We start from the raw sequence: 57671 nt of genomic DNA, 5'->3' as shown, positions 1-57671 counted from the left end.
TTCTCGAAACATCTCAAATCATACGCATAACCATCAACGGTGTTAAGTGAATAGTTTTTTTCAATTTGCAAGTACAAAACAAATTCATCAATGGCTTGTCGAAACAACATGAAAAAACACCTCCAGTTGATAATCAACGACCGATGATAATCGGTAAAAAAATAATGATAATTCGTTTAAAAAATGATAATTCGTAGACACAAAAAATTATGAGGAACTTAGGTTAACAAGTTCCGAATAATTGATTTTATGGGCACTTGAGGGAAGAAACCCTCCATTTGTGCAGAAATCAGCTAGTAGACATAATATAAATTATAGGAAGTTATACGAGAATTATCTCAAATATGAAGTAAACTCATTAAATTGAGACGAAAAAGAAAAATGAAACGTGCAGCGGCTTTCCATGATGATTTCTACACGGATCCACTGCACGTCAATGTCTTTTACGCTGTTGATGTATGGATGCGTTTGAAGCATTGCGATTCAATCCTTCCAAGAGAATTAAGCAATATCGATACTGTGGTAGCGCACACCTTTATATTGAACACGAACGGAAGCCTGTTTTTCTTTTTCGTATGCTGCTAAAAGTTTTTTTGCTTTTAAAAACGCTTCCATCATGCCAGCTGCATGAATTGTTTCTTCCCACATCGATCCCTTCGGATGATCTGTATAAAAAACAAATACATACTGTTTCAATAATCTCACCTCCTATCTACTATTATAGAGAAAATCTGTGTCCATTAAAACTAATAAACTGTTACAGTTGTGTTAACTTTTTATCAACCATTTTTACATTAAAGCATTTTTCCTAATGGAGACTGCTCGTTAATGAGCGGTTGAATTTCATACACAGAAATCGGAAAGTAAGGGATTCCATATGCATAGGCGGTCAATTCATACAATTGATAAAAAAGCACAAGAGCCTTATCTGAGATATAAAAGTCTTGATTTGAAGATATCTCCTTAAAAGGCGGATTTAAAAGAAAAATATCCCGCTCTTTAATTTGTTTTGCTACGATACTTGATAATGCCTTAACATAATCGGCTTGAGGTAAAAATAACTCATGAAGGGAATATTTCTTGCCTGTTTTCGTATCAAAGGTCAGACCTTTTACGACGGTCATTCCATGAGCTCCTCCTGAATAAGCATAGTTGCTCATAGTTAAGCTTAACACGCCTCTTTCGTTCGTTTTCAACTCATAGCTTCCTGTGATCTCCGTTAGCGGATTTTGATAAAATCCTTGCTGAACCATTAATTTTTTCATTAACGACGTAATTTCATAATTGATTTTGTGCTCTGCCTCTTTATTTGGCAATCCGTATACAATCGGATAATATAACTCCATTCGCTTTTGTTTTACATGTGCAGTCCGAATTTGGACAGGTATATCTACAACCATATGTGGTTTCCTCCCTTTCCATTATTTATTATTTAATATTAAGAAAAAAACGATCTCTTCCGCTCCAAGCTTTTCGTGTTGTGCTACTTCCCTGTTTTCCACCATATTCAATCGCAATAAAAAACGTGTAGCGAAAGCGCCACACGTTAAAAAAGTTGCTGAGATCTTTTCACTCTCAGTTGTGTTGGTTTTTATATTGTTCCACAGCTTCTGTATAGCGGGCCATTACTTCATCCTTTGACCACGATAATTGCTGGCATAAATAATCGATCACCAACGCATCATCCGCTATGCCTGCAGCAAAGCTTCGTTTCATCCATCGTTCCGCTTCTTCAAACGTAGAAAAAGAAACCGCAGGCACTAAAGCAGCTCCCCATACCTTCCATTTTTTCTGCTCATCGCAAAAAGCAGCCAAAAGCCACTGATCTTGATGATTTTTAAAGAAGATTCCCGCAACATGCTCCTTCTGATTGAAACGGTTTTGTTCAGCATCAAGATAAACCGGAGGAAGCTGAAAAGCAGGTGCGGCAAAGCGCAGAAACGCATCCGCATCGGCTGAACAGCCTGAAGCTTTTGGATGGCCGCCTCCGCCAAATCTTTGGGCAAATTCTGCGACGTTCACCTCATCATGGGTAGTGCGAAAGCCGATATGCTTTGTTCCCGGATTGACCATCGCAATCATATCTAGATGAGGAAGTCGTTTAGATAAAGCATTTCCTAATTCTGATATATACTGTTCTGCAAAAACAATCCCGACACAACGACCTTCAATCCATGTTTGAACGATTTGCTTTTGTTTAAGGCGAATATAGCGTTGGATTTTCTTTTCTTCGATTTGCAGCACAAACGCTTCTAAATCAGTAAACGCAAACGATGACTCCTTTTGTAGTCGTTCGAGCATTTGCCTAACAAACTCATCAATGCCAAGCATAGATAATAAATCATTTAAATGCTTCGCCTGTACATTGTTATTTTCATCCCATTCCCACGTGTCATATTGACGGACAAGTTCAACGAATTCATCCAATATTTCTTTTCTTTCTAATCTTTGTTCCCGGATGAGATATTCATAAAACAAAGAAGTAGCACATGTCTTCTTTCCGCATTCATCTACAGGTACCACCCATCCCCATGGATGTCGATTAAAATGAAGAGCCGTGATGTGATGATCAATCATTTGTACATGCTTGCCGGTTTTAAATCGGTGGTCCAGCATTTCTTCTATCTCATGATTGACAGCTAAATCGGTGATCCATACAAATGCGGAATCATGCTGACGATTCTCAAGAAAACTCCTTACCCGTTCGTTCAAATTTCGATACGAACAGTAGGAAACATCAACCTCGCTTCCAAAGGCAAGAGTAGCTAATAAACCGCAACCTACCCCATCTAAATCGCTGTCAGTAAATAATTTCATCATCAGCGAAACATCCCCCTTATCTTCTTTATTTATACCAAGCTTTTATGCAGTAATTTTTTCAATAGAGGGAACAGAATGTCTGGCAGCTGTTCAACATTCGAGACGATGATGCAATGTTTTCCGTAAATATTCTGGATCGTTCGCTGCTGTTCTTCCGTAATTTCTCCATTTGCTAAAAATACATTCAGCACTTCAATTCCTCTTTTTCGTGCCTCAAGCACTGCTTCATGAGTGTCGATAATGCCGTTTTGTTCATAGTGATATGCCGCCGGCTCTCCATCTGAAAACACTAATAAAAATTTTTGTTTCTCCGTACGCCGCAGCAGCTTCTCTGTCATAAGCCGGATGGCAAAACCGTCGCGATTATCCTCTTGAGGCTCAAGCTGAAGAATTTCTGGTCCTGTCTGTTTCTTTAACGATTCGGAAAAGGAGATCACTGTTTGGAAATAATTCGGTTGCTTCGTTTCCATCGCTTCGTTGGAATCTTCCCAAAAGCCGACAACTTCGTGGAACACCCGCACGGATTTTAGTGATTCATGAAATAAAATAATTCCCCGCTTCGTTTCCTCCATCTTATCGTACATGGAGGCGGAACAGTCGACTAAAAGGGTAAAGACCGCGTCCAGTTCCGGAGAAGGGGTTCGCTTTTTATAAAAAAGGCGCGGCTGCTCATCTGTCCAAAGCCGGAGAAGCTTTTTATGCAAGCGGCCAAAGTGCAGATCGGTTCGTGGCAATGCTTGCTTATGCTCTAATGTTTTTTCTATCATTTTTTTCAACTTTTTTTGATAAGCGATAATCTCAAGCTTCTTTTTCTCATATTCTGCCTGTTCTTGGACAGAAGGAGAATGCGGAGTGAGAAAGATCGCTTCCGCATGCCGGTTTTCTTTGCCATAAGCTTCACCGCCGCCGGATTGTCGGACATCCTGCTTCCTCTCAAGGCTGATTGGTCTTGTGTACTCATTCCGGCTGCTTTTTTGTGCAGAGCCTTGAACTATTCCTAACGCCTGGTCACCATCTTCTCCCGGCCGTCCGCCTTTTCCTAACAAATGGGTCCGAGATCCTTGTTCCAATTCAAACTGCAAAAAGCTTTTTGTCATATCGCTCGTTTCGCGGTGCCACGTCGGCAACTCTTGATCGTGAATGTCTTCATCCCCGCTTTTTTGCTTATCAAGCACATCGCAGTTGTTTAAACGGCTGCTTCGTTTAAGATCTGCCAATGTCATATGTGCTTCTTCTTGATTATACGCATGCTGCGGCAAATAAAAATACGTGTTTAACATATCATGTTCCAACACATCCTCTAGTGCTTCCGTAAGCAACAAAACGAGACAAGCGATGTCTTTCGTGGAAGAAGCATCAAACAGATGGCCGATCGTCTGCCGAATCCATGGGATCATTGGATCGATGCGTTCATGGATGAACGGTACATCCTCAAGCGGGGATGCAGATGTCAAAAGCAAGTACAGCACTGCAAAAAGAGCATCCGTATAGACGCTCTTTATCAGGTTGGCTTGCGCTTGACTTTGAAAGTAGCGGCGATACACATCTCGGCGAGTATCAAACCACTTTTTCGTGCCGGGACGCTCTTTTTTGCAAAGCTCCTCTAGCCGCAAGTCTTCAGCCAGCATCAATAGTTGCTTCGCAAAGCTGGGAATCGATAATCGATTGGCTTTTTGGATAAATGCTGTCACTGCGTCGATATCGGTATAATAAAGGGTTCCGATGGCGCGAAGGCATACATCCGTTTTTAAGCCATGCAGCTTTTCTGTTTCCGGCCGATTATCCCAAAAATAGCTCACATACAGCTTTTGAGCTGGGAAGTCAACATATGATTGAAAGCCGAACTCAACTTCCCACTCACTTTGTTTTGTCAGCGTCTTAGCTAAATCGGACAGCTGCATGAATAAAAAGGAATCGATTTTTTTATCGTTAAATTGAATGAACCGTTTCATTTTCACACCCTCACTCAAAGAGAGTTTCTGCGATGTTTCTTACAGCCGCCTTTTCACGCTCGTCTTCAAGTTTATCGATAATGGCCCGTTCAATGGCTCTGAGCGGCGGCAAATAGACCGCTAAATCACACGCATCGATTAAAGCGCGGATCGAAGCGGCTTCTTCGGAAATTTGCCCATTTCTTACTTGAGCGATTAAGTCAGACGATAGAGTAACAAAACGATGGATTAAAGCCTCGTCTTTCAAAAGGCTCTGTGTCTGTAACACATCTTTTAATGCATCGCCTTGAACATATGGAACATCGATGACAACAAAACGGTTTTTCAACGCTTCATTAAGCGGAACCGTTCCCACATATCCTTCATTGATCGCCGCAATGACGCCAAATGTTTTTTCTGCCTTCACTACCTCTCCAGTAAACGGGTTCGTAATCATTTTTCGGTAATCAAGCACGCCATTTAAAATAGGGAGCGTTTCTGGTTTAGCCATATTAATTTCATCAATATACAATAAATGCCCCTTTTTCATCGCTTGGATCACTGGACCAGGAATAAACTCGATCGCTGTTTTTCCATCATGTTCATTAATCGTCTTGAAACCAAGAAGCGCTTCTGCATCCAAGTCCACCGAACAATTCACACTATGCATCGGCTGGCCGAATAAGTGGGACAGCGTCTCCGCAAGTTTTGTTTTTCCAGCCCCTGTGGGACCTTTTAGCAGCACGTTTTTCCCGAGTGCCAAAGCAATGATCGCATCGTACACAATCGTTTCATTTTCGGCTGTATAGCCGCCTTTTCCAATGAGATACGCATCTTTCTCACGAGCAAACTGCTCGTTTCGCTCTCGAATCATTTGCTCAATCATTGGAGGCAATGATAGAACGTTCATGGTGTCCGTCGCCCTTTCTTTATAAATGCATACCATATCATTCTACTAAATGCCAAGCCTAGATGCAAAGAAACCGTAAGTATTATATAAATACATTATGTAAACAATTAGTGATATGGAGGAGAACAAGTCCTCCTCTCAACTAAAATTATCTTGAATGGCTTTGCGAATCAATGCCTCACAGCGGTCTAATTCGGCTTTTAATTGCCGCTTGTATAGCTTTGCTTTCTCATATCCTCCATCAGCAAAACGGTAATACACTACCTCTTGATACTTCATTCCTTCTTTTTTTTGTTTCATTTGCTTCAAAATTCCGTCCTCAATTAAATCATGAAGCGCTTTATATACTTCGGAGTGGTTCGGCTTATATCCATACGGTTTAAATTCTTGGCGCAGAACATCTAATATTTTGAGGCCATAAAGGCGTTCCTGCTCAGTTAATGTAATTAAGTACAGCTTTAAAAAGGCTCGCTGCTTCAGCAAAAACCCGCTTGACGTCCGCTTTTCCCGCATTCGCCCTCCTCCTTTTACTTTTCAGGTTGTATTTATATTCATTCCATTTTATTTATAGAAATCCTGCTTTTTTCTTATGTTTTTATTTAGAACATAGTTTATTTTAACATAAAATAAAACGGAACGCCTCGATCATGGAGACATTCCGTTTTGGGTCAATATCAAGAAAATACAATGGTTTTATTTTCATGGATGATGACTCTGTCTTCTAAATGCCATTTCAAGGCTCTGGCAAGGACCGTTTTTTCAATAATGCGTCCAACCCGTTTTAAATCTTCTGGATGATAGCGATGATCCACTCTCGCCACATCTTGTTCAATAATCGGTCCTTCATCTAGGTCATCCGTAACATAATGAGAAGTGGCTCCGATCAGTTTCACTCCTCGTCTGTAAGCTTGTTCATATGGTCTGGCGCCAATAAAGGCCGGTAAAAATGAATGATGGATGTTAATAATTTGAAACGGGAATTCCGCTACAAAGGCTGGTGATAAAATTTGCATATAACGGGCAAGGACAATCGTATCTACCTTATGTTCCTTCAATAACGCGATTTGCTTTCTTTCCGCTTCGTCTTTTCCTTCCTTCGTCACGGGTATGTAATAGTAAGGAATCCCGAGAGCTTCCACGCTCTCGCGCATATGTTCATGGTTGCTTATCACAAAAGCGATATCGGCCAGCAGTTCTCCTGCCTCCCATTCCCATAACAGCTCGAGCAAGCAATGCTCTTCTTTTGAAACAAAAATGGCCATTTTTTTTAAATCGTTATGTAAACTTAAACGCCACTTCATTTCAAATGTCTCAGCAATTTTCGCAAATTCCTTTTCCATTTCTGCTTTCTTTGCCGTCATATCCGGGCAGTCAAATTCAATCCGCAAGAAAAAGGTGCCTCCCTGTGGATCGGTCGAATACTGGCTTGATTCGACAATATTGGCTCCTTGCTCATATAAAAAGCTCGTCACCGCCGCTACGATGCCCAGCTGATCTGGGCAAGCAATCAATAAACGGGCACGATTTTGATAGTTTTGCAGAAATGTCTGCAAACGACGTTCTCGAAAAATATGCATAAAAAAATCCCCCTCTTTTTTCATTTCTTCTCATCATACAAAAAAACAGTTGGCATGCCAACTGTTTTTACTGAAATAACGATACATATTCGCCATAGCCCTCTTTTTCCAAATCCTCTTTTGGAATAAACCGCAGTGCTGCTGAGTTGATGCAATAGCGCAGTCCAGTTGGCGCCGGCCCGTCATTAAACACATGCCCCAAATGCGAATCGGCTCCGCGGCTGCGCACTTCGGTCCGAATCATGCCGTGGCTTACATCTAGCTCCGTTTGGATATTTTCCGGACGAAGCGGTTGCGTAAAACTTGGCCACCCGCAACCTGAATCAAATTGGTCAAGCGTGCTAAATAACGGCTCTCCCGATACGATATCGACGTAAATCCCTTCGCGTTGGTTATTCCAGTAAGGATTATCAAACGGAGGCTCTGTCGCGTTGCGCTGTGTCACCTCGAACTGAAGCGGCGTCAGTTTTTTTCTTAGCATTTCCTCTCTTTTTTCATCACGCCAATGCTTTTTCAAAAACGCATCTCGGCCGGAACCGATCCGATAAAGCTTATAACGAAGCGGATTTTTTTTATGATAGTTTTGATGGTAATCTTCCGCCGGATAAAATATAGAAGCAGGCAAAATTTGCGTCACAATCGGTTTCGAAAACCGGCCGCTCGCTTCCAGCTCCCGTTTGGATTGCTCGGCTAATTGACGCTGTTGCTCATTATGATAAAAAATGGCCGTACGGTAGGATTCCCCTCGATCGTGAAATTGCCCGCCAGCATCCGTTGGGTCGATTTGCTGCCAATAAATATCCAGCAGTTTTTGATAAGGGAAAATAGCAGGATCAAATGTAATTTGGACAGCTTCGTAATGCCCTGTCGTATGCGTACACACTTCTTCATATGTAGGATTTTCTTTATGACCGCCTGTGTATCCAGATACGACCTTCATAATCCCCGGCTGCTCCTCAAACGGAGACACCATGCACCAAAAGCAGCCGCCAGCAAATGTAGCAAGCTCATATTCCATGTGGACCATCCTCCTTTATTTTTATCATACCAAAATAGGCAGCTTCCTTAAACAAAGAAGCTGCCTTAAACGTCACGCTATTTTGTTAAATCGCCGGCTGGACCGAAAAATTCGTAGTGAATCCTATCATCTGCTATGCCCCATTGTTTCAGTGCATGATAGACGGTTTTCATAAATGGGACGGGTCCGCATACATAAAAGTCAGCATGAGAATCTGGAACCATGGATTGGATCAGTGTCAAATCAACGAATCCTTCCTTCACAAAGTAAGGATTTTCGCGATCATGATTTTCAGGCGTTTGATAGCAAACTCCATATGAAAACGATGGATGTTCCTTCGCTAGGCGTGCAAGGTGAGCATCAAACGCGTGAACACGGCCATTGACAGCAGCATGAATGAACGTTACACATCGCTGTGGCTGTTTCGCTACTAATGTATTCGCCATGCTCAATAGCGGGGTCATGCCGACACCTCCGCTGATCAATACAACCGGTGTTTCTTTTGTCAAATCAAGGGTAAAATCGCCAGCTGGCGCGCTCAGCTCAAGCACGTCGCCTTCCTTCACCGAATCATGCAAATAATGAGACACAACGCCAGCCGGCTGAGCATCCGTTCCTGCTTCCCTCTTGACACTAATGCGGTAATATCCTGTTCCTGGGGCGTCAGACAAACTGTATTGGCGAATATGTGTATACTCTTCTCCAGGAATATGGACTTTCACGCTCACATATTGTCCCGGCAAAAAATCGCTAATGCCCCCGCCGTCTTCCGGTGCAAGATAGAAAGAGGTAATCAATGAGCTTTCTTTGACTTTCTTTTGTACGACGAATCTTCGAAAATCCTTCCATCCCCCTGCTTTCATCGCCGCTTCATCATATAATTGCTCTTCCACTTGAACGAAAACATTGGCGATCACTCCATAAGCCTCTTTCCACGCCTCGATGATCTCATCCGTCGCAGCATCTCCTAACACATCTTTAATTGCCAGCAATAAATGTTTCCCAACAATCGGATAATGCTCTTTTTTTACTCCTAAGCTGCGATGTTTATGGCCAATTTGCTTGACAACTGGCAAGATGGCTTCTAAGCGATCGATATGCTTGGCTGCCGCATAAACAGAAGCAGCGAGCGCTTTTTGCTGACGCCCTTGCTGTTGATGAGCATGGTTAAAGATGTTTAATAGCTCTGGATGATTGGAGAACATCAACTGATAAAATCGTTTCGTAATTTGCTCTCCGTATTTCTCCAACACTGGAACGGTTGATTGAATGATACGGATTGTTTTTTCATCTAGTAAGGAAGCTGTTTGATTCATCGTTCTTTCCCCTCCGCAAAAACATGTATTTTATATACATCTTTATTGAACCATAGGATTTTAGATAAAAGCAATATTTCAAATACATCTTTAACAAAATGTTCATATTCTTCTTTCGTTCAAAAAAAGAAAGCAAGTATGGTAAAATGACAATACGAAAAGTATTTAAAGGTGTGTGAAATCTTATGCAATTAACCAACTATACGGAATATGCCCTGCGCGTTCTGCTGTTTTTGGGAACACTTGAACCCGGGGATAAAACGAATATTAAAGAAATTTCCAAAGCCTACGCGATCTCTGAACATCATTTAAGCAAAATTGTATACGAATTAGGAAAGCATGGATGGATTGAAACCATTCGCGGGCGCAATGGAGGCATTCGCCTTGCCAAAAAACCGGAGGAGATTCGGCTAGGTGCGGTTGTTCGCCAAACGGAGGATAATTTATCACTCGTCGAGTGTTTTGCGGCTCATGGCAATCATTGCGTCATTACTCCTGCTTGCCAACTAAAGCACGTTCTTCACGAAGCATTAGAAGCGTTTTTGCATGTACTGGATTCTTATACATTAGCCGATCTCCTTGCCAATAAGCAACAGCTCCATCAAATATTTCATCGGCTTCCGTAATGCAAATCATAAAGCTTAGCCTTTCATCTCTTCTCGCATGTTTCCGCACCAAAAACCAGTTTCGCTTCCATTGAATTCATTTTTCCTCTCGATTCATATAAGCCGTTCTGTCCTTATGCACAGACGGCTTTTGATATTTTTGTTGCATTTACGACATACTATGAAAAATACGTGCCTCATACATAAAATAGAGGATCGAAAAAAAGGAGGAGAACGATGAACAAAAAAGGGAATCTATGGATAATCACACTGCTTGCAGCAACGATGCTTACAAGCTGCAGCGGCGATCAAGAAAAGCAGCAGAAACAAAACCAATCAACAGATTCGACAGGAGGCGGCATGCACTCCTCTAATCATGGACAGTAGCTCTTTATTTCATGTTTTGATATTTGTCACATGAGGCAAAATGTATTACTATTAGAAAGGTGTGAAAAAAACGGAATATGCTTGAAGGAGGTTGCAATGAAGAAACATCTACACGATTCACTACCGCCTTATTTAAAAGTCGAAAATGAAGAGCTGTGGCTTACGGAGGATGATCGCGAAAATTTAAAAATCAGCTATCGCATAAAAGAAGTGATTTTTTCTCAGCAATCGGCTTTTCAGCACGTCATGATTTTGGACTCATACGATTTTGGGCGAATGCTTGTGCTTGATGGTGTTGTACAAACGACATCGATTGACGGACATATTTACAATGAAATGATTTCCCATATTCCGCTACAGCTTCATCCAGCTGCTAAAAAAGTGCTGATTATCGGCGGCGGCGACTGCGGCGCTGCAAAAGAAGCGGCCAAATATCAGCAGCTTGAGCAAATTGATATGGTAGAAATTGATGAAGTCGTCGTGCAGTCCTGCAAGGAGCATCTGCCGGCTGTTTCCGGAAACCTTTCTGATCCGCGCGTCCGCTTTATTTATACGGACGGAGTTGCGTTTGTCAAAGAGCGCACGAAAGAATACGATGTCATTATCGTTGATTCATCTGATCCAGTAGGACCGGCTGAGGCGCTATTTTCCCGCGATTTCTACGCTAGCATCCGTCAAGCTCTTAAAGACGATGGGCTGATGGTTTGTCAAAGCCAATCACCTATTTTCCACTTAGACATCTTAAAACAAACACACACCAATATTCGTCAGTTATTTCCGCACGCTGCTGTGTATACAGCGACAGTGCCAACCTATCCAGGCGGACTATGGAGCTTTACGATCGGCTCTAACATTCCGCTTTCACTTCCGGAAAGCGCCGCGGTGCCAACTGATACAAAATATGTAAACGAAGCGGTGCTAAAGCAATGCTTTCAGCTTCCTGAGTTTATGCGAAAAGCACTTTAATTTTAATAGAAGCCGCCTTCCTAAAATAGTAGGAAGGCGGCTTTTGTTTTGTTACCTCGGTCTTTATACTATTCTCTGACTAGTAGCAAGCTAGTTTTTCTGCTGTGTCCGTACCGCAGCAAGCATGTTTTTTCTATTTCTCTTCTTTTTCCTACGCACGTTATTTCAGCGCACGTGTTGCCAGCATGGAAAGGGTGATATCATCAGCCGGCGGGTTATGCAGGCCGGCACGGACATCGCGGTAATAACGCTGTAAGGAATTCGTTGCAAATAAGCTTTGAGCGCCGACAATGCGCATCGACCAATCGACTATACGAACGGCCGCATTCGTAGCCACATATTTCACAGCCGCCAGCTCCTCTTTCATCTCCGGTCGTTTGGCCGGATCGCGATCCCACCTATCAGCGACCGCATACATAAAATGACGCGCTGTCATTAGTTCAAGGTCGATTTCAGCGATTTTCCGCTGCACTTCCGGCACTTCAGCAATCGGATGAGGAAGGCTATTAGGCTTGTATGCTTTTGCAAAATCAACGGCGTCGTTGCGAGCTGCTATCGCAATTCCTAAATAGCATGCCGGGATATGAAGTAGCCAGCCTTGCGCTTTCGCTTTTGTTTTCGGTGTACGAAGAATCTCGACAAGCGCTTCTTCTTCAACCTCGACACGATCTAAAATTAAGTCGTCGCTTCTGGTCCCCCGCATTCCAAGGGTGTTCCATGTTTCTTCGATTTTAAGCCCACACGCCGTCTTAGGAATGAGAAAATGACCGACTTCCCCCGTCTCTTTGATGGTGGCTGAGACAATAAAAATAATCGAGCGCAGGAGCCAGCGATGTAAATGTCTTCCGTCCCGAAATCCGCCAGCCGTCTTTTCGTCTTTCAGCCGTTGTCTCCGGTTTTCCGCCACGTGCCGGACTTCCTGTTGCCGCTTCTGAGTGGGCACTGTTCAGCAACACCTTTTTTTCAACAATTTCCTGACAAAGTCGAGCAAAGATCGATGGCGGCCACCTATCTTCTTCAGCTAAACTCATGACAATGCCTAAGTGCCAGCCAAGCGACAATGCTGTAGCCCCATCGCCTTGGGCCAGCATTTCTTGTACTAGTAAAAACTCGTATAATGAACTACCTTCTCCGCCATATTTTTTCGGTACCGTCAGTGCAAGCAATCCAGCTTCTTTTAACTCAGCAAAATTATCAAAGGGAAACGCCGCCTGCTCATCATGCCAAGCTGCGCGCGTCCGAAACTGCTCGGATAGCTGCCGCGCCTGTTCGTACAGCATTTGTTCCCGTTCGGTGCGGAGAAATAAATGGTATAGATGATTCATCTCGGTTTCTCCTTCTTCAATAAATATAGGTTTCTATGTTTTATTGTACCTGTTCTCCAATCGGAATGGAAACCATATGCCATTAACATATGCCTAGAGTTCTATTCATTCCAGCTTCAAGTTGTAGAATCGATCCATCTAAAAAGTAAAAAGATGGCGGACATGACGATCGTCTTCACGATGATAAAATTCATTTTTTGCTTCATCATATTCATATGCCGTTTTCAAGCTTTCCTTATGCTGTACAATGTAGCGAATCGCACGAATGATTTGGTACATATCATGATTCGTCATAATGGGATGCAAGGAGATGCGCACCCATCCTGGTTTGGCTAACAAGTTTCCCTCCTCCATGCTTTTGACCATGCTTGCAGATTGTTTTTGATCGATCCCAAGCAAATAATGGCCATACGGCCCAGCACATGAACATCCTCCACGTGCTTGGATGCCGAAATAATCATTAAGAAGTTTAACAATTAAATTATAATGCAAGTCTTCGATAATAAAGGAAATGATCCCGAGCCGATCCTCCCGCTCTCCTTCCAGCACATGCACGCTAGGAATAGTTTTTAATGAAGGCAAAAGCAGTCTTATTAACTCCTGTTCTCTTTTTATGATTGCCTCTATCCCCATTTTTTCCTTCAATTTGATGGCTAGCGCCGCTCGAATCGCTTGCAAAAACGGCGGGGTGCCTCCATCCTCCCGCTCTTCAATATTTGTCACATATTGATATTCTCCCCATGGATTCGTCCATAGCACCGTTCCTCCTCCCGGATGATCTGGAATGCGATTTTGATATAAGCGCCCATCAAAAACTAATATCCCCGCGCTTCGGGCCCGCCTAAAAACTTATGGGGCGAAAAGTAAATGGCGTCTAATTTTTGCAGCGGATCATCGGGGTGCATATTGATCGAGACATATGGAGCTGAAGCGGCAAAATCAACAAAGCAAAGCCCGCCATGCTCATGCATCATTTTGGCAAGGGTGTAATAAGGGGTTTGCAGCCCGGTCACATTGGAGCATGCAGTGAAAGCGCCAATTTTTAAAGAACGGTCCTTATATTGGTGTAATAGCGCTTGCAAATGATGGACATCTACCCCTCCTGTGGCGGTCGGGCGAATCGTGATGACTTCGCCAATTGTCTCCATCCACGACAACAAATTGGAGTGATGCTCCATATGGGTAACAAAAATAACAGGTACTTTACTTTTGGGGAGTTCGATATAGGGACGAAACCGCTCCGGTATACGCAAGCCGAGAAGGCGCTGAAGCTTGTTCACGGCGCTTGTCGTTCCTGCTCCTTCTAATAAAAGGACATCATGGGGACCCGCATTGACATGTCTTTTCATCACATCTTTTGCGTACTGGTATGCTAAGGTCATTTTAGTGCCTGTAATATTCGACTCTGTGTGGGTATTGGCGACATATGGGCCTATTTCCTCCATGATTTTACGTTCGATTGGCGCATATAAGCGGCCGCTTGCTGTCCAATCGGCATAAATCATTCTCTGCTGACCAAATGGAGTGGCAAAGGAAAAATCCGCTCCGATCGTCGCTTGACGAAATGGCTGAAAGTAAGTTTCTAATTCTCCGTGGGAAGTAAACCGTTGACTGCCGATCACTGCCTTAATTTCCATAAGCATACTCCCCCTTCCATTATGTTTATGATACAGTATGTATAAACAGAAAAAGGGGTTCATAAAAACAAGCTGCCTAATAATTAGGCAGCTTGTTATGATTTCAAGTGGTTTTCGATGTCAGACACGCTATATTTCTCGAGTCGGCTGCGCAAATCCTCTGGAATTGGCTCACTTTTTTGCGTCGCAAAATTAAAATAAACACCGACTACCTCTCCAAGCGCAATTAATGTTTGATTGTTCGCATCTACAATGCGATGAACAAGCGTAAAACTTTTATTTCCGATTTTGGATACATTCGTTTCCACCTTGAGCGTTTGGCCAAAATACGCTTGGTTGATAAAATCGCATTTAGCAGAGGCGACGATAAACTTCCATTCATGAGGATCGGCAGAGCCAAAGCCGAGCTGCTCAAATAAGCGAATTCTCGCCTCCTCTAAATATACAAAATAATTCGTATTGTTGACATGGCCAAGCGCATCTGTTTCTCCAAACGAACGGTGATATGAGTAATATGCGTAGCCATTTTTCTCCCCCTTTCCCCTATAAAGGCTTATCCATATGCTTTCCTTCATCATAGCGGAAATTTTTGTCTTTGGCAATTATTGTTTGAAAATATTTTTGATTATTTAGAACATAGTTTAAGAATATAGGGATAAGCTGATAGCTTTTATATTCCCCGAAGCATAAGGGAATGGATCTTGTGTTTTCATTTTTGAACAATAGATCAGTAAATAGAAAGCATTTTTATAAAATAAAATCGTCTTTTCCTATCTATTTATGGAGCGGTTGATTCTGCTAATCAGGGCAAAAGCCAAGCGGCGGCCAAATAGCTGAGTAATGAAAGAACACCACACACAAGCGAAATTTTTAATTTATATTTGGCATATTCCATTAAATCCAAATCCATAATGGAAGAAGTTGTTATCGTTGTATCGCCCAGCGGTGAAGCAAAAGCGCCGAATGTGCCACTAGCAAATACAGCACCTACGGTCATCGGAAGCGAAGCGCCCGTCGCTGCGGCCAGTGTGACACCGAGCGGCATAAACAGACCCCATGTTCCCCAAGATGTGCCGATAAAATAAGAAATAAACGAACCAAGCGCGAATATCATCGCCGGAACCATTTCTTTTGGCAGCATTCCGCCAAAAGTGGAAGCAATATAGTGCGAAAAGCCCACTGCTCTGCCGTAGCAGACAGGGCCCATACAAGAATAAGCATACCGATCGGAGCCATTAGCTCATTTCCCCCCTCAAAAAGATGATAAATTAATTCATCCAGCTTTTGGCGGCGGAATAAATAAAATAACATGGTCACAATAATGGTCCACAAATAGTGACACCACCATCACAAATGTTGCGTCCGCTGCGGTAAAGGCGGCGATCAGGTTGTCAGCTCCCGCTTTGTGCCATCATACCAAAGAAAAAAGCGTGAAGGAAAGGACAAGGAGAAGCGGAAAAAATAAGTGCAGCGGGCTCTCCCACTACTAAAGCGAGCTCTTTTTCAGACCGAGACGATGGAAATAATTCTGTTCGTCTCCTTTTTCCTTTTCTTCTTGGCCGATGCCGATATTTTTAAAGTAGTCACCACTCCGATCAATAGCGCAATAATGGCAAAAAAAATTATAAGGCAAGCTCGCAAGAAAGAGAGAAAACGCATTTTCTTCCATTTGGTTTTGCTTAAGCGCCCCATCTACAACCGATGTCATAAAACCGACAAAAGCCGTTGCCGCTGGAAGCAACACAATGATAGGCTCCGTCGAGACATCAATCATATACGCCATTTTTCGTTTATCGATATGAAACTTGTCGAGCAACGATTTCATAACAGGACCGATCAGCATGATACGAAACATCGGTGTAAAAAACGTAAAGGGAATGGTAAGCCAAATAAACCATAGCAAGCGGCGCCGAGAATGGATTTTTTTGCTGATCCATTGCACAAATCCTTTCATTCCGCCGGTAATCTGCATCATTCCGACTAAGGCGCCAAATAAATAAAGAAAAGCAAGCACTTGGATATGACTCATTTCCGTTGCGGCCTGCAGCGTTGCCTGAACGGCTTGCTCAATCGCTAAAAGGAAATGTTGTTCTAGAAAAAATGCTCCGATCAACAAACCGGCAACGAGTCCCGGCAGAATTTCTCGAAGCCAAATAGCAAGCGGGATGACAATGAGAAACGGCAATAATGAAACCCATGTTCCTTCCAATTTGATATTCACCAATCCTTATGTTAGAAGGATAGCCATAAATGCTTTAAACTATACTCCATTTATTGATTATTTAGCACATAGTTTTATTAAATTGTATTACCGAAAAAACCGCACGTGCTTATGGAAGCAGGTGCGGTTGATGAGTACGCCGGGCAAAATCAACAAACCGAAATTTATCGAGTCGATGTCTTGACTCAGTAAACTGAAATAAGCTCGCATCTTCTAAGTAGACAAAATTTTTCACAACGACTACATGTTCATAGCCGTTTAAATCAAATATTTTGATCCTCAGCTGTCACTCGGTCAACAAACATTTCTTTTTTAGCAAAGCTAATGCGAAGCTTTAGTTCGTTTTCCACATATTCATAAATTGAATTTTCACAATGTCGCGAGTCAATATTGGAACAAATTTTTGGCAAAGAAAGTCCTTGTCTAAAATAATTTTCTCTCCTTCAATTTCCGAGCACGAATCACTTTCCATACTTTTTCCTTATTTTCGGTTTCCAATTGCCGTTTAATATATTCATCAGGCTCAATCAGTTCAGTTCATGTACGATCGTTCTTGCCGGCTTGTTCATTTTTGCGCCAATTCCTTAAAGCTGACAAGTCCAGAGACAGGAAAGTCATATTTCCCGACATCTAATACGATGGACCCCTTTCCTTTTATTTTTGAATATAGCCATGCTCTGACAAAAGATTGAGCGCTTTGCGAATGGTTTCGCGCGATGTTCGATATTGCTGGGACAGTTCATTTTCAGAAGGCAGCTTTTCGTTCGGTTGAAAAGCGCCTTTGCGAATCTGAAGCAAAGATCGTTGTAAATCGCTAAAAATTTATTTTCCTTCATGGTCATCACCGAATTGTATTGTATCATTTTGTTAAATAATACACAATCGCCTCATATGGACGCAACATAATTTCTTGTACATGCTCAGAGGAGTCATTATAGTTGGAAAGCAAGATGCGGCTTGTATATCCGCTTATATCTAACTCGTCTGGCAAAATAAAGGTCGCTTGGCCGCCAAAAAAGTTGGCTACTACCAGCAGCTTTTCGCCATCTCCATTGCGCGCATAAGCAAAAATTCGCGGATGATCCTCTAGCAATAACTGATAGTTTCCTGTTGTAATAATCTCATAGTTTTTTCGCAATTCAATCAAACGCTTGTAATGATAGAAAATCGATGTCGGATCCTCTAATGCATTTTTTACATTAATTTCTTTAAAATTCGGTGCGACAGAAATCCAAGGAGTTCCAGTTGTAAATCCCGCATGCGGACTATCGTCCCATTGCATCGGTGTCCGTGAATTATCCCGCGATTTGCATTTTAAAATTTCAAGTACTTCTGCTTCTGGTTTTTCCTTGCTCCAGTAAAATTTTATACATATTTAAGGTTTCCACATCGCGGTATTCTTCAATTCTCTCGAACTTCGGGTTGGTCATGCCGATTTCTTCACCTTGATAGATGTAAGGTGTTCCTTGCATCATATGAATAACGGTCGCCAGCATCTTCGCTGATTCTTTATGATAGACTTGATCATCACCATAGCGCGACACGATTCTCGGCTGGTCATGATTACACCAGAAGAGGGCATTCCAGCCTCCTCCTTTATTCATTTCCACCTGCCAAGTAGATAAAATTTGTTTTAAAGCCAGAAAATCGAATGGAGCCGCCGCCCATTTCTCACCATTTGGGTAGTCTACCTTTAAATGGTGAAAGTTAAATGTCATATTCAATTCGTTTCGCGCTGGATTGGTATATTGAATACAATGATCAATGGTGGTCGATGACATCTCCCCCCGTCATAATATCATATTTTGCAAACACTTCCCGATTCATTTCCTGCAAAAACTCATGAATGCGCGGACCGTCTGTATAAAATCGGCGGCCGTCCCCCAACGGCAAGGATTCATCATCATCGAGAAACGTTGATCTTTCGAAATCAAATTAATGACATCCAAGCGAAAACCGTCGACGCCCTTTTGAAACCAAAAATGCATTATTTCATAAATCGTTTTGCGCAGTTCTTCATTTTCCCAATTCAAGTCCGCCTGAGTGACGTCAAACAAGTGCAGATAATATTGCCCCGTTTTCATCATACTCCCAAGCCGATCCGCCAAATTTGGACGTCCAGTTTGTTGGAGGGCTGCCGTCTGGTTTAGGGTCCTTCCAAATATAAAAATGACGGTAGCGGTTTTCTTTGACGAACGCGCCTGCTGAAACCACTCATGATCGGTTGAGGTGTGGTTGACGACCATATCCATAATCACTTTGATACCGCGTTGATGAGCTTCAGCAAGCAGACGCTCGAAGTCCGCCATTGTTCCATAATCTTGATGGACACTAAAATAATCACTAATATCATAGCCGTTATCTCGCTGTGGCGAAGCATAAATAGGCGTCAGCCAAATGACGTCAATCCCTAATGTCTTTAAATAGTCTAATTTTTCGATAATCCCTTGCAAATCTCCTATTCCATTTCCCGTCGTATCTTTAAAGCTCTTCGGATAAATTTGATAAACAACGGATTTTTTTCCACCATGGTTGCTTCAATGAATATCACCTCGTTTATAATTTTGCGACTATCGGGAAAAACGATACCATTGGCGGTCATTCACCAATGGTATGAATCTTTAGTTATTTATATTGATTATTTAGAACATAATTCTATTAATTATAGTCTTTGCGAATTTTTCCCAACACAAACGTTAGAACAAATGGCAGCACAATCGCGATCGCCATTCCAATGAAAAACGGCGCCCATTTTTGCGGAACGATTGATAAGAAACCAGGAAGACCGCCCACGCCGATGGAAGCTGCGATCACTTTATTGAGCGTGATGAACATTCCGCCAACCGCGGCTCCAATCATCGCTGAAATAAATGGATAACGGAAGCGTAAATTCACTCCAAACATGGCCGGTTCCGTGATTCCTAAATAAGCTGAAACAGCAGATGTGAATGATAACCCTTTCAGTTTCTCATCTTTTGCTAAAAACATCATCGATAACGCTGCTGAACCTTGAGCGATATTCGAAAGAGCAAGAATCGGCCATAAAAATGTTCCGCCCGTGTTGGTGATCAGCTGCAAATCAACCGGCAAGAACGTATGATGCATCCCCGTGACCACAAGAGGGCATATAACGCTCCATATAGAAGCCCGCCAATCGCAGGAACATTATGAAACACGGAAACAAATACACTCGTAATTCCGTTGCCGATGGCAAATGTAATCGGCCCGATCGCGATAAACGCTAAAAATCCGGTAAAAAGCAACGAAAGCGGGCAACTAGCAGCAATTGAAACGCATCAGGAATTCGTTTGCGCAAAAACAGTTCTGTTTTCGCCAGCACGTACGATGCCACTAATACAGGCAATACTTGCCCTTGGTATCCTACCTTTTGAACATCCAATCCAAACAGATTCCATACAGGAATTTTTCCTTCTTCTTTCGCTGCTCCCCATCCCCATGCGTTTAACAAATCTGGATGAACGAGCATTAAGCCAAGCACAATACCGAGCAATGGACTGCCACCAAATTTCGTTACCGCTGACCAGCCGATTAAACCTGGTAGAAAGACGAACGCCGTGTTGGCAATTAAGTTAATGATGCTAGCAAAATCGGCCCACTCTTTATGCACTTCCACAAACGATTTATTTTCGTAAAAAATCCCTTGGCCTGTTAGAATGTTATTAATCCCCATCAATAAACCCGCTGTTACAATCGCCGGCAAAATTGGAATAAAGATATCCGCTAATGTTTTAATCGCGCGCTGAAGCGGGTTTAGCTTCGCTTCCGCTGCATCTTTAATCTCTTGCTTTGTCGCGCGGCCAATACCCGTCAACTCCACCATTTCGTTGTACACTTTATCAACGAGCCCTTGTCCAATTACGACTTGAAACTGGCCGTTTGCGGAAAAGGAACCTTTGACGAGATCAATACTTTCTAAAGTCTCTTTATCTACTTTGCTCTCATCCTTTAATGCAAATCTTAAGCGGGTGACACAATGTGTTGCCGCCACAATATTCTCTTTTCCTCCAACAGACTCTACAATCTTTTCGACTGATTGTTTGCTGATGCTCATGATGATCCCTCCGTAACCGTTTACAAAATAAATGCTACTTTGCTACGACAAATAGTAACCAATCCGTTCCTGCCTGCACGTTTTCAAGCGGCTTCTTTTCAAGTGATTGAATAGCATCCATATTGGTAATGACAATCGGTGTGATCGTGCTTGCCGCCTTTTCCTTAACCAACTCCAGGTCAAACGTCAATAAGCGGTCGCCTGCCTTGACTTTGTCGCCGACTTTCACATGTCCAACAAACCCTTCCCCATTCATCATGACGGTGTCTAAGCCAACGTGGATTAATAGCTCCAGCCCTGCATCTGAACGAATGCCAATCGCATGCTTTGTATGGAAAAATTGAATCACTTCCCCATTAACCGGCGAAACGACAATCCCCTCTGCAGGATCAATCGCTACTCCATCCCCCATAAGCTTTTGGGAAAACGTTGGGTCAGGAACTTGTTCGATCTCGACTATTTTTCCAGTTAAAGGCGCTACGAGCGTTTCTTCTTTTTTGCGAAACCATTTTTTTAACATCATGAACTCCCCTTTTAACCGCTTTCAAAACTTGTATATACAAGATGTTTTTATTTTAATCTGTATATACAAGTTCGTCAATAAAAAAATCGCCTGTATATCATCATGTTCGTTCTCTTTTCACGATATGATTCATCTGCGCAAGGCATAGAGTATTTTTTAAGATAAAGGTGCTTATAGACATCAAGTTTGGATTCATTTTCGGCGGCCGGACGGTTGAATAACCAATCGCTTCTTCTTAAAGCCCTTACAGGAGCAGAAAAAAGAATATGATTCAAGTCTTTATCATGCATACATGATAAAAAAGCAAATCATTGAACCTTTTCCAACCGCCCATATCCAGAGATCATTCGTTTCATCTTTAAAGAGACGTTTATGTACTCTCTCATTCTCACATCGTTCGAATAACAAAATCGATAGAATAGAGCGGTTTAGTGAGGGGGATCCAAGAAACTCAACCTACATCCATATATTTTTTACAAAAGTGCAAATATTCAGACTGAACAAGCAACAAAAATCCCTCCTTATTTATTTCACACGAAACAGGCATGTTCTTGTGACCATTACCCGCAGCAGCGCGCTTTGTCCTGCGACGCATGTTGGCCGTGAAGCAATTTTCGTAATCTCCGCCTGCTCATGATTGGTGATAATAACTGGCGTTAGAAGGCTAGCCGCTCTTTTTTTGATCGTTTTTAAATGAAATGACAGCAGCAAATCCCCTCTTTTCACCATTTCTCCCCTTTTAACATGGACGGTGAAGCCTTCTCCGTTCAACAGCACCGTCTCCAGCCCTACATGAATCAAAATCTCTACTCCTTTGTTCGATAAAATTCCAATGGCATGTTTGGAACGAAAAATATTAGCCACTCTGCCATCCACTGGAGCAACGACTTGTCCATCGTTTGGCATAATCGCGATGCCGTCTCCTAAAAATTTATGCGAAAACGTGGGATTCGGTACCTCTTCCAGCGGTATAATCCGACCATTCAATGGTGCGAAAATAATCTCTTCCTCTTGCCAAGGTATCATTATGGTTCACCCTTTCATTCATATAAAAATGAACATGTATATACATGCACTTTCTTTAGGCATCATTTTAACCTGTATATACAAGGCAGTCAATCCTATTTTTATTCGGAACGAAAAACGAAAAAACAAAAAAAGCAAGCCACAAAAAGACTTGCTGTTGATGATGATAAAGCCGTGTACACACTAATAAACACTAATAAAGCGATTGGCCCATGTTGCGGCACGATGTCTCGCGGGCTTTCTAAGAGCCTTTCTATTTTTTATTTTCGCCAAAAAGTTGGACAGTCTGCCTTATCCTTGACATTAAAATCCCCCCTCCTAACATGAGGATGGGGGGCACACGCCTATTGATTGCTAATCGCTCTGGCGAAGTGTCACATATCGCTTAAGTTCGCGAATCATGATTTCCTCCTGTTCATGTGACAGGTGCAGCTGCAATCCATAAAAGTAACCTCTAAAGTCCCTCTTTTGCCACACGATGATTCCTAATAAATTGAATTCGACATCGTTAAGCATAAATGTCACTTGAATACAGACATCCCGCGGGCGCGGAGGAATGTCAAATACCGTGCGGATCTTCATCCCCTTTGGACTGATATCGTAAATTTCAACAGCTCCTTTTTCGCTGTCCATCTCTTTTCCATCAATATAAGCGATGCGGAATGTGCCCAAAAGCGGCTGTCCGAATTGATAGCGAAAGGCTTCGTTTCGCTTAAATCGCATCGTCGTTCCCCCTCCCGCTCATCCTTCGTCTATCGATTCCATGTCCATTTCTAGCTATCTGTCAGCTTCCGTGATGGAAATCGGTGAGCCACATTTCTTTAACATCTCCTGCTTCTTCATGGTCCACGACAAATTTCCCGCTATTATATCGATCAACCAGCTTCAGCTGCGACAGATCAATCACTTCTATTTCTCCTTTTTCCGTCCGCACCACCATTTGGCTTGGGTCGCTTTCCACTATGGCCGCCGCCGCAATTCGGTGAGGGTTCGTTTTTAATTCACGAATCATCACCAATCCCCGCTTAGCGCGCGAAGATTTTTCAAATTCGCCAAGCCCCATCTTTTTCACTGCTCCCCGTTGCGTAGCGATGACAATTTTGGCTTGCTCCGGTGAAAAAATAGGCTGTGCTGCGACAACAAAGTCGTTTTCTTTTAATTGAATGCCCTTCACCCCTGCCGCTCGGACACCGACCGGATTCACTTCCTCTTCGCTAAACCATAGCCCATATCCTTGGTGAGTCACAAGAAAAAGATCTTGATGTCCGTCCGTCATGTAAACATGGACAACCTCATCATGCTCTTTTAAATTCAACGCAACTAACGGTCGGCCATAACGCTGCACTTTATATTGTTGGATCGGCGTTCGTTTGACCATCCCTTGCTTGGTGACAAACATCAAATCATGCGGCTGATCAAAATCCTGAACGGAAACCGCTGCGACCAGCTCGTCCTCCCGATCAAGCGGGACCATATGGGAAATATGCTGACCAAGCTCCTTCCAACGAATATCCGGCAGCTCATGAACAGGACAATATATATAACTTCCCTGTCGTGTAAACAAAAGCAGCACATCCGTTGTATTCATCTCAAACTGCGCCAGCAGCCGATCGGATTCCTTCATGCCAAAATCCTGTCCATTAGAGGCTGTATATGAGCGAAGGCTCGTTCGTTTCACATATCCTTCTTTTGTGACAGTAACGATGACATCTTCCGCCGGAATCATAACTTCCAAATTAATTTTAATTTCTTCAATTTCCTCTTGAATGGCGGTTCTTCGTTCATCAGCATATGTCTTTTTTAATTTTCTTAATTCCGCTTTAATGACGGACAACAGTTTTTTTTCACTGGCCAAAATCGCGCTTAGCTCGCTGATTTTTTTCTCCAGCTCTTCCGCCTCTTGCTTTAGGGCCGTAATATCGGTGTTAGTCAAACGATAAAGCTGAAGGGACACAATTGCTTCTGCCTGAGCTTCCGTGAACGCGTATTGAGCCATTAACCGGTCTTTTGCCTCCCGCTTATCCTTCGAAGCCCGGATTGTCGCGATGATCTCATCCAAAATGGATAATGCTTTCATCAATCCTTCGACGATGTGCTGGCGATCATGGGCTTTTTTCAGCTCATATCGCGAACGATTGGTAACCACTTCCTTTTGATGCTCAATGTAGGCATCCAGCAGCTCAAGCAAGCTCAGCAGCTTCGGACGACGGTTATGAATGGCAACCATATTAAAATTATACGGCACCTGTAAATCCGTATTTTTATATAAATAGTTTAAAATTCCTTCCGCATCTGCCTCTTTCTTTAATTCAACGACAATGCGAAGGCCCGTGCGGTCCGTTTCGTCACGAACATCGGCAATTCCATCAAGCTTTCGGTCAAAACGGAGCTCATCCATTTTTTTGACCAAATTGGCCTTGTTTACTTCATAAGGCAGCTCTGTAATGATAATTTGCTGCTTGCCGCCCTTTGCGGCTTCAATCGTTGCTGTTCCCCGGATCATAATTTTTCCTTTTCCGGTTTCATACGCTTTTTTGATTCCTTCTCTTCCTTGAATGATTCCTCCCGTCGGAAAATCCGGACCGTGAAGAACGGTCATGATCTCATCCACTGTACAATTTGGCTTATCAATTCGCATAATGACAGCATCAATCACTTCTCCTAAATGATGGGGAGGAATTTCAGTAGCATATCCTGCCGAGATTCCGGTCGAACCGTTCACTAATAAATTCGGAAACATCGCCGGCAGAACGACCGGTTCCTCGCTTGTGTCGTCAAAGTTAGGGACAAACTCTACCGTTTGTTTTTCAATATCTCGCAGCAACTCTACGGCAATCGCAGAGAGGCGCGCTTCCGTATAACGCATCGCTGCCGGAGGGTCTCCGTCGATGCTGCCGTTATTTCCGTGCATTTCAATCAAAATGTTGCGCAGCTTCCAATCTTGGCTCATTCGTACCATTGCTTCATAAACAGACGAATCCCCATGTGGATGGAAGTTGCCAATCACGTTGCCGACCGTCTTCGCCGCTTTGCGGAAGCCCTTATCCGCTGTATTGCCGTCGACATACATGGCATACAAGATGCGGCGCTGCACCGGCTTAAGTCCATCGCGAGCATCAGGCAGCGCGCGCTCCTGAATAATATATTTACTGTATCGTCCAAAGCGGTCGCCCAACACATCCTCCAATGGCAAATCCAATAACCGTTCGGTCATCTGACTCCCTCCTCTGCTGCTACGACATGTTCGTTATCTAAAATGTTCAGATCTTCTTCTAAGCCAAATTGGACATTCGCTTCAATCCATTTGCGCCGCGGTTCGACTTTATCTCCCATCAGCGTTGTGACGCGCCGCTCCGCTCTGGCAGCATCATCAATTCGCACGCGAATCAGCGTACGCGTTTCTGGATTCATTGTCGTTTCCCATAGCTGGTCAGCGTTCATTTCGCCAAGACCTTTATAGCGTTGAATCGTGTAGCCTTTGCCGAATTTTTTCACCGCTTCTTTTAATTGCTCATCCGTCCAAGCATATTCTATGATTTCTTTTCTTCCCGCTCCTTTGCTAATTTTATAGAGCGGCGGAAGCGCGATATACACCTTGCCTGCTTCAATTAGCGGCCGCATATAGCGGTAGAAAAATGTAAGAAGCAGCACTTGAATATGGGCGCCGTCGGTGTCGGCATCGGTCATAATAATCACCTTATCGTAGTTGATATCGGCCAAGGAAAAATCGGCTCCCACGCCGCCGCCGATCGCGTGAATGATCGTGTTGATTTCTTCATTTTTAAAAATATCAGCCAGCTTCGCTTTTTCTGTGTTAATGACCTTCCCCCTGAGAGGCAGCACAGCTTGGAAGCGGCGATCTCGTCCTTGCTTCGCGGAGCCGCCTGCCGAATCCCCTTCGACTAAATACAGCTCATTTTTGTTCGGATTGCGCGACTGGGCCGGCGTCAGCTTGCCGCTTAATACCGCTTCTTTTCCTTTTTTCTTTTTTCCACTTCGCGCTTCCTCGCGTGCCTTGCGCGCTGCTTCTCGCGCTTGGTAAGCCTTTATCGCTTTTTTGACGAGCATCGCACTGATATCCGGATTTTCCTGTAAAAAATAAGTTAAATGCTCCGCGACGATCGCATCGACGGCTGAACGAGCTTCACTCGTTCCAAGCTTTCCCTTTGTCTGGCCTTCAAACTGCAATAAATGCTCGGGGATTCTTACAGAAACAATCGCTGAGAGTCCCTCGCGAATATCGGAACCTTCTAGATTTTTATCTTTTTCTTTTAATAAGCCGGTTTTGCGAGCGTATTCATTAAACACGCGGGTCATGGCTGTTTTGGCGCCCGCTTCATGCGTTCCGCCATCCTTTGTGCGGACGTTATTAACAAATGAAAGCACGTTCTCCGAATAGCCGTCATTAAATTGAAACGCAAACTCCACCTCGATGCCATTTTGCTGCCCTTCAAAATACACGACTGGATGCAGAGCATCCTTTTCCTCGTTGAGATAAGCAACAAACGCTTCAATTCCGTTTTCATAATGAAATTTCTCTTTTGCGCCGGTCCGCTCATCGATTAGTTCAATTTTCAGTCCTTTTAATAAAAAGGCCGATTCTCTTAGCCGTTCGCTGAGCGTTTCATAATTGAACGACGTCGTGCTAAAGATGCTGGAGTCCGGCTTAAATTGGATCATCGTCCCCGTTTTCGATGTCGTTCCGATTTTCTCCAATGTCGTCACGGGCGTTCCACCGTTTTCAAACCGCTGCCGATAGATAAATCCATCGCGATGAATCGTGACAACAAGCCACTCCGATAAAGCGTTGACGACCGAGGCCCCGACTCCATGCAAACCGCCACTTGTTTTATACCCGCCTTGTCCGAATTTGCCGCCTGCATGCAAGACGGTTAAAATCACTTCCGGAGTCGGCTTGCCAAGCTTATGCATGCCCGTCGGCATTCCCCGGCCTTCGTCAAGCACCGTGATGCTATTATCTTTATGTATTTTGACGAGAATATAGTTTCCGTACCCCGCCAACGCTTCATCAACGGAGTTATCGACAATTTCATATACAAGATGATGCAGGCCGCGGCTGTCGGTGCTGCCGATATACATTCCCGGACGTTTTCTCACCGCTTCAAGCCCTTCAAGCACTTGGATCGCATCATCGTTATATTCATATCGTTGCTGATTTGTCACGAACATACCCCTTTCAAAAACAAGAACGTTTGTTTCTGTTTTATTGTAGCATAAATTTGCAAAACGTCTATGCCTATTTTACCGTTTTCAGCCGAACACGCAAAATTTTTGTCGAAAATGGAAATGACCATCTTTCACAACTAAAGATGGCCGTTTTGATTCCATTCAATTCTTTTTCGTTAAAGCATGTTCTACTTTAATGCAGCGATCCATCACAACTGTATATCCTTTTTCTTTGAGAAATTCATAGGCTTCCTCATTGGCTACACCCAGCTGCCCCCAAAACACATCGGCATCGATTTGTGCAAATTCACGGGCAATTTCCGGCAAATGCTCTGAACGGCGAAACACGTTCACAATATCCACATGTCCGTCAATGTCCTTTAATGATTTAACAGCCGGAATCCCTTCCCATTCATCAATGGTTGGATTGACAGGAATAATCTCATATCCTGCTTCCTTCATCGCTTGAGCGATCATATATGACGTGCGTTCTGGATTATTGGACAGACCTACAACAGCAATGCGCTTTGCTTTTTGCAACATATCGCCGATTTCTTCGCGGCTTGGATTCACGATTGGCATATGTGTTCCCCTTTCGTCTCGTGTCTTGTGTGTACTAATTTCGGCATTGGTCAAAGGAATCCTGCTAGCTCGGACATTTTTCTTTTGGCCTCTTTTCATCGGAATTTCTATCATCCATTGTCGCCGGCGAACGAAAAAAATATTCTCAAGGGATTCAGCCGCAAAAACTCGATATAAGCCTATCATCCATTCCATCGTTTTCTGTTTTCATCACATTTTGTTGCGTATCCGTTCTGCTATTCGTCAAGTCTTCGGTCATTCTATTTGCATCATCCGCTGATTATGGTAAGTTATTAATAAATGATGAAAGGAGCTATTTCTATGAACTTTCAGTTACAAGAAGCCATTGAATTACTGCAGCGCACGCCGAAAACATTGGAGAATTTTTTATCCGGATTATCCGCTGGATGGTTGCAATGCCGCGAGGGAGAAGGCACATGGAATGCGACAGAAGTTATCGAGCATCTGATAGAAGCTGAGAAAACGAATTGGATTCCAAGGCTTGAAATCATTCTTCAAGAACACGGAGATAAAACCTTTCCCGTTTTCGACCGATTCAGCCATTTAAAAGAACACTCAGGAGAGACCATTGAAGAAAAGCTGCGTTTATTTCAAGAGTTGCGTGAACAAAATCTCGCCAAGCTAAACCATCTCATCGGCCCAGAAACCGATTTTGAATGGACCGGGATTCATCCAGCTTTTGGTCCTGTAAAGCTGAGAGAACTGCTGTCTACTTGGGCTGTCCATGATTTGACCCACATCGCCCAAATTGTCAGAGTGATGGCCAAAAGATACAAGGAAGATGTCGGACCTTGGATCGAATATTTAGGCATCTTAAAAAAATAGCAAGCCGCGCTTAGCTGAAATAAAATCAAAGATTCGTTTTGCTACGGCTCTGCTTTTCGCCGCAGAAGCGTGTTGTCGGATCACAAAAATCGATGCTTGTTTTCATTTCGCGCCAGCTAATGATCTCATGGATGTACTATATTTATGCTATGCTGTCATTTTGAGACATCATCTGGCTATCTCCTCTATCATACGGATTCACTCCAGCCGTTTGTATCTGCAAACAGCTGAATTCACAATACCCTGACGCTCGGCGAAAAGCAACAGGCAGCCGCAAAATCGGTCAAAGGCTCTTTTTCATCACGATCCGGTCAGCGCGGACGGTGTAGCCGTTTTTTCGATAAAACGCTGCCGCCGCTCCGTAAGCGGATGTTAACAAATAGATGCTTTTGACGTGTTGCTTCTGTAGTTCCTCCTCAAGAACTTGCAGCAGTTGAGAGCCATATCCTTTCCCTTGGGCTTTCTGATCGATGCACAACTCCGCCAGATAAAACGCCATCCCCTGATCGCTCGCTTTGCTGTGGCCAGCGATAAAACCAAGGATCGCTTCACGCTGTTTACATACAAATCCGATAAACTTAGGCGTATGCAATAAATCGGTGAGCCGCTCTCGAGCCGCCTCATACGTCCAATTCTCATTCCAAGGCTCACGATGAAACACTCTTATATACAGTTCGATACATTCCTGTAAATGTTCAAATGTCATTGGCACCACAATTTCTTCCATTTACATGTCTCCTTTCTTTGATAGAGAGCAAACATCCAAATTTTCACATTCAATAAAAGCAGCGCTTATGATACCTTTTTTAATTTCGTTAAATCCAATCTTGGGTTTGCTCCATAGTAAAAGGGGCCGAATAAAACTTCATCATGTCTTGATCAAAAAAAATGCTATGTAAAGCGAACAGATCGCTATCGGTAAATGGTTTCCATATCAATCGTGGTGTTTCCAGAATCACCCCGTTCCTCCCCTTTTTTGCTACATAAGTTTTGCTTCAGTAACAGATGATAAAACCGATTCGTTTTATTGTTCTCTTGCTAGATGAATCGTTACTCGCTCACATAGAAACCCGTGTTGGCTTCTCAAGTTGTAGAAATAGAAAAATATAGAAACCATTTTCTATTCTTAACTACATGATGTATTACATTCATTATCATAAGAAACTGTCCAAAAAGCCCTATAAGCATATAACCGTTGTTTATCTGCTTGTTATTTTACTAAATTCCAGAAAACAGAGAGAATCAAACTTTTTCCTCTATCTTTCCTTTACAAAATTCGCAGCACCGCCCCCGATTTTCCTGCTTTTTTGTCGCAATTTGCGCTTGCCGGGGAAATAGAACATTTCCTCTTTCGCTTTCCATATATTGTGTCATATGATCTATGCAACGATCCAGAAATAAATGGTAGTATAGAAAATGTACCCATGGTGTTCGTTGGATCCATTTTTTAGATTAACAGATTAAGAAGGGATCATGTTGGGCACACTTTTTTTCGCACTGATCGCCATCGGAGGAGCAGCCTCCTTTGTTGGCATATTAGCGGGCGGCGCGCTGATTACCTCGAGTCTAACGGAGCGGGTGATGAACGCCATCGCTTTTGTTTTGCTGTTATTCGCGCTCACGGTGTCTTTAAAATGGATATCAGTAAGGAGTGCGGTCATAAACATAAGGCTCATCCGGCTGTTGAACTTTTTTCACTGTTTTGATGTTGATACAAGGAAGGATATTTCCTTCATACGTTGTTTGGCCGATGACTCCTTTTACTTCTACCCATTCATCCGGCTTGAGCTCTTTTAGCTGTTCTCCGTTTGATAGCATTCCATAAACGGAAGCATCGGCAACACAGCAAGTAACAGCAAATCGCGCAATGACTGCTTCCCCTTTTGGAAAATCAGGTTCGCGATAGACAAATCCGGTAAGTTGAATCTCTTTCCCAATAAACTCTTGAACATGATTATGAATGATTTCCAGAGTGGCTAAATAGTTTTCATTCGTAAACTCTATCTTTTTCGCAGATTTTAACTTCTTAGCGAGCTGCTGTTTGTCAATGCTTTTTTCGGCTGGCTGCTGTTCGGTCTGTGCTGATTCGGTTAAGGATTGCGTTTGAGCATTCGCTGATGGATCGCTTTGCTTCTGCCCTCCACCCATTTGCACACCGCGCTTGGCAGCGACCGAGCTGTCCAATACTTGACTTGAAAACATTAAACCTGTGATGATGGGCACAATGAATAAAAGATAAATCATCCACGTCTTTAGAGGATGCTTATCCTTATGATGGCCGCATTCACAACCAACCGCATGATCGTGATGATCACTTCGCCAAATTTGAAAAATGCCAAGAATAAACAATACGCCCATCGCAAAATAAAGGAAAGGAAACATCTTTGGTGCAATAAATTGCTGGATTTGCCCTGTTACGATTAATTTAAACATGACTAACGCAAAGCCCACGAGCAGAACTCCCCGCAAAAAAAGCTGATTATTCAACTTCCTTCACCTCCTCATCCATGGATAAAGATTGTTTGATAGAGCCAAACAACCAAATAAACAACACATGTCAACACGAGAATAAACGCAATGACAAACCGTGTTCGAAAATAAGCAAGCAGCAGCAAGGTATTTTTCAAATCAAGCATGGCTCCATAAATAAGAAACGCTAAAATCGCGCCTGTAGAAAAGGTGTGACTAAACGAAGCAGCCACAAAAGCGTCGGCCTCCGAGCAAAGCGAGAGCAAATAAGCAAAACCCATCATCACAACAGGAGAGATGAGTTCATTGGCTCCAATTTGCAGCAATTCGTTCCGATTAAGAAACGTTTGCAATAAACTGGCTAAAAACGCGCCAATGATTAAATATTTTCCCGTGTCAAAAAATTCTTCGCTGGCATGATGCAACGTTTCTTTCCATTTATTTATAGAATGAATATGTTCGTGCGAGGAAGAGGCTGTTGGTTTGAGCGGATTCTTATGTTGAAAAAAGTGGTATAAAAGCAAGCCTACCAACACAGAAACGCAAAAAGCAAGGCCCACGCGAGCAAAAGCGATTTCGCTTTTTTGCTGAAACGCATAGTAGGTCGAGAGGAAAACAATCGGATTGATGATGGGCGCACTCATCAAAAATGTCATGCCAACTGCTGGCGGCATTCCTTTTTTAATCAGCCTTCTTACAATTGGAATAATCGCACACTCACAAACGGGAAAAATGATTCCGAAAAAGGCGGCAGACACAATGGCCACATACGGGTTTTTCGGAAGCCAACGCCGCAGCGTATCCTCTGAAATAAAGGTTTGAATCAAAGCGGATACAAAGACGCCTACTAAAATAAACGGAATCGCTTCTAAAACAATGCTTAAAAACATAGTATAGACAATCGCCCACTCTTTCGGCAATGTAAAATTCATATTCCCCATTCCATAAAAAAAGAATAAATATAAAAATAACAATAAAAGAACAAACGCTAGTCCATCATTGATTGTATGAGAAATCGCCTTTTTCACATTCATTTCCTCCATTCATGCTCTCGTTTCTTCTTAACAAATCGTAATTTTTCCTATTAACATATATACATAGATTGTCCACAAAAATATGACTATGAAATATCAATTGCTCCGTCAACATTTGTCGCCAAATGCGCAGATGATCTGATTTCGCTAGTCGGGCGACCGTTGGAAAATTTGAATCGGTTAGCTATAAGTGTGATTTTCTCATCGTATCTCTCTATAATAAAAAACGATGAACTTATCTTGAAAAATCTATCCGATCATGGCAGCTCAAAGATATATACATCCCTTTCATTCTCGTAGTTGCTATTTTTCTTATTTTCTTGTATGATTGACGTTGTTAAAACGTAATGATTACGATTTAATAAAGGAAGGAGTTACTTATCATGAAAAAAGTGCCAGTTACTGTATTAAGCGGTTATTTAGGCTCTGGAAAAACCACCTTACTCAATCATATTTTGCATAATCGTGAAAACAAAAAAATTGCCGTTATTGTGAATGATATGAGTGAAGTGAATATCGACGCGGAATTGATTAAACAAGGGGGATTCTCCCGAACAGAAGAAAAGCTTGTTCAAATTCAAAACGGCTGTATTTGTTGTACATTGCGCGATGATTTAATGAAGGAAGTAGAAAGATTAGTAGACGCAGGGGGAATTGATTACATCGTCATTGAGTCTTCAGGAATCAGCGAGCCGATTCCGGTAGCGCAAACTTTTACCTACATAGATGAAAATTTAGGAATTGATCTCACTAAAAAATGTCGTTTAGATACGATGGTCACCGTTGTCGATGCTAACCGATTTTGGAACGATTTTTCTTCTGGAGAGAGCTTGCTCGATCGCAAGCAAGCTGTCGATGATTCAGATACACGCGAAGTAGCTGATTTGTTAATCGGTCAAATCGAATTTGCTAATGTCATTTTGCTTAATAAAATCGATTTAATTCATCCCGAAGAGGCAAAAGAGCTTGAAAAGATGTTAAAAAAACTGAATCCGGAAGCGAAAATCATCCCTACGACATTCGGCCAAGTAGCGTTAGACGAAATTTTAAACACGCATTTATTCGATTTCGAAAGTGCCAGCCAAGCAGCCGGCTGGATCAAAGAGTTGAATGAAGAGCATACTCCAGAAACCGAAGAATATGGCATCTCCTCTTTTGTATATCGGAGAAGACAGCCTTTTCATCCAGAACGGTTTATGAAATGGCTTGAGAATTGGCCAGTTGAAGTGATTCGCGCCAAGGGCTTTTTTTGGCTTGCATCAAGAAATGATGTATGCGGCCTTCTATCACAAGCGGGCACATCGATCGTGATCCAAGGAGCGGGCGAATGGGTCGCTGCTTATCCTGAAGCTGAGCGCCAACAAATTTTAATGGAGAACCCTGAACTTCTTGAAAAATGGGATCAAACATATGGCGACCGCATGACCGAGCTCGTCTTTATCGGCATCGAGATGAATCAAGAAGAAATAGAAGATTCGTTAGACCAATGTTTACTTACCGCTCAGGAAATGAGCCAGAATTGGGAAACATTTTTCGATCCCCTCCCTGCATTTGTTGGTTCCTGATAAATGAATAAAGTTCAAATCGTAATATTTACGATTTAATACCAACCGTCTCACCTGCGGCTTCGCACAAAGAGAAATTCCTTGTCATTCCGACACTTTTATGCGTATAATAAACGTATAAAGCATAAAATAAAAATAGGACATTGGCGGCAACCAATGTCCATTCAATACACAGCTGACTGCAAGACGTGCAGCGGCCGAAAACAGGCGGTTGTAACCCACCCTCACTTAAGGCGAGCAGGGTGGGTTATTTTTTGTCTCTCGCTACAGCGATAACAGCTACCATTAATGATGCAAAAGCAATCATTAGCGTCAGTGTATCGGTCACAGATATCATCAGCGGCACCTCCCTTCTCTAAGGGAGTAGGCCGCTCCCACCCTGCATATAGCTGTGCATCTTTATTATAGCATAGATTCATCAATACAGGAATATATGTTCTTGTTTTTTATTCTATTTTTCCTCTTCCCTTTCCTTCTGCTCTTTTTCCTATTTTTTTGATTGCCTCAAACGTTTTCTTATCGATCATACCATACCGTTTCTAGATGGAACGATCATTTCTGAAAACCGACGGGCAAAGGCCCATCTATGTGAACTTGCTTTTGTCAAAACGCTTTCAGGTCCATTGATGGGATTGTCAAACGGTTCATCATTTACGCGTCTGCCCCGCCGAAACATCACATCTTCAAAGATTACGTTTCATCGATAGTGAAAGTTGATCGAACGTCAAAGAGTATTTCCATCCTTTTGCCGGCGGCGGTCACTTCCACGCCCCTTTTCTAACCAAGGTTTGATGGCAGCGGACAAACACGGTGCCATCAGTTCTAATCTACTCTCATCGCAAATAAACTTTATAACAGCAACATTAGCTTATCCATTTGAGGAGGATTGAGAAGTGTCCCGTTCCCGATTCAAAACGATCGTATTAGCCTTAGCAGCTACTTTTATTGCCGTCTCCCTCGTCTCCTTCCCGCAGGAATCCGTCAATGCTTCAAAGCAGGGACTGAAAATCTGGTGGGGGACCGTCTTTCCTTCGCTGCTGCCTTTTTTCATTATCTGTGAATTGCTGATTAATTTTGGGGTTGTAAAATTTATCGGTGTTATACTTGAACCTCTCATGAAGCCCCTATTTAAGGTTCCCGGCGTCGGGGGATTTGTATGGGCGATGGGAATGGTTTCTGGCTTTCCGACAGGCGCAAGACTCACTGTACTATTGCGGCAAGAAAAACAACTCAGTAAAGTGGAGGCAGAAAGGTTGGTCTGTTTTACAAATTCATCCAGTCCACTTTTTATCATCGGTGCCGTATCCATCTCGTTTTTTCATAATGCACAGCTTGGCGCCGTCTTGATTTTATCGCATTATTTAGGAAACATATGTATTGGCCTTATGATGAGGTTTTATGGAAAGGAGCAGCCACAAGATCCAAAGGAGGCCAGAGACGAAGCACTATTGCGTAGAGCCTTTTCCGCCTTGCATACCACACGTATGAAAGAAAAAAGACCGATTGGCAAGCTGCTCGGGGATGCTGTCATCTCTTCTGTTCATACTTTATTAATGATCGGCGGTTTTATCATTTTGTTTTCTGTCATCAATAGGCTGCTATCGAGTCTACATATTACCCAGTTTTTAGGAGAACTAGTAGCATATGCGCTTCGTTTGTTCCATTTGCCAGAAGCATTGAGCACCCCTCTTATATCCGGCTTATTTGAGATCACGTTAGGCGGGCAAATGACAAGCCAAGTCCAGGGAGTCTCTTTAATGCATAAAGCCATTATTATAAGCTTTATTCTTGCTTTCAGCGGTCTAAGTGTACAAGCTCAAGTCGCCAGCCTTTTAGCACAAAGCGATATCAGCTTTAAGCCTTTTTTCGTTTCTCGCATTATTCACGGATTTTTAGCAGGATTTTTTACTTTTCTTTTATGGGAACCCGTCTATCATGCCAATAGCTCGGCCCATGTTTTGCCGGTTTCCTTATTCGCTCAAGAAGGATGGTTTTACGGCAACTTTTTAACCTTAATGAATATAGGTCCTGCGCTCACCATTATTACCCTAATGATTTATATCATCATTTTTATCAAAAGAATGAAAAATGTCTAAGTGAGCAGCCGATCTCCTTGCGCCCCATCCGCAAGGGGATTTTCTTTGCAAATACCTTTTGGAAAAGAAAGTAATGGATTTTTTCCGATCTCTACAAACTTTTCATGGATCTCTCATTGTAGATAAGGTGCAAAATGAGCTTTGTCTTCCCTTTTTAAGCAGCTGATTTTCCCGATCGAACGGGCTTGAAAACGGTTAGACAAGATAAAAACAGGTGAAGCTAAAAGAAGACCGTGAGCGGACGTGCGAGGCCAGTGACGCGAGATGAAAGCGAAATGATCTGTCTGCATTCATCTCCGACGACAGCAGGGGAGGTAGGCCTACAAACGTTTTCCTCATCTCCATCTTCCTCATTCTATAGCAGCTGCCGCGATTGACCACCAACTATTTCGGGAAATGATTGAAATAAAAACGATGATCATTTAACATGGTAATAAAGCGTACAATGCCGTTGCGCTCCAAGCACAGAAGCAGCTGAAACATAAACATATGGGTGGAAGTGATCAGCACGGTTCAAACGCTAAAAAAATAAAACGATGAACTTTAGGAGTCGCAAGTGAATGAAAAAGTTTTTTTATCAAATGTTCGTATGGCTATTTTGTCTCTATTTATTTATTCTCACGAAAATGGTCTTATTTAAATATGTCTCTTGGAAAGAAATGATCTACCATTTCGACTTCAGCGCCATTCAAAACCAATGGCATTCAAGCAACTTTACTCCCCTGAAAACCATTATTTTTTATTTATTCTTTGCCGATGTCAATTTAAACATTAAAATTGAAAACTTAGCTGGAAACATTATCGGTTTTATTCCTTTCGGATGGATGCTTCCATTGCTGTCGACACGCTTTCGCAGCTTTTCTGCTACCATGCTTGCAACCTTGTGTTTAAGCTTTACATACGAAGTGATGCAGCTATTATTTGAATTAGGAAGCTTTGACATCGATGATTTAATTTTAAATACGTTAGGCGGAATGCTTGGCTATAGTTTAAGCCGACTCATTCAGCCAATATGGCACCCAAAAAACATGTGGCTTAAGCAGGCCACAGCTCACCGCAAAGAGGAAAAAGTGTAACATTTTCAGCTGTCAGTTTCCGCGTAATAAATGCCGCCTGTCTATTTTTGAGACGATTTGGCAGCTGGGCCATCCCCATGCCTTCGCTCAGCCTCATCAAAAAAACATACTAAGTTTTGCAGGAGTTTTTCTTCTTTTCCATCTAGAGGCTGTGTGTGATCCTTTCCAGGAGTAATCATTTGATTGCTCATAAAAAATCGTCCTTTCTGTAATGTTGTGTCGCAACTTCATTTTACTAGAAAGGATGATTTTTGTGTCCTTTTTAAATTGAAAAAATGAGGGGCTGTCCAAAAGGTCAGTTACCCTGACTTTTTGGACAGCCCCTATCTTAGGATCATGATTCACGATTCATACCAATCTCCTACCGCAGCTGATTTTTCGAGCAACAGCGCTTCTTTAACAAAGACGAAGCGCGGCTTAGCGGACGGCTCTCATCCCACACAAAAGGGGATCCGATCTATTAAAAAGCCTCTCCCGCTTGTTTTTTGATTTGGTTAATCGCCAGCCAGCTATATACTAACGCAACGATATAATAAATCAATCCCGGTAAACGGAAATGGAACAGCTTAAAGATCAGATCAAGGATGATCGGCAAAGATAATGAATAAATGCTCAAGCTGTATAGCCGGCCAAAAGGCAAGTTCGCTTTTTGTAGCTTAGAGATCACCAGATTGATAATCGCTAAAAATAAAGCGCTGAATATTTTGCCAATGAAAAAGCCGATCCAAGCAATCACTGCCACAATGGGAGCGAGCCATTTTAAATATGGCAAAAAGCCGACCAGATCTTGTTTATCAAACGTTACGCCTTGAAAATCACGAAATAAGAAAACTTGTGTTTGCCCTCCAGCTTGCTTGCTAATCATCCGGTCCTTTAAAATCAGCACTCCCGACGAGTACGGATTTAAACGATCTTCTGTTGTTTGGCCCGTCGTATCGATAATGACAGCGCCATTTTTAGAATCATCCAACACAATCGGCATCGTTCCTTCTACATTCAACTCTCCGTTTTGAAAGGTGAATTCCGGGATTTTGCTTTCTAATGTTCCGGTAAAATGGCCGATGCTTTGATTAAATTGATAGCCGACAATGATGCTATTCAGCGTGCCAAACAAAAGCGCAAATAAAAGCAAATATAAAAAAGCTTTTCCTGCGCCTTGCGCCACCATGTCCGGATAACGTCTGACATCCCCTACGCTATAGCTCAATTTTTTAAAAAAGTTCATTCCTCATGCACTCCTTCGAATTTCATAAATAGACGGCATTCGCTCCAGCTTTAAGGGACAGGGAACCGTATGCTCATGCTTTCCATCAGCTGATCTTCTGTTTGAAACATAGATCACATGCTGCAACACATTCCATATTTTTTAGTTCTCAACCTCGCCGCTTATCTTCCATAATATTAACGTTCAAAACGCAAAAAGGTTTCAATCGATATTGAATTTTTTGTAATAAATGAAAAAGTTCCCTTTACAGACGAGTGAAAACGCGAATCGGACAACAGAATTTTATAAGCAGACAAGCATCTTCTTTCTTTGCCCGCACTATTAAAAACGGAGAGCGATACACATCAAACAGCTGCATCATGAACCGTCATTTTCTTTCTCCGTTTTAGAGAGGATGAATAATCTGACAAGCATCGTGCACGCTAAACATAAAAAAAGAAAGGTTTTATTATATATGAAAAACAGATGGATCACTTTATTCGCTCTCAGTGTCTGGTCAGTTGCGGGGATGGGCATCCAACCGATTGAAATCGTCCATCACGCGATCGCCCAAACCGAAATGCCACCATATGCCAAATGGGGAAGACTCGCTCTTCAAAAAACAAAGGAAAAATATCCAAACGCCCAAATCGTCGACTACCTCCATATTGGCCGCGACCAACAAGCGAATGTGACGACGGAAAAATTTAAGCTATGGCTGAGAACCAACCAGAAAGAATTTGGTGTTTTTGTCAATATCCAATTTAACACCGCAACAGAGCGAGTAATAGGCATTACCTTTCAAGAAACGCCAAGATAAATGGCGCGGTGATTTGACCGCGCCGTTTTCGGTTCACTTGATTCTTATAAATCAAATTACTCACTCGGATACTTGCAATTGTATGAGATATTTCGGTGTCAAATGTTCAGACTGAACAATCATCGCGGCTATTCCTTGATCGCTTCCCGATTCGTGCCATTCGCCTTGTTCCCAAAACACCGCCTCTCCACTTTTGACAAACACTTTTTTGCGATCCGCCCCCGTCACTCAGCCTTCCCCCTGTACAAGAAGAAACAGCTGCGGCACTGGCGCTTCATGATAGCCGACCACTCCGTTCGCTTCAATGTACATGCAGCCGATGACGGCAGATTCGGTTAGTTTCGTTATTCTCTTATAGCTCGGTAACTTGGAGTTGTATTTTGTCATGGCGGTGCCGGCTTTTTTAGCAAATGTGAATAGGTTCATCATACAAGTCCTCCCAACGTTCTCTTCGCCTTTTCGAACATTCAACAGATAGAAAGAAAATCCTGCTTCCAATCGACAATCGCTATGTTACTGCCTATTTTTCTTACGGTACTATAAAATTTCGTTTTCACTGTTGATTCCGTTAAGCCAGTGGCAGAAGCAATTTCAGCAAAAGTATATTCACCAAACAATTTAAGACGGAAAATTTGCTGGGCAGACGCTTCAAACGTATTCAACACCGCTAAAATCCGCTCAACCTCCTCCTTGTATTCCAGCTTCAATGTAAAATCTTCTTCTTGTCCTAACTCGTGATCGATCTCCGTCACAATTGGTTGCTGTTTGTAATATTTTGAACGATAGTAGTCGATCGTTTGATAAGTGGCAATCCGATATAACCACGTTCGAAATGACGCCTTTCTCTCGTCATACGAATGGATCGAACGAAGCATGCTGATAAACGCTTCCTGGGTTAGATCCATTGCTAAATCCTTGTTTAATGTCTGCCTGTAAATATAAGCATATAGATCCTTATAATAAAAACTGACAAGCTGGTTAGCGGCATTGTGATCTCCTTTTTTGACTTTGGTGATCCATTCCTTTATTTTCTCCATTGACTTCTACTCCTACTTCTTTCAAAGGCTAGCCTTTCATTCATATATTCGTTATTTATTAGAAAATAGTTTGAAAGTTTCTCTATTTTATTTCAAATCTAGTACGCTTTGGCGTAACAAAAGCAAGTCACCGCCTTGCCTCCCACCTCCGCTCTACTTTTGAATGAACAATAAATTCCATTTATATGTAATATAACATTTAAATAATCCCCCAGTTGTCAAAAAAACGGTCCTCCGTTCTTGTTAAACAGTCGAGCCCCCTTTTTCCCATTCAAATCTGCCATCATTTTTTGCTTCCAAAAAACGTTTTTTCTAAACAGAAAGATAGGTAGCTACACACGAACATATGTGCTATAATCAAATAGATAGTGGCCATACACAAGCAAGCCTAGAATCGTTTCTTTATCTTGAGATGGGAGGAAAATCAATGAATCACCAAATCATTGAAAAAGATCGTTTTCAAGTAGTGGGAATCAAGCGGACATTTTCGCTAGTCAATGGAGAGAATCATACAGGGATTGCTAAGATGTGGGAGGAAGTTCATCAAAACGGCACCGTTAAGTTATTATCATCACTGAACAACGGCTCATTAAAAGGCTTGATCGGTGTATGTACCGCACACAGCGATGACCAGTCAGGACAAACGATCGATTATTGGATAGCCGCAGAGTATAATGGCGAGGTGCCTAACGGGCTGTTGGCGTTAGAAATCCCCGCTTCTAAATGGGGCATATTTGAGGTGCGCGGATCGATGCCGGAAGCGATACAAAAAGCATGGGAGCAAATTTTTTCAGAATGGTTGCCATCCCAGCATTACAAGCTTGCAGGCACGCCGCAATTAGAAGTATATCCGGACGACGATCCAACCAGCCCTGATTTTTATTCCGAAATATGGGTTCGTCTTCAATGAAGAGCGTTTGTTATTGAGGCTGTATGTGCATAAAATTGATGCTAGACTAAATAGTGGACACCGAGAATCGAGAATGCGACAATAAACCTAGCAAAATCGAGGTGTCCGAAGATGAGTCAGAAATATGACAAAGAGTTCAAAATCCAAACCGTAAAAATGATTCAGGAACAGGGGAAGCCGGTGGCGCAGGTCGCCCGAGAATTGGGCGTATCCGACAATACTCTGTACCGCTGGATCAACGAATTCAAACAGGATCCGGTCAATGCGTTTCGCGGCAGCGGCAACTTGAAAATCGAGGAAAAAACCCTTCTCGAAATGCAGAAACGAATCCGCCAACTCGAGATGGAGAACGAAATTTTAAAAAAGGCGATGCACATCTTCGCAAAAGACCGGAACTGATCTTTGCGTTTATCCACAAACACCGCTCCAAGTATCCGGTATCGGAGATGTGCAAGGTTTTGAACGTATCCCGGAGTGGTTATTATCAATGGACCAGGCGCCAGGAAAGCGAGCAAAAGAAACGTCGCCGAGAACTGGAACAACAGATTAGCCGTATCTTTGTGGACTCGCGTCGCCTGTACGGCAGCCCGAAGATCGCTCAAGTCTTGTGCCAGCAAGGTGTTCGGGTATCCGAAAAAACGGTCGCCCGCATCATGAAGGAACTGGGGCTTAAGTCGCGCACCGTCAAGACATACAAGACGACGACGAACTCGAACCACAATCTGCCAGTGCATGACAATGTGCTGAACCAGCAGTTCAGGGCACAAGCTCCCAATCAAGTCTGGATGGCGGACATCACTTACGTTCCGACAGACGAGGGATGGCTCTATGTCGCGAGCGTGATGGACTTGTACACGCGCAAAATCGTAGGCTGGCACGCCGATGAGCGAATGACCAAGGAATTGGTCCTGCAAGCTCTGGATCAGGCTTACAACCGTCAACGGCCGAAAGGCGAAGTCCTGCATCATTCCGATCGCGGCAGCCAATACGCATCTCATGAGTACCAAAAACGGCTCTTGAAATACGGGATGAAATGCAGCATGAGCCGCAAGGGCAACTGCTATGACAATGCCTGCATCGAATCGTTCCACAGCGTGCTCAAAAAGGAACTCGTCTATCTGGAGAAGTTCAGAACCCGCAAGGAAGCCCAAAGTCGGATTTTTGAATACATCGAGTTTTTCTACAACCGGAAACGCGTACATTCCGCTATCGGGTATCTTACACCTTTTCAATACGAACGAATGTACGGTCAAATTGCGTAATTTTCTCGATTCTGGCTGTCCAATCTATTGACAGAGGTCCAAATGGCTGACAAATCCCCCATACTAAAATGATAGAGGGGGTGAAAGTGATGAGTGAAAAAGTGGTAGCAGTCCGAAAAAATGGCGATGGCGATATTGTTGAGCTCAAGCTATCTTCTGGGCGGATTGTCGATTACAAACAGGCACAAGTGATGGCACAAAACGGCGAGATCGAGGGTGTAAACACATTTAGAGGGAAGGACGGCGACTGGCATCTGCGTAGCAATGCCGATGGAGATCCAAGCAACAATCTCGATAACTTGCCAACATTTTAAAATGAAAACGGCCCTGTTTCGAACGGCACTTCGAATGATGAGTCATGATTTCTACGTTTGAGGTGCCGTTCGTTCTTTGGGACTTTTTAGTAAGGTTATGGAAATGATGGAGTCACTGATATAAAATCGTTGAATAGTCGGCAAGCCATTCGCTTGCCGCTGGGATATGCCCACCGATCATTGATCACTTATTTTCTGATTCAATATGCTTAAGCTTTGTGTGAAGATATGATCGAATCTCCTCTATGTTTTTCAGCTCTCGCTTTGGAATAATATAAGCGCTGACAGCACTATTATAGAGATAAAAGCTGTGTCGGTCTTCCTTGAAAGCCTTTATGCCTCCCCAGCTTACTTTTGTTTCTCCGTAAGAAGTCGAGTCAACGATTCCTTTTTCTGTCATCACAAGATGATGCTCTCCTAATAACCCTTCATTATTTCCATCTTTCATCATTCTCTTTGCGCTGCGAATAATGGCTCGATCAAAGTAACTCGGATAAAAAATCACCCATAAAACCGCCACAATCGAAAATGTAATCAGCAATCCTAAAAAGGAAGCATGTCCGATTTCAGCAAATACCCAGGCAACCAAAAGAAAAAGAACGGGAGGGATAACTCGCTGAATCGCCAACGTTCTCCGGGCTGCTTTCGAATGCTTGATATGAAACAAATTAAACTGCACATAATCTTCTTCCGTTAACCGATAACGAATTTCCATGATTTTGTCTCCTTCCCTATGCTGCAATAGAAAAATCATTGTCTCGTGTTTTTAAGCATTTTTTAGTGTCACGATTGTTAGCTTGTGCCAAATGCTTGTCCACTTCTTCCTCCGCACTCGTTCTTCATACATTTGAGCCCGTTTTTTCGTTTCACAAAAATATGGAGTTGGCTTGACAAGAAGCTGACAAACATCTTCGACTCCCCAAGGTGCCGCCAAGACAACAACGCCTTTTTCATCAAGCCTTACCCCTAGAGCAGTGGCAGTTTCCGGAAATTTGGACATGGCATCGACGGAAGATAAATAAGGAGATCCGCCATTTATTGCATGCATTCGCGCCTGATTTTTCACCGACCATGGACGATCGGGGAGGAGATGGTACAGCTTCTGTTCCAGCTTCTTTTCTGCCGCTTTCTCCGTATGCTTGCCGTCAAAATAAATGACATCGATATCTGGAAGTGGCGTTCTTTCTTGAAATCCATGCAGCACATCCCAAATTTTCGCACGGACAAATCCGGCACACACCCACCAATCGGGCAAATTCAGCGACTGTACGGCTCGCAATGTTTCCATCATCCACTCGTCCTTCTGAATCCATTGGATGATATCACATTCGTTTTTCATCACGGTATCCATTATTTTAGCTCCTCACCTTGCCAACACTTTGCCCGAAGCACAGGCAAAAGAGCCATTGCTGCACTTCCGGCACCCGCAGCCATAAAAAGCATCATAAAATAATACCCACCGATCGTCGGGGAATCGGCTACGATCGCCCCCAGCATCCAAAATAGCAGACTGCCGGCATAAAACAAGCGAAAGCTTTTGTTGTTTCTCCGGCATAGCCAATACCCTGTTAGCATCACTATATAAATAATGCTCAATGCCATAAGCAAAGGAAAAGCAGGCTTGAATTTAGCAGCATAAATAAAATGATCGAGCTGTGAAATATCGCTGCTATTGGTGATGGAACATGGAGCATCTGTGAAAAAAAAGCAGAATACTTCCACTCCCATGGGTTAGACCTTATTTCGCTTCCTTCGTACCAAGAAGCAAGAGTGGAAAAAACAAACACAAAAAAGGCGAGAATATACTGAATCATCCAGCCCACGGCCTTGTTCCCCCTTTGTAAATGGAAATAGGTCGCTATTGCATCCATTACCATTTAAGCATATATACGGGAAAATAAACAAGATATTTCGATTCATACCACCTCTTAAACAAGCTCCTATGTCACAATCGCAAACGTTCCATTCGAATCTCCATAAGAAATCATTACGATTCACATAAAATCCAACGTTTCGCCTAACACGCTATGTCCGATGCTACTCAAATTTTCCAAGAATAAAAAAACGTAATAGAATCTCGATTAGTGCTACAGTAAAAAAGAAAACTGGCCTCCCCAATGCCCCTTAACTCACCGAGTACTTATTGATCGCTAGCTGCTCTATCTTGTTTATGTATGCGGTAGTAACGGAGCGTTAAAATGACATCATCAAAATCAAGATAAGCCCTCTCCGTTTTCTGAATCCCCGCTTGCGTTTTGGTTACGTGAAAAGGGAGTGTTCACCTACAGAAGCTTCGCCATATAATATTCATCGACATATTGTCCGTCGATTTTCAGCGAACGGCGTTTGATTCCCTCCTGAACAAATCCCATTTTTTTATAGAGAGAAATCGCGGGGACATTGTCTGTCACAACCGTCAGCTCCAGACGATGGATCCCTTTTGTCCGCGCCCAGCGCTCCAATTCTGTAAATAGCATCGTGCCAATTCCTTTTCCCCGATAGGAAGCACGCAAACCGACAACGATATATACAGTATGACGATTGCGCTTAGCGCGTCCGCCTCTTGCCACTAAATAACCGATGAGCTCCCCTTCTTCTGTCTCCGCCAAAAAAATCGCGGCATTTTCTTCATGCTCGAGCGCCTCAAGCTGGCGGCGCTGCTCTTTAACCGTAAGCGGCCGTTCTCCCGCTTCAAACAACAAATAGGATGATTCGCGCTCTACTTGCAAAATCAACGCTGTTAATCGTTCGGCATCATCCACCTTTGCCTGCCGAATGTTCACTCCCATCCCCTCCTTCTAAATAGATCTGTGCCAAATCCATGCTGCGATAACGAGCGAACGCCGTCTTTGCTTTACGAAATCCTGATTGAATATAAAACGGTTCGTTTCCTATCGTCGAAATAAGATGAATGCATGAAATGGCGTCAAGCTGTTCGAGCAGATCTTTCATGATCGCTTTTCCAATACCTTTACCTTGATAATCGCGGTGAACGACGACATCATAAATCGCCGCATTGAATACGCCGTCTGACAGAGCGCGGCCAAATCCAACCAGACGGCCGGAGCAAAAGGCAAGCGCTACTATATGACTCGCTTGAAAAACTCGTTGAATGATTGGTTCTGTATGCTTAACCCAGCCAACAGATTCGTAGATTTCTCTCATCTTTGTCCAATTCGCATTTGCGATATCACGCACAATCTGAACACGTTCCATTATTCTCTTACTCCTTGTCCTTACTTGAAGCTCTCTAACTTTCTTTCCATGCTTTTCAATGTCCAGTTTTGCATCCATATACTAACAATGAGAAGCACTAACATTCCTGAAACCATAAGCGTAGAAGCAAACGAAAGGAGCGAGCACTAGATATGCGGCGTCAAAGCTTCGTTCATAGGAACCCTCCTTTTTCATCGCCTTCTGCTTCCCGGAATATTCTACATCATTTGCCAGTTTCCTTCCGGTTTGTATTGCATTTTCTCACAAATCTCCGTATGATGGTAAATCATATCATGTTGGAAGAAAGGGTGCAGAACATTGACAAAACAACTGCCTCCAGGGCAATTTGCAACGGAGAAATGGCCGATTCTTCACGAAGGAGATGTATACGAGTTTCATGAGGCTACATGGAAATTCACATTATTCGGCGAGGTGAAAGAAGAGGTTTCTCTTTCTTATCAGCAAGTTATGGAATTGCCAAAAACGATCTCAACCATTGATATGCATTGCGTCACAACATGGTCCAAGTTTGACACGACATTTGAGGGCATTGCTTTTCGCGAATTTTTGCGTTTCGTCGAGCTGAATCCAGACGTCGCTTATGTCAAAGTTTATGGATATTTAAACGGCGATCCCTTCGGCTATTCAGCCAATTTGCCTCTTCATGCTCTCATGGGAGATGATGCGCTTTTTGTGTACCGATGGAAGGACCCTCATCACGATTGGCAAGAGATCTCGCCAAAGCACGGCTATCCGCTGAGGTTCATTCCCCCCGCTTCTTTTTATTTATGGAAAGGGGCGAAATGGGCGACCGGCATCCGTTTTATGAAAACAGATGAGCCTGGCTATTGGGAAGAGAGAGGTTATTCAATGACGGCGAACCCATTTCAAGAGGAGCGGTTTTCCGAGTCAACGCTGTCGAAGCTTTAACAAAAAGGCTGCGTTCGTAAACGCAGCCTTTTTGCGGCTCAGATGCGGCTTGCCGCTCGTTTATGCAGCCATGGACGAAGCCGGAGAAAAAGAAGCATAAAGACAACGGTTATAAACACGCCTTTTAAGGCATTAAATGGCAAAATCGCGGAAACAATGAGCGCTTTCGCTTCCGGGGCGCTCATTGCCGGCGAACCGAGAAAAATGGTATAGGCCGGCAGAAAGATATAATAGTTCAATACGCTCATCGCCGTTGCCATCACGATGGTGCCAGCCACCAAACCGATGACCATTCCCTGTTTTGATGCTGCTTTACGATAAATATAATAGGTCGGTAAAATAAACGTTATTCCAGCCATAAAATTCGCAAAATGACCGACTGGAACGCCAGTCGCGCTGCCGACAAGGAAATAGTTGAGCACATTTTTTAATAATTCGACGAGCATCCCAGCAATCGGTCCATACATTAGAGCAGCGACTAATGCTGGAACATCGCTAAAATCAACAAGCAAAAAAGGAGGAAATGGCGGAAGCGGGAAATTGAGCAGCATCAATAGATAAGCGATGGCGCTGAACAATCCAATCGCCGCAAAAGCGGATACGTTCATGTTTTTCATGGTGATTCTCCTCTCCTTCTCGTGACTCATCCTCACAAGAAGAAGGCTGCCGACTGATCATAAAAAACCCCTTAAGCCTAAACGCTTAAGGGAGGATAGCAGGCATGCGCAAAGAGACGTTCAAGCGCAACCGCCGAACGCCGGCAAACCTTCATCTTCTCCCATCCAGACTATAACTGTCGGCTCCGGAATTGCACCGGATCCTGCCTTGCGGCTCGCGGGCTTAGAAGCTTGTTCGCTTCATCACCGCCGGTCGGGAATTTCGCCCTGCCCCGAAGATGAATCAATCTAAATTTTATTTATTCCATTTATACTATACATGTTTTGCTGAATATTGTCTATGCATAAAGCTTCGCTTCTTAACGTTAAGGCTTTTATACGCTTCCCACGGTTGACCTACTAGATAACATCATTCATTCGTAAATCCATCTACTCGGCCTCAGAAACAGCCCTTGTTCAGAGCTCTTGTCACTCATTCGCATCAGAAAGCTTGTATCCGATGATCAATGGTCTAAATCAAGATTCCATTTTTCTTGAAATAAGCGTTTTATGATAAAATAACATCGGAAAAAGATAGCAAATCATAAGGAGATGGACGATATGAAACAAGAAATCATTGAGCGCTTGACTAGATATGTGAAGGTGAATACCCAATCTGATCCGAACAGCGACACGTGCCCTTCAACTCCAGGTCAGCTCGAACTAGCCAATATGCTGGCAGAAGAGTTAAAAGCGATCGGCATGACAGAGGTGACGGTTGATCAAAATGGCTATGTGATGGCCACACTGCCGGCCAATACAGAGAAAGAAGTGCCGACGATCGGATTTTTGGCACATTTAGATACAGCGACCGAGTTTACGGGGGAAAATGTTCATCCACAACTGATTGAAAGCTATGACGGAGGCGATATCATCTTAAATCACGAGCTTTCTATTGTTCTTTCGCCCGCCGATTTTCCTGAACTCGCTGGCTACAAAGGACATACCTTGATCACAACCGATGGAACGACCTTGCTAGGAGCCGACAATAAAGCGGGCATTGCTGAAATTATGACAGCGATGGCGTATCTTATTCAGCATCCAGAAGTGAAGCACGGCGAAATTCGCGTCGCTTTTACACCGGATGAGGAAATCGGCAGAGGTCCGCATAAATTTGATGTGGACGCTTTTCGGGCGAAATACGCTTATACAGTGGACGGAGGACCGCTTGGCGAACTAGAATATGAAAGCTTTAATGCCGCACAAGCGAAAATTATCTTTAAAGGAAAAAACGTGCATCCTGGTACGGCTAAAGGCAAAATGGTCAACTCCATCAAACTGGCCATGGAATTCCATAGCCAGCTGCCAGCTCATGAAGCGCCGGAGCACACTGAAGGCTATGAAGGATTTTATCATCTGTTATCCTTTCAGGGAGATGTCGAAAAAACCACTCTTTCCTATATTATCCGCGATTTCGACCGAAACGCATTCGAAGCACGAAAAACAAAAATAACGGAACTGGCTGCACAGTTTCAAGAAAAATATGGTAAAGAGCGTATCGAATGGGAAATAAACGATCAGTATTACAATATGAGAGAAAAAATTGAACCAGTGAAAGAAATTGTCGACATTGCATATGAAGCGATGGAAAACCTCGGCATTGAGCCAAAAGTTTCGCCGATCCGCGGCGGCACTGACGGTTCTCAGCTCTCTTACATGGGCTTGCCTACGCCAAATATTTTTACAGGCGGAGAAAACTTCCATGGCCGTTATGAGTATATTTCTGTCGATAATATGGTCAAAGCAACGCAAGTCATTATCGAAATTGCGAAACTGTTTGAACAAAAAGCATAACATCTTACATAAAAAGAAAACAAAAGGGCATTGGCCGTCGGTCATGTCCTTTTGTTTTTTCTATGCGTTCCATATATATGCCTTAGATTGGGACAGCATGTCGCTCTTTTCGCTCAGACTGCGCGGCTATATTACTTAAAGAATCAATATTGTTGTCATTCAGCTGGGCTGCTTTCGCCGCTGGAAGTGTCGTTTTTGGAACGATTCGCGACAAAAAAGCGATGCGTTTATTAGGAATCGGATTGATTTTTTTAACATTGCTGAAATTGGTATTTATCGATCTGCCGATTGTTTCTTTATTGATGCGCTCTATCCTGTTCATCGGACTTGGCAGCATTGGCATCATCATTTCACGCCTGTTTTATAGACAGCAAAAACGATAAACAAACAAGCCGCTTCTTGCTGCATAAGCGGCTTTCTTTTTTCTCATACTATTAACGCAATCTTTTAACGTTTAGATTTAGGGCGGTTGTGCCGCCTGACTCCTATCATTCATTGGTCTGTAGAATCACCGTGTTGTTTGGCCGCGTTCATATGATCGAAAAAATCCCATACGCTCCTTTTCTGAATCGCTTTGTTCCATTTTCAAATTAGACTGAGCAGGCCGCAACGATACGATGGCAAGGAGGGCATGATATGGCTACATCCCAACATCTAAAAGAACATCTCGTTTTGCTATTCTTGGTGACTGCCGCATTGATATGGTCAGCGGTCAAGCCTGCAAGCTATTTAACATGGCTGCTGGAAGTCAGTCCTGCTATTGCAGGGTTGCTTATTGTGATCCTCCTCTATCGCCGCTTTCGCTTGACCACCCTTTCATATGCTATTATTTCACTTTTAGCCATCAGCATGTTTATCGGGGGGCATTATGTTTATTCCAACGTTCCCTTGTTTAATTGGGTGAAAGACACGTTCGATTTAGAACGCAATCATTATGATCGTTTCGGTCATTTTTTAAAGGGGTTATTTGCCATCGTGCTCAGAGAAATTTTACTACGGAAAACCTCGCTGACACGAGGCGGATGGCTATTTTTGATTGTGATGAGCATGATGCTGGCGATTGCCGCATTGTATGAAATCATTGAATGGATAATCGGGCAATTGGCCAAACAGGTAAAGCAAGTGCAAGATTTTCTAGGCACCCAAGGTGACATATGGGATACACAATGGGATATGCTGTTTTGTCTCATCGGCTCCATATTAGCTTGGTTGGCCCTTTCAAAAATCCATGACCGGTTTTTAAAAAAACCCCTTTAGCCCATTCCCGCTTCATACAAATCCCAAATTCTTATCTGGCGTTTTTTTTAATGCATGGTAAAATAAAATCATGCATGAATTTGAACAAGTAAAGGGTGTATGAAGATTGGTGACAAAGCTATTGATTTTAATCGCCGCTTACCTTCTTGGTTCCATTCCCTCCGCGCTCATTGTCGGAAAAGTCGGGTTTGGCATTGATATTCGCGAGCATGGGAGCGGAAACTTGGGCGGCACAAATACGTTTCGGGTACTCGGTGTCAAAGCAGGATTGATTGTAACGATCAGCGATATTTTAAAAGGAACGCTCGCCGCTAGCTTACCGGTGCTGTTTCATGTAGACATTCATCCGCTCATTGCCGGAGCGCTGGCAGTGCTTGGACATACATACCCGATTTTCGCCGGATTCCGTGGCGGAAAAGCCGTTGCTACTTCGGGGGGAGTCTTGCTGTTTTATTCGCCATTTTTATTTTTCACACTGTTAGTGGTCTTTTTTCTTGTACTATATCTTTCAAAATATGTCTCTCTCTCCTCGATGCTGGCGGGAGTTTACGCGATTATTTATACGATTTTCTTTACTAATGACATTCCGCTGAGGATCGGCGTTACTTTGCTCGCTCTCTTTGTTTTTTATCGCCATCGCGCCAACATTAAGCGAATTATAAATAAAACGGAACCAAAAATCAAATGGCTATAAATGCTCACAGGGCTGTCCCATTCACTCGGGCAGCCTCTTTTGCGGATCCTGCGACGATCGGATGATCGGGATGATCACATTCGTTCTTTTTCAAACAATAGACGCACAAGATCAATGAAAGGAGTTTTATTTGTTGAAATTACCGGAGCCATTTCGCGAAAAAATGAATCGACTCTTACAGGAAGAAGCGCTTCCCTTCTTTCATACATATGAAGAAAACAAAACGAACGGGCTTCGTTTGAATCCCCTTAAAATAGAGCGAAGCACCTTTTTAGAACTGATGCCGTTTTCCTTATCACCTGTTCCATTTTGTTCGACCGGCTTTTACTATGATGCTGCGGAACAGCCGGGAAAACACCCGTATCATGCGGCCGGCCTTTATTATATTCAAGAACCAAGCGCCATGTTTGTCGCTGAAGCATTGCGTCCTGAACCAGGAGAAAGAGTGCTTGATCTTTGTGCAGCTCCCGGAGGGAAGACGACACAACTGGCAGCTATGATGAACAATACCGGCTTTTTGCTTGCGAATGAGATTCATCCAAAACGCGTCAAAGCACTATCAGAGAATATTGAGCGATTGGGCATCACCAATGCGCTTGTCACAAACGAAACGCCAGAAAAGCTGGCAGAGCGCTTCACAGGATATTTTGATAAAATTTTAGTTGATGCGCCTTGTTCAGGTGAAGGAATGTTTCGGAAGGATGAGGAGGCCATCCGTTATTGGAGCGAAGCGCATGTAGCGCAATGCGCCAGCAAGCAGCGCCACATTTTGTCCTGTGCCTATCGCATGTTAAAAGAAGGAGGCATTCTTGTTTATTCGACATGCACGTTTTCTCCAGAAGAAAACGAGCAAACGATCGAAGCGCTTCTTGCAGAATATGAGGATCTGATTTTATTGCCGATTGATAAAACAGTGGGCATTCAGCCAGGAAGACCGGAATGGACAAATACTCATATGAAAGAAATGGCGAAAACAGCACGGCTTTGGCCACATTATTTAAAAGGAGAAGGACATTTTGTTGCTAAGCTGCAAAAGACAGGAAGATCCAACCAATGGAATGGAAAAACCGTTGCTTCCAACCTTTCCAAATCGGCGCAGCGTGACTATCAAGCATTTACAAAAGAGGTGTTAAAAACCGAAATCACCCACACCATTTATGCATTTCAACAACAGCTATTTGCGCTGCCAAAGGATTGCCCGAATTTTGAGGGATTAAAAGTGGTGCGAGCGGGCTTGCATTTAGGAGAGTTAAAGAAACATCGCTTTGAGCCGAATCATGCGCTCGCCTTAGCCTTAAAAAAAGAAGTGGTCGCTCATTCGCTCGATTTAAACAGCAGCGACCAAGAGCCGATCATGAAATATTTGCGCGGCGAAACGCTTGAAACAGGCGGAGACCGCGGCTGGACTATGGTCATGATTGACGGCTACCCGCTCGGCTGGGGAAAGGAAGTAAAAGGAACGCTGAAAAATTTTTATCCAAAGGGGCTAAGAATTTAGGGGCTGTAGCTAGTTAGCTTTCGGAAGCCCCCTTTTTGATTCATCTGAACCTCTCCCGCCTCCACTCCGTTAAAAGATGGGAAACTTCTCGGTGGATTTTGTAAAAAAATGCGCAAAAAAAATCGTCCTTTCTTTGCTCAACAACATTTTCAGAAAGGACGATTTTTGATGAGCAAGCAAATGAAGTGACCCACTTGCAATTTCCCGTCCCAAACGTTTTTGAAAACGTCCATGAAACCAAAATGCCGCCAAACCAAGACGAGAATGAAACCAAGATGTTCATCGACAGACAAGCGAAGCAAATCACGCAACATAAACATATTGGTTAACCGCTCGTCTCCTTTTGTTATTTTACTGGAACGGTTAACGCAAACACAATTTTGTCATGCTCTAGATCAAATTCTTTTGCCGTAATGCGATATCCATTTTTTAACTGGATATTGGCTAAATCAATATAAATTCGGTGAGCATCGGGCTCAATCATGACTTCATCAGGCAGTTTCGCATGCTTTTGCAAATATGACAGCGTATAGTTCACCGGAAGCTGCCATTCTCCTAACGATAAATCCGGATCTCTTAGTTCTAAATTGCCGCCTTTCACGATTTTAGGCACAAACGAAACCGTTAAGTCCACATTTCTGCTAAAAAGCGGGACTTGACTCGCCACATACACACGATCATCAATCCAAACCCGATACGAAAGCGAACTATTTTTTGTTTTTTCTTTCAGATAGTCATTCAGCAAAATATTGACATCTTCTTTTGATGAATGAACGAGAAATGTTGCTCCCTTTACAGCTTTTGGGGTCGGAAGCTTTGTTGAAGACGGCTGAAGAATAAGACACAGTAAACTTACCACAATGACCATATTGATTGCTAATAATCCAAAAAAAGCGACTTTCCATTTCATTGTTCCATACTCCCTAACAAATGTTCATAGACACGTTCAGCAATTTTTTCATATCCTAATTCATTCGGATGAAATTGATCATCGTAAAGCAAATCATCACGGTTATCGAATAAATCCTTCACATCGACAAAAATCGTTCGATCATATTTGCTTAAAACCGCTTGGCTTCCGCGGTTCCACATATCGATCACCTCATCGATTTCAGGAACGTCTTGAAGCGGGCTTGAGAATGGATTATACACCCCAACAAGAACAATCGTAGCATGTGGATTCAGCGCGCGCAGCGATTGCATGAGCCGGTCTAATTTGGCAGCAAAGCTTTTCTGATTTTTCTCAAATAAATCATAGGTTAAATCAAACAAATGAGAACGGACAACTTTCATAATATCGTTACCACCGATCGTGATCAACACCATATCGGCTTCCCTTATCTCTTGTTCGTGAGACTGAATGACATCCTGCAATTGTGAAAGACGTAAGCCTCTTTTTCCTAAATTCGTGACCGTAACAGAGCGAACTCCCTTATTATGCAATAATTTTTCTTTGAGATCAAAAACATAGCCGCCCTGATGGTCTCGATCTCCTACTCCTTCCGTTAATGAGTCGCCAAAAGCCACCACATTCCAATCCCGAGGGATAAAATCCTGGTCGATTATTAAACGACTCGGAAGACCGATTTGCCGCAATGGAATATTTTCCATTTTCATCGCTTCCGTGGCTGAGCATCCCCCACTTAGAAGCAGTGACAAAAACAGAAGTCCCCATTTTTTCATTTCTTTCACCTTCCTAGAAAAAGGAAAACACGAAGAGGCAAAAATGCCACCACATTTTTGCCTCTTTATGATGATTGCAAAATTTTAATATGCTCTAGAATTTTCTTGTATGGAACGTTGTTCATTCCATTATAATACTGAACCACTTTTCCTTTTTGATCGACTAAATAGAAACTGGTTCCGTGGATGACCTGGCTTTGGTTTGCTGGCTTTTGTACAATCGTTTTAAAATTCTTTTGAGCGAAAGCTTCAATTTCTTGCTGAGTGTATCCCGTCAGCAAATGCCAATGACGAGTGTCAGCATCAAATTTCTCAATATATGCTTTTAATTGCTCCGGATGATCGTTTTCCGGATCCACACTAAAAGAAACAAATTCAACCTCTAATCCCTCTTCTTTGGCCATTCGCTGCAGCTTCGCCATATTGGCCGTCATTGGCGGACATACATCCGCACAGCGAGTAAACATAAAATCAGCTACCCATACTTTCCCTTTTAGGTCTTTTAAGCCAAACGGTTGATTATTCTGATCCGTAAAGGTAAAAGACGCAACCGGCCAGTTTTGGGCATCAGGGATCTTTTTACTGCATGCAGCTGTGAATAACAAAAGTATGCTTATAAGCACAATGGCACTTGTTTTTCTCATCGCTAAATCCACCCGTTTTCATTTCCTCTTTCATTTTACCAAATGTTTCATGATTTATTCAACGTAGTACATAAAACCAATCGCACCTGCACCTGTATGAATCGAAACAATCGGCGTCGTATATACTATGTCAATCTGCTCATAGCCAGTTGCCTCAACAATAGATTGCCTTAAGCGATTCGCCAACGTCAACGCATCAGCATGGGCAATGCCGATCGCACGAATCGTTTTGCCGGTCGCATCCTCGACCAGCCGTTGTGTGAAATAGCTGACGATCTGTGAATAGCTCCGCGCTTTCATCACAGGCGTATAGATGCCATCCATCAGCGCCGCAATCGGCTTGATGTTCAGCAATGAGCCAAGCAACGCTTTGCCGCGTCCAATTCGGCCCCCCTTCACTAAATGGTCCAACGTGTCAACAGCTATATAGAGATGCGTGCCGCAACGGACTTTTTCAAGATGCTGAATAATATCAGCACAGCTCTTCCCTTCTGCCGCTTGCTTTGCTGCTTCTATGACCTGGAATCCTAGGGCAAGCGAGATAAATTGCGAATCAACAACTGCCACATTTGCCTGTGACATGGCCGCTGCCTGTCTTGCCGATTGCACCGTCCCACTTAGCGCGCCAGCCATATGAATCGAAAGGATTTCACATCCATCTTCTCCCAAACGGTTATATAGCTCCAGAAAGCTTCCTATTGAAGGTTGAGAACTTTTCGGCAGCTCGTTTGCTTGGGCCATTTTTTTCATAAATTCTTCTGATGTGATATCCAAACGATCTGTATAGACTTTGTTGTCCATTGTAAAAGTGAGCGGAATCACTTCAATTCCATACCTATTTAATGTTTCAGTAGGAACATCTACTGTCGAATCCGTTACAATTTTGATTTTGCTCATTATTTCACTTCCTGGAGTTAAGGCTCATTGAACATTATACAATGAAACGAGTGAAATGCCTATAATAAATGCAAAAAAAGTTGCTTTGCTTTGGCAAAGCAACTTTTTCATATGATGCTTATGCATTATTTTTTAAAATATCTGTCTTGAAAATTTGTTCATAGACAGGCCATTTCAACACTCTTTTTAAATGATCCCTAAACGAATAAACACAACGTGCTTCCCGAGACCAATAGACCTTTGCTATCAGCGTCTCTAAACGTGATTGAACAATAAAGCGATAGGTGTTATCTTCCTCCAATACTGGAATCTCAATAATTTTTACCTTCTGTCCATAAGCATTCTTGAACTCCAGGCTTTTGAATAGCAAAATATCAATCCTCTTTTTTGACCGATTTATTATTATTATACACGAAATCGGTGTAAAAGTATGTCAGATTGCGCGAAAGATTTATAATTTTTTTAGCGAAAAATAACGAATGACTCATTGTGCTCCACATAACGATATCGACCTGTATCCACATTTAGCCTCAAATGAGCAGGCGATCATCTGATTTCGATTGTCGGCCGACCGAATACCGACCGCTTCCAAACACCCCTCTCTCCCCTACACTCTGTTAAGCGGTGGGAGACTTCTCAATAGATATATTAAATAAGTAAATGAAATAAGTTCGGATCTTTATTGACTTCCTGATAAGGAAATCCCTTCTTTTTCATTCTCTCAATGAGAGGAGCATAATCCTCCCGCCGCTTCAGTTCGATCCCCACTAATGCAGGTCCGTTCTCTTTATTATTTTTCTTTGTGTATTCAAACCGCGTAATATCGTCCGTCGGTCCTAGCACTTCATCTAAAAATTCGCGCAATGCTCCGGCACGCTGTGGGAAATTAACGATAAAATAATGCTGCAAGCCTTCATAAATCATGGAACGTTCTTTGATCTCCTGCATCCGATCAATATCATTGTTTCCTCCGCTAATGACACAAACAACGGTTTTTCCGCGAATCTGCTCTTGATACAAATCCAAAGCGGCGATTGGCAAGGCTCCAGCTGGTTCAACCACGATGGCATTTTCGTTATAAAGTTCTAAAATGGTCGTACACACTTTCCCTTCTGGCACAACGACGATGTCGTCAATCATTTCTCTGCATAACGCAAACGTTTTTTCTCCTACTGTTTTGACTGCTGCTCCATCCACAAATTTATCAATTTCCTCTAAAGTCACAACTTCCCCTTTCTCAAGTGCCGCTTTCATGGATGGAGCTCCGGCTGGTTCGACGCCAATCAGTTTTGTGGCAGGCGAGATGCTTTTGATATATGTACCGAGACCTGCCATCAATCCGCCGCCACCAATGCTGGCAAACACAAAATCAATCGGTTCCTCACAGTCATTAAGAATCTCCACTCCGATCGTTCCTTGTCCAGCCATCACATACTCGTCATCAAACGGGTGAATAAACGTTCTCTCTTCTCGCTCGGCGCATTGAACAGCCTCGTTAAAGGAATCGTCAAATGTGTCGCCAACTAAAACAATCTCTACCATATCTTTTCCGAATAATTGAACTTGTGAAACCTTTTGGCGTGGTGTTGTCGCAGGCATATAAATTTTTCCATGCACACCTAACGCGCGACATGAATAGGCCACTCCTTGAGCGTGATTACCTGCG

The 57671-nt window shown here is 43.0% G+C and carries 54 protein-coding genes, 8 pseudogenes and 1 riboswitch (2 of these 63 running past the window's edge); of the genes and pseudogenes, 17 read left to right on the top strand and 45 right to left on the bottom strand.

The window, feature by feature from the left end; all coding sequences use genetic code 11:
- The 10 genes from GRQ40_RS08700 to hmpA all read right to left on the bottom strand — a co-directional run.
- A protein-coding gene (locus GRQ40_RS08700; protein WP_159719756.1) for a tyrosine-type recombinase/integrase crosses the window boundary here: on the bottom strand, positions 1 to 110 show its beginning. Its footprint begins 796 nt before the window's first position; only the first 110 of its 906 coding nucleotides appear in the window; it begins with the start codon at positions 108 to 110; its stop codon lies beyond the left edge, outside the window.
- Positions 111 to 501: 391 nt separating this feature from the next.
- Entirely contained in the window at positions 502 to 705 is a 204-nt protein-coding gene (locus tag GRQ40_RS08695; protein WP_369815554.1) for a hypothetical protein, read from the bottom strand.
- Between the two features lie 89 nt (positions 706 to 794).
- Positions 795 to 1400 carry a DUF3298 and DUF4163 domain-containing protein gene (locus GRQ40_RS08690; protein ID WP_044742126.1) on the bottom strand — a complete coding sequence of 202 codons (606 nt, stop codon included), beginning with the start codon at positions 1398 to 1400 and terminating at the stop codon, positions 795 to 797.
- Positions 1401 to 1575: 175 nt separating this feature from the next.
- Positions 1576 to 2820 (bottom strand): DHH family phosphoesterase, encoded by a 1245-nt coding sequence (locus tag GRQ40_RS08685; protein ID WP_066149307.1) that lies wholly within the window; start codon positions 2818 to 2820, stop codon positions 1576 to 1578.
- A 29-nt stretch (positions 2821 to 2849) separates the two neighbouring features.
- Complete coding sequence (locus GRQ40_RS08680) at positions 2850 to 4772, bottom strand: vWA domain-containing protein (RefSeq protein ID WP_159719755.1); 1923 nt, start codon at positions 4770 to 4772, stop codon at positions 2850 to 2852.
- A gap of 10 nt (positions 4773 to 4782) precedes the next feature.
- Entirely contained in the window at positions 4783 to 5661 is an 879-nt protein-coding gene (locus GRQ40_RS08675) for an ATP-binding protein (protein ID WP_159719754.1), read from the bottom strand.
- A 138-nt stretch (positions 5662 to 5799) separates the two neighbouring features.
- Positions 5800 to 6174 carry a replication termination protein gene (locus GRQ40_RS08670; protein ID WP_044742130.1) on the bottom strand — a complete coding sequence of 125 codons (375 nt, stop codon included), beginning with the start codon at positions 6172 to 6174 and terminating at the stop codon, positions 5800 to 5802.
- Between the two features lie 161 nt (positions 6175 to 6335).
- The gene (gene purU / locus GRQ40_RS08665; RefSeq protein WP_159719753.1) at positions 6336 to 7238 is read right to left on the bottom strand and encodes a formyltetrahydrofolate deformylase; all 903 of its coding nucleotides are present in this window, start codon (positions 7236 to 7238) and stop codon (positions 6336 to 6338) included.
- A gap of 67 nt (positions 7239 to 7305) precedes the next feature.
- Positions 7306 to 8256: a peptide-methionine (S)-S-oxide reductase MsrA gene (msrA, locus tag GRQ40_RS08660; RefSeq protein ID WP_080861988.1), complete on the bottom strand. Its 951-nt coding sequence runs from the start codon at positions 8254 to 8256 to the stop codon at positions 7306 to 7308.
- 77 nt (positions 8257 to 8333) lie between these two features.
- Positions 8334 to 9572: an NO-inducible flavohemoprotein gene (gene hmpA / locus GRQ40_RS08655; protein WP_066149297.1), complete on the bottom strand. Its 1239-nt coding sequence runs from the start codon at positions 9570 to 9572 to the stop codon at positions 8334 to 8336.
- 185 nt (positions 9573 to 9757) lie between these two features.
- On the opposite strand from hmpA, the gene GRQ40_RS08650 reads away from it, so the two are divergent.
- From GRQ40_RS08650 to speE, 3 genes are all read left to right on the top strand, one after another.
- The gene (locus GRQ40_RS08650) at positions 9758 to 10198 is read left to right on the top strand and encodes an Rrf2 family transcriptional regulator (RefSeq protein WP_080861983.1); all 441 of its coding nucleotides are present in this window, start codon (positions 9758 to 9760) and stop codon (positions 10196 to 10198) included.
- A 216-nt stretch (positions 10199 to 10414) separates the two neighbouring features.
- Positions 10415 to 10564: a hypothetical protein gene (locus GRQ40_RS08645; protein ID WP_159719752.1), complete on the top strand. Its 150-nt coding sequence runs from the start codon at positions 10415 to 10417 to the stop codon at positions 10562 to 10564.
- A 96-nt stretch (positions 10565 to 10660) separates the two neighbouring features.
- A complete protein-coding gene (speE, locus tag GRQ40_RS08640) occupies positions 10661 to 11530 on the top strand; it encodes a polyamine aminopropyltransferase (RefSeq protein ID WP_066149293.1) in 870 nt (289 codons plus the stop codon).
- Positions 11531 to 11690: 160 nt separating this feature from the next.
- On the opposite strand, the pseudogene GRQ40_RS08635 reads toward speE, so the two are convergent.
- The 13 genes and pseudogenes from GRQ40_RS08635 to GRQ40_RS08575 form a co-directional block, all read right to left on the bottom strand.
- Positions 11691 to 12855, bottom strand: a pseudogene (locus GRQ40_RS08635) (acyl-CoA dehydrogenase family protein).
- Between the two features lie 138 nt (positions 12856 to 12993).
- Positions 12994 to 14492, bottom strand: a pseudogene (locus GRQ40_RS08630) (aminotransferase class V-fold PLP-dependent enzyme).
- 95 nt (positions 14493 to 14587) lie between these two features.
- A pseudogene (locus GRQ40_RS08625) lies at positions 14588 to 15018 on the bottom strand (acyl-CoA thioesterase).
- A 276-nt stretch (positions 15019 to 15294) separates the two neighbouring features.
- Positions 15295 to 16701, bottom strand: a pseudogene (locus tag GRQ40_RS18975) (Na+/H+ antiporter NhaC family protein).
- A gap of 121 nt (positions 16702 to 16822) precedes the next feature.
- Positions 16823 to 17549, bottom strand: a pseudogene (treR, locus tag GRQ40_RS08615) (trehalose operon repressor).
- A gap of 23 nt (positions 17550 to 17572) precedes the next feature.
- Positions 17573 to 19254, bottom strand: a pseudogene (gene treC / locus GRQ40_RS08610) (alpha,alpha-phosphotrehalase).
- A 117-nt stretch (positions 19255 to 19371) separates the two neighbouring features.
- A pseudogene (treP, locus tag GRQ40_RS08605) lies at positions 19372 to 20785 on the bottom strand (PTS system trehalose-specific EIIBC component).
- 34 nt (positions 20786 to 20819) lie between these two features.
- On the bottom strand, positions 20820 to 21305 hold the full coding sequence (locus GRQ40_RS08600) for a PTS sugar transporter subunit IIA (RefSeq protein ID WP_044742141.1): 486 nt from the start codon (positions 21303 to 21305) through the stop codon (positions 20820 to 20822).
- Positions 21306 to 21833: 528 nt separating this feature from the next.
- On the bottom strand, positions 21834 to 22334 hold the full coding sequence (locus GRQ40_RS08595) for a PTS sugar transporter subunit IIA (RefSeq protein ID WP_044742142.1): 501 nt from the start codon (positions 22332 to 22334) through the stop codon (positions 21834 to 21836).
- Between the two features lie 354 nt (positions 22335 to 22688).
- Positions 22689 to 23057, bottom strand: coding sequence for a PilZ domain-containing protein (locus tag GRQ40_RS08590; RefSeq protein WP_044742143.1), 369 nt, complete (start codon positions 23055 to 23057; stop codon positions 22689 to 22691).
- A 61-nt stretch (positions 23058 to 23118) separates the two neighbouring features.
- Positions 23119 to 25548 (bottom strand): DNA topoisomerase IV subunit A, encoded by a 2430-nt coding sequence (parC, locus tag GRQ40_RS08585; RefSeq protein WP_159719751.1) that lies wholly within the window; start codon positions 25546 to 25548, stop codon positions 23119 to 23121.
- The gene (gene parE, locus GRQ40_RS08580) at positions 25545 to 27524 is read right to left on the bottom strand and encodes a DNA topoisomerase IV subunit B (RefSeq protein ID WP_044742145.1); all 1980 of its coding nucleotides are present in this window, start codon (positions 27522 to 27524) and stop codon (positions 25545 to 25547) included. Before parE ends, parC begins: the two co-directional genes overlap by 4 nt.
- A 159-nt stretch (positions 27525 to 27683) precedes the next feature.
- Positions 27684 to 28103 carry a CoA-binding protein gene (locus GRQ40_RS08575; RefSeq protein ID WP_044742146.1) on the bottom strand — a complete coding sequence of 140 codons (420 nt, stop codon included), beginning with the start codon at positions 28101 to 28103 and terminating at the stop codon, positions 27684 to 27686.
- A 321-nt stretch (positions 28104 to 28424) separates the two neighbouring features.
- Here GRQ40_RS08575 and GRQ40_RS08570 point away from each other — a divergent pair, with 321 nt between their 5' ends.
- Entirely contained in the window at positions 28425 to 28949 is a 525-nt protein-coding gene (locus tag GRQ40_RS08570; protein ID WP_066149280.1) for a DinB family protein, read from the top strand.
- 283 nt (positions 28950 to 29232) lie between these two features.
- Here the strand turns inward: GRQ40_RS08570 and GRQ40_RS08565 are convergent, their stop codons facing one another.
- The 3 genes from GRQ40_RS08565 to GRQ40_RS08555 form a co-directional block, all read right to left on the bottom strand.
- The gene (locus GRQ40_RS08565) at positions 29233 to 29676 is read right to left on the bottom strand and encodes a GNAT family N-acetyltransferase (protein WP_159719750.1); all 444 of its coding nucleotides are present in this window, start codon (positions 29674 to 29676) and stop codon (positions 29233 to 29235) included.
- A gap of 914 nt (positions 29677 to 30590) precedes the next feature.
- Positions 30591 to 31436, bottom strand: a complete 846-nt coding sequence (locus tag GRQ40_RS08560) for a TIGR03943 family putative permease subunit (protein ID WP_159719749.1) — start codon at positions 31434 to 31436, stop codon at positions 30591 to 30593.
- Between the two features lie 14 nt (positions 31437 to 31450).
- Positions 31451 to 32452 (bottom strand): permease, encoded by a 1002-nt coding sequence (locus GRQ40_RS08555; protein WP_236546446.1) that lies wholly within the window; start codon positions 32450 to 32452, stop codon positions 31451 to 31453.
- Positions 32453 to 32835: 383 nt separating this feature from the next.
- Here GRQ40_RS08555 and GRQ40_RS08550 point away from each other — a divergent pair, with 383 nt between their 5' ends.
- The gene (locus tag GRQ40_RS08550; protein ID WP_159719747.1) at positions 32836 to 34017 is read left to right on the top strand and encodes a GTP-binding protein; all 1182 of its coding nucleotides are present in this window, start codon (positions 32836 to 32838) and stop codon (positions 34015 to 34017) included.
- A gap of 247 nt (positions 34018 to 34264) precedes the next feature.
- Here GRQ40_RS08550 and GRQ40_RS18505 read toward each other — a convergent pair whose 3' ends face one another.
- The gene (locus tag GRQ40_RS18505) at positions 34265 to 34354 is read right to left on the bottom strand and encodes a putative holin-like toxin (RefSeq protein WP_231734645.1); all 90 of its coding nucleotides are present in this window, start codon (positions 34352 to 34354) and stop codon (positions 34265 to 34267) included.
- A 556-nt stretch (positions 34355 to 34910) separates the two neighbouring features.
- Between GRQ40_RS18505 and ylbJ the strand changes: the two genes are divergently transcribed.
- On the top strand, positions 34911 to 36113 hold the full coding sequence (gene ylbJ, locus GRQ40_RS08545) for a sporulation integral membrane protein YlbJ (protein ID WP_159719746.1): 1203 nt from the start codon (positions 34911 to 34913) through the stop codon (positions 36111 to 36113).
- A 560-nt stretch (positions 36114 to 36673) separates the two neighbouring features.
- Positions 36674 to 37189: a VanZ family protein gene (locus GRQ40_RS08540; RefSeq protein ID WP_063504914.1), complete on the top strand. Its 516-nt coding sequence runs from the start codon at positions 36674 to 36676 to the stop codon at positions 37187 to 37189.
- Between the two features lie 41 nt (positions 37190 to 37230).
- Here the strand turns inward: GRQ40_RS08540 and GRQ40_RS08535 are convergent, their stop codons facing one another.
- A complete protein-coding gene (locus tag GRQ40_RS08535) occupies positions 37231 to 37380 on the bottom strand; it encodes a hypothetical protein (protein ID WP_159719745.1) in 150 nt (49 codons plus the stop codon).
- A gap of 269 nt (positions 37381 to 37649) precedes the next feature.
- A complete protein-coding gene (locus GRQ40_RS08530; RefSeq protein ID WP_066149270.1) occupies positions 37650 to 38414 on the bottom strand; it encodes a DUF1189 domain-containing protein in 765 nt (254 codons plus the stop codon).
- Positions 38415 to 38922: 508 nt separating this feature from the next.
- On the opposite strand from GRQ40_RS08530, the gene GRQ40_RS08525 reads away from it, so the two are divergent.
- Complete coding sequence (locus GRQ40_RS08525) at positions 38923 to 39213, top strand: YqzG/YhdC family protein (RefSeq protein ID WP_044743510.1); 291 nt, start codon at positions 38923 to 38925, stop codon at positions 39211 to 39213.
- A 60-nt stretch (positions 39214 to 39273) separates the two neighbouring features.
- Here GRQ40_RS08525 and GRQ40_RS18500 read toward each other — a convergent pair whose 3' ends face one another.
- From GRQ40_RS18500 to GRQ40_RS08515, 3 genes are read right to left on the bottom strand one after another with little or no spacing between them, the layout of a single operon-like run.
- Positions 39274 to 39441, bottom strand: coding sequence for a hypothetical protein (locus GRQ40_RS18500; protein ID WP_236546418.1), 168 nt, complete (start codon positions 39439 to 39441; stop codon positions 39274 to 39276).
- The gene (locus GRQ40_RS18495; RefSeq protein ID WP_236546417.1) at positions 39442 to 39642 is read right to left on the bottom strand and encodes a hypothetical protein; all 201 of its coding nucleotides are present in this window, start codon (positions 39640 to 39642) and stop codon (positions 39442 to 39444) included.
- A gap of 38 nt (positions 39643 to 39680) precedes the next feature.
- A complete protein-coding gene (locus GRQ40_RS08515; protein WP_159719744.1) occupies positions 39681 to 40250 on the bottom strand; it encodes an RNA polymerase sigma factor in 570 nt (189 codons plus the stop codon).
- Positions 40251 to 40677: 427 nt separating this feature from the next.
- Between GRQ40_RS08515 and GRQ40_RS08510 the strand changes: the two genes are divergently transcribed.
- From GRQ40_RS08510 to GRQ40_RS08500, 3 genes are all read left to right on the top strand, one after another.
- Positions 40678 to 41160 carry a GyrI-like domain-containing protein gene (locus GRQ40_RS08510; RefSeq protein ID WP_066149267.1) on the top strand — a complete coding sequence of 161 codons (483 nt, stop codon included), beginning with the start codon at positions 40678 to 40680 and terminating at the stop codon, positions 41158 to 41160.
- 111 nt (positions 41161 to 41271) lie between these two features.
- Positions 41272 to 42422 (top strand): IS3 family transposase gene (locus GRQ40_RS08505; protein WP_201295982.1). Its coding sequence is split into 2 segments (ribosomal slippage): positions 41272 to 41527 and positions 41527 to 42422, totalling 1152 coding nucleotides; the frame shifts between segments, so codons are not numbered across the junction.
- A gap of 89 nt (positions 42423 to 42511) precedes the next feature.
- Positions 42512 to 42736, top strand: a complete 225-nt coding sequence (locus GRQ40_RS08500) for a DUF3892 domain-containing protein (protein WP_183186186.1) — start codon at positions 42512 to 42514, stop codon at positions 42734 to 42736.
- 184 nt (positions 42737 to 42920) lie between these two features.
- Here GRQ40_RS08500 and GRQ40_RS08495 read toward each other — a convergent pair whose 3' ends face one another.
- The 6 genes and pseudogenes from GRQ40_RS08495 to GRQ40_RS08475 form a co-directional block, all read right to left on the bottom strand.
- The gene (locus tag GRQ40_RS08495; protein WP_159719743.1) at positions 42921 to 43451 is read right to left on the bottom strand and encodes a YcxB family protein; all 531 of its coding nucleotides are present in this window, start codon (positions 43449 to 43451) and stop codon (positions 42921 to 42923) included.
- Between the two features lie 51 nt (positions 43452 to 43502).
- The gene (locus tag GRQ40_RS08490) at positions 43503 to 44087 is read right to left on the bottom strand and encodes a nucleotidyltransferase family protein (protein WP_236546416.1); all 585 of its coding nucleotides are present in this window, start codon (positions 44085 to 44087) and stop codon (positions 43503 to 43505) included.
- A complete protein-coding gene (locus GRQ40_RS08485) occupies positions 44087 to 44464 on the bottom strand; it encodes a DUF4306 domain-containing protein (RefSeq protein WP_255458407.1) in 378 nt (125 codons plus the stop codon). The genes GRQ40_RS08490 and GRQ40_RS08485 overlap by 1 nt, the downstream gene beginning before the upstream one ends.
- Before the next feature lie 26 nt (positions 44465 to 44490).
- Positions 44491 to 44550: pseudogene (locus GRQ40_RS18750) on the bottom strand (hypothetical protein); the annotation flags it as partial.
- A 468-nt stretch (positions 44551 to 45018) separates the two neighbouring features.
- Positions 45019 to 45519: a GNAT family N-acetyltransferase gene (locus tag GRQ40_RS08480; protein WP_159719742.1), complete on the bottom strand. Its 501-nt coding sequence runs from the start codon at positions 45517 to 45519 to the stop codon at positions 45019 to 45021.
- On the bottom strand, positions 45491 to 45952 hold the full coding sequence (locus tag GRQ40_RS08475) for a GNAT family N-acetyltransferase (protein ID WP_236546415.1): 462 nt from the start codon (positions 45950 to 45952) through the stop codon (positions 45491 to 45493). Before GRQ40_RS08475 ends, GRQ40_RS08480 begins: the two co-directional genes overlap by 29 nt.
- Before the next feature lie 318 nt (positions 45953 to 46270).
- On the opposite strand from GRQ40_RS08475, the gene GRQ40_RS08470 reads away from it, so the two are divergent.
- Positions 46271 to 46882: a molybdopterin-dependent oxidoreductase gene (locus GRQ40_RS08470; RefSeq protein ID WP_159719741.1), complete on the top strand. Its 612-nt coding sequence runs from the start codon at positions 46271 to 46273 to the stop codon at positions 46880 to 46882.
- Positions 46883 to 46920: 38 nt separating this feature from the next.
- Here GRQ40_RS08470 and GRQ40_RS08465 read toward each other — a convergent pair whose 3' ends face one another.
- Positions 46921 to 47499, bottom strand: a complete 579-nt coding sequence (locus GRQ40_RS08465; RefSeq protein ID WP_159719740.1) for an ECF transporter S component — start codon at positions 47497 to 47499, stop codon at positions 46921 to 46923.
- Positions 47500 to 47648: 149 nt separating this feature from the next.
- Positions 47649 to 47783, bottom strand: a riboswitch (FMN riboswitch).
- A 316-nt stretch (positions 47784 to 48099) separates the two neighbouring features.
- Between GRQ40_RS08465 and pepT the strand changes: the two genes are divergently transcribed.
- The 5 genes from pepT (at position 48100) to GRQ40_RS08440 (ending at position 52781) form a co-directional block, all read left to right on the top strand.
- A complete protein-coding gene (pepT, locus tag GRQ40_RS08460) occupies positions 48100 to 49332 on the top strand; it encodes a peptidase T (protein WP_159719739.1) in 1233 nt (410 codons plus the stop codon).
- Between the two features lie 152 nt (positions 49333 to 49484).
- Entirely contained in the window at positions 49485 to 49715 is a 231-nt protein-coding gene (locus GRQ40_RS08455; protein ID WP_159719738.1) for a DUF2339 domain-containing protein, read from the top strand.
- 253 nt (positions 49716 to 49968) lie between these two features.
- Positions 49969 to 50589 carry a DUF2238 domain-containing protein gene (locus GRQ40_RS08450; RefSeq protein ID WP_159719737.1) on the top strand — a complete coding sequence of 207 codons (621 nt, stop codon included), beginning with the start codon at positions 49969 to 49971 and terminating at the stop codon, positions 50587 to 50589.
- A 109-nt stretch (positions 50590 to 50698) separates the two neighbouring features.
- The gene (gene plsY, locus GRQ40_RS08445; protein WP_066149338.1) at positions 50699 to 51283 is read left to right on the top strand and encodes a glycerol-3-phosphate 1-O-acyltransferase PlsY; all 585 of its coding nucleotides are present in this window, start codon (positions 50699 to 50701) and stop codon (positions 51281 to 51283) included.
- 163 nt (positions 51284 to 51446) lie between these two features.
- Complete coding sequence (locus tag GRQ40_RS08440) at positions 51447 to 52781, top strand: RsmF rRNA methyltransferase first C-terminal domain-containing protein (RefSeq protein WP_236546445.1); 1335 nt, start codon at positions 51447 to 51449, stop codon at positions 52779 to 52781.
- 346 nt (positions 52782 to 53127) lie between these two features.
- On the opposite strand, the gene GRQ40_RS08435 is transcribed toward GRQ40_RS08440, so the two are convergent.
- The 6 genes from GRQ40_RS08435 to ilvA all read right to left on the bottom strand — a co-directional run.
- Positions 53128 to 53691, bottom strand: a complete 564-nt coding sequence (locus tag GRQ40_RS08435) for a YpmS family protein (RefSeq protein WP_080861909.1) — start codon at positions 53689 to 53691, stop codon at positions 53128 to 53130.
- Positions 53688 to 54464, bottom strand: a complete 777-nt coding sequence (locus GRQ40_RS08430) for an SGNH/GDSL hydrolase family protein (protein WP_080861906.1) — start codon at positions 54462 to 54464, stop codon at positions 53688 to 53690. Before GRQ40_RS08430 ends, GRQ40_RS08435 begins: the two co-directional genes overlap by 4 nt.
- 65 nt (positions 54465 to 54529) lie before the next feature.
- Positions 54530 to 55108: an SCO family protein gene (locus tag GRQ40_RS08425; protein ID WP_066149247.1), complete on the bottom strand. Its 579-nt coding sequence runs from the start codon at positions 55106 to 55108 to the stop codon at positions 54530 to 54532.
- A gap of 54 nt (positions 55109 to 55162) precedes the next feature.
- Positions 55163 to 56005, bottom strand: a complete 843-nt coding sequence (locus GRQ40_RS08420; RefSeq protein WP_066149245.1) for a DegV family protein — start codon at positions 56003 to 56005, stop codon at positions 55163 to 55165.
- 118 nt (positions 56006 to 56123) lie between these two features.
- Positions 56124 to 56375, bottom strand: a complete 252-nt coding sequence (locus tag GRQ40_RS08415; RefSeq protein WP_066149243.1) for a YpmP family protein — start codon at positions 56373 to 56375, stop codon at positions 56124 to 56126.
- 278 nt (positions 56376 to 56653) lie between these two features.
- Positions 56654 to 57671, bottom strand: the 3' portion of a protein-coding gene (gene ilvA / locus GRQ40_RS08410) for a threonine ammonia-lyase IlvA (RefSeq protein ID WP_159719735.1). 254 nt of this gene lie beyond the right edge of the window; only the last 1018 of its 1272 coding nucleotides appear in the window; its start codon lies off the right edge, out of view; its stop codon occupies positions 56654 to 56656.

It is taken from the genome of Anoxybacillus sp. PDR2, from assembly GCF_009834045.1.
GTDB classification, from domain to species: Bacteria; Bacillota; Bacilli; order Bacillales; family Anoxybacillaceae; genus Anoxybacteroides; species Anoxybacteroides rupiense.
This window is presented reverse-complemented; position numbering and strand designations above follow the sequence as displayed.

Excerpts from the sequence above, each read along its gene's own strand:
- GRQ40_RS08475 (WP_236546415.1), bottom strand. The coding sequence starts at position 45,952 with ATGGAACGTGTTCAGATTGTGCGTGATATCGCAAATGCGAATTGGACA.
- GRQ40_RS08420 (WP_066149245.1), bottom strand. The coding sequence starts at position 56,005 with ATGAGCAAAATCAAAATTGTAACGGATTCGACAGTAGATGTTCCTACT.
- GRQ40_RS08540 (WP_063504914.1), top strand. The coding sequence starts at position 36,674 with ATGAAAAAGTTTTTTTATCAAATGTTCGTATGGCTATTTTGTCTCTAT.
- msrA (WP_080861988.1), bottom strand. The coding sequence starts at position 8,256 with ATGGAATATGAGCTTGCTACATTTGCTGGCGGCTGCTTTTGGTGCATG.
- GRQ40_RS08510 (WP_066149267.1), top strand. The coding sequence starts at position 40,678 with ATGAATCACCAAATCATTGAAAAAGATCGTTTTCAAGTAGTGGGAATC.
- GRQ40_RS08650 (WP_080861983.1), top strand. The coding sequence starts at position 9,758 with ATGCAATTAACCAACTATACGGAATATGCCCTGCGCGTTCTGCTGTTT.
- GRQ40_RS08500 (WP_183186186.1), top strand. The coding sequence starts at position 42,512 with ATGAGTGAAAAAGTGGTAGCAGTCCGAAAAAATGGCGATGGCGATATT.
- GRQ40_RS08690 (WP_044742126.1), bottom strand. The coding sequence starts at position 1,400 with ATGGTTGTAGATATACCTGTCCAAATTCGGACTGCACATGTAAAACAA.
- GRQ40_RS08600 (WP_044742141.1), bottom strand. The coding sequence starts at position 21,305 with ATGTTAAAAAAATGGTTTCGCAAAAAAGAAGAAACGCTCGTAGCGCCT.
- GRQ40_RS18495 (WP_236546417.1), bottom strand. The coding sequence starts at position 39,642 with ATGATGAACCTATTCACATTTGCTAAAAAAGCCGGCACCGCCATGACA.
- GRQ40_RS08550 (WP_159719747.1), top strand. The coding sequence starts at position 32,836 with ATGAAAAAAGTGCCAGTTACTGTATTAAGCGGTTATTTAGGCTCTGGA.
- speE (WP_066149293.1), top strand. The coding sequence starts at position 10,661 with ATGAAGAAACATCTACACGATTCACTACCGCCTTATTTAAAAGTCGAA.
- GRQ40_RS08465 (WP_159719740.1), bottom strand. The coding sequence starts at position 47,499 with ATGAAAAACATGAACGTATCCGCTTTTGCGGCGATTGGATTGTTCAGC.
- GRQ40_RS08530 (WP_066149270.1), bottom strand. The coding sequence starts at position 38,414 with ATGAACTTTTTTAAAAAATTGAGCTATAGCGTAGGGGATGTCAGACGT.
- pepT (WP_159719739.1), top strand. The coding sequence starts at position 48,100 with ATGAAACAAGAAATCATTGAGCGCTTGACTAGATATGTGAAGGTGAAT.
- GRQ40_RS08425 (WP_066149247.1), bottom strand. The coding sequence starts at position 55,108 with ATGAGAAAAACAAGTGCCATTGTGCTTATAAGCATACTTTTGTTATTC.
- GRQ40_RS08685 (WP_066149307.1), bottom strand. The coding sequence starts at position 2,820 with ATGATGAAATTATTTACTGACAGCGATTTAGATGGGGTAGGTTGCGGT.
- GRQ40_RS08490 (WP_236546416.1), bottom strand. The coding sequence starts at position 44,087 with ATGGATACCGTGATGAAAAACGAATGTGATATCATCCAATGGATTCAG.
- purU (WP_159719753.1), bottom strand. The coding sequence starts at position 7,238 with ATGCATATTTTTCGAGAACGTCGTTTGCAGACATTTCTGCAAAACTAT.
- GRQ40_RS08675 (WP_159719754.1), bottom strand. The coding sequence starts at position 5,661 with ATGAACGTTCTATCATTGCCTCCAATGATTGAGCAAATGATTCGAGAG.
- GRQ40_RS08565 (WP_159719750.1), bottom strand. The coding sequence starts at position 29,676 with ATGGAAGAAATTGTGGTGCCAATGACATTTGAACATTTACAGGAATGT.
- GRQ40_RS08555 (WP_236546446.1), bottom strand. The coding sequence starts at position 32,452 with ATGAATGTGAAAAAGGCGATTTCTCATACAATCAATGATGGACTAGCG.
- hmpA (WP_066149297.1), bottom strand. The coding sequence starts at position 9,572 with ATGAATCAAACAGCTTCCTTACTAGATGAAAAAACAATCCGTATCATT.
- GRQ40_RS08645 (WP_159719752.1), top strand. The coding sequence starts at position 10,415 with ATGAACAAAAAAGGGAATCTATGGATAATCACACTGCTTGCAGCAACG.
- GRQ40_RS08670 (WP_044742130.1), bottom strand. The coding sequence starts at position 6,174 with ATGCGGGAAAAGCGGACGTCAAGCGGGTTTTTGCTGAAGCAGCGAGCC.
- GRQ40_RS08440 (WP_236546445.1), top strand. The coding sequence starts at position 51,447 with ATGAATCGACTCTTACAGGAAGAAGCGCTTCCCTTCTTTCATACATAT.
- parC (WP_159719751.1), bottom strand. The coding sequence starts at position 25,548 with ATGACCGAACGGTTATTGGATTTGCCATTGGAGGATGTGTTGGGCGAC.
- GRQ40_RS08435 (WP_080861909.1), bottom strand. The coding sequence starts at position 53,691 with ATGAAATGGAAAGTCGCTTTTTTTGGATTATTAGCAATCAATATGGTC.
- GRQ40_RS08515 (WP_159719744.1), bottom strand. The coding sequence starts at position 40,250 with ATGGAGAAAATAAAGGAATGGATCACCAAAGTCAAAAAAGGAGATCAC.
- GRQ40_RS08680 (WP_159719755.1), bottom strand. The coding sequence starts at position 4,772 with ATGAAACGGTTCATTCAATTTAACGATAAAAAAATCGATTCCTTTTTA.
- GRQ40_RS08570 (WP_066149280.1), top strand. The coding sequence starts at position 28,425 with ATGAACTTTCAGTTACAAGAAGCCATTGAATTACTGCAGCGCACGCCG.
- GRQ40_RS18505 (WP_231734645.1), bottom strand. The coding sequence starts at position 34,354 with ATGATATCTGTGACCGATACACTGACGCTAATGATTGCTTTTGCATCA.
- GRQ40_RS08590 (WP_044742143.1), bottom strand. The coding sequence starts at position 23,057 with ATGCGATTTAAGCGAAACGAAGCCTTTCGCTATCAATTCGGACAGCCG.
- GRQ40_RS08495 (WP_159719743.1), bottom strand. The coding sequence starts at position 43,451 with ATGGAAATTCGTTATCGGTTAACGGAAGAAGATTATGTGCAGTTTAAT.
- GRQ40_RS08430 (WP_080861906.1), bottom strand. The coding sequence starts at position 54,464 with ATGAAAAAATGGGGACTTCTGTTTTTGTCACTGCTTCTAAGTGGGGGA.
- GRQ40_RS08595 (WP_044742142.1), bottom strand. The coding sequence starts at position 22,334 with ATGATACCTTGGCAAGAGGAAGAGATTATTTTCGCACCATTGAATGGT.
- GRQ40_RS08525 (WP_044743510.1), top strand. The coding sequence starts at position 38,923 with ATGGGCATCCAACCGATTGAAATCGTCCATCACGCGATCGCCCAAACC.
- GRQ40_RS08575 (WP_044742146.1), bottom strand. The coding sequence starts at position 28,103 with ATGCCAATCGTGAATCCAAGCCGCGAAGAAATCGGCGATATGTTGCAA.
- parE (WP_044742145.1), bottom strand. The coding sequence starts at position 27,524 with ATGTTCGTGACAAATCAGCAACGATATGAATATAACGATGATGCGATC.
- GRQ40_RS08450 (WP_159719737.1), top strand. The coding sequence starts at position 49,969 with ATGGCTACATCCCAACATCTAAAAGAACATCTCGTTTTGCTATTCTTG.
- GRQ40_RS08535 (WP_159719745.1), bottom strand. The coding sequence starts at position 37,380 with ATGAGCAATCAAATGATTACTCCTGGAAAGGATCACACACAGCCTCTA.
- GRQ40_RS08485 (WP_255458407.1), bottom strand. The coding sequence starts at position 44,464 with ATGGGAGTGGAAGTATTCTGCTTTTTTTTCACAGATGCTCCATGTTCC.